This is a genomic window from Salegentibacter holothuriorum (genome assembly GCF_900168045.1).
Taxonomy (GTDB): domain Bacteria; phylum Bacteroidota; class Bacteroidia; order Flavobacteriales; family Flavobacteriaceae; genus Salegentibacter; species Salegentibacter holothuriorum.
On the sequence record NZ_FUYY01000009.1, the window covers coordinates 1 to 57,671 of the forward strand.

Below are 57,671 nucleotides of genomic sequence, written 5' to 3' on the forward strand. Positions count from 1 at the left end.
TACCGGAACTATTTCTGTAACTACTGAAGCCGGAATTTCCTATACCCTTTTAGATGAAAATCAAAATGCTCTTAATAATAGTATTGCTAATGGAGAATTTAGCGGTCTGGATGCCGGAACTTATTTCGTGCAAGCTAGTAACGGGGATTGTGAAGCATCTTCTGAAGCATTAGTAATCATAAAAAACTTAGGAACTCCTGGTCAGCCACAAGCAAGCGTTTCACAACAACCTTCTTGTGAAGATACCACCGGAACTATTTCAGTAACTACCGAGCAGGGAATTTCTTATACCCTTTTAGACGAAAATAATAACCCATTAACTAATAATATTGCTAACGGGGAATTCAGCGGACTAAGTGACGGAACTTATTTCGTGCAAGCCAGCAATGGAGATTGTGAAGCTGTTTCCGAAGCATTAGTGATCATAGAAAACTTAGGAACTCCGAATCAACCGCAAGCAAGTATTTCGCAACAACCAACTTGTGAAGATACCACCGGAACTATTTCGGTAACTACTGAAGCCGGAATTTCTTATACCCTTTTAGATGAAAATCAAAATCCATTAACTAATAGTATTGCTAATGGAGAATTCAGCGGTCTGGATGCCGGAAAGTATTTTGTACAGGCTAGCAATGGAGATTGTGAAGCTGTTTCCGAAGCATTAGTGATCATCGAAAATCTGGGAGCACCAATTGCACCAGTAATCACCTCTATTACTAATACAACTTGTAGCTTAAATAACGGAATCATTGAATTCGAACTTACCGGGGGCTTATCTTATGTTCTTCGAGATAATGGGCAAAATGAATATTCCCATGAAAACGGTTCATTCACAGACCTAGCTTCAGGAGTTTATTACCTGGTTGCTAAAAATAATGATTGTGAATCTGAAGTTGAAGTAATTGTAGAAGCAGATCAGGATGTAGAGGCACCGGAAATTATCTCTTGTCCTATTGATTTAATAAATGTTACTGTAGACGAAGGAACTTGTACCGCTTCTCAATTATCGCTTGGTGATCTTATTGCTAAAGATAATTGTGATTCGGAATTAAGTATTACGAACAATGCTCCAGAGCTTTTCAGTCTGGGAGAAACTATCGTTATCTGGACGGTGACTGATGCTGCAGGAAATGAAAGCACTTGTACACAAACCGTAACGGTAACTGATAACCAAATACCCGTAATTGATGCCGTGGAAGCTATCAATACCACTGCTGACGCTAATACTTGTGGCGCGATGATAGAAATTACAGCTCCATTAGCTAGCGATAACTGTTCCGTAGGCATTGTAAGTGGAACCCGGGATGATAATCAGGCTTTAGATGCTGAGTATCCGGTAGGAACAACAACTATTACCTGGACCGTAACCGATGATAATGGAAATGAGGCTGAACCGGTATTACAAACTGTAACAGTAACCGATAATCAAGCACCGGTAATTGCAGAAGTGGAAAACATCAATACCACTGCTGACGCTAATACTTGTGGCGCGATGATAGAAATTACAGCTCCATTAGCTAGCGACAACTGTTCCGTTGGTATTGTAAGTGGAACCCGGGATGATAATCAGGCTTTAGATGTAGAATATCCGGTAGGAACAACAACTATTACCTGGATCGTATCTGATGATAATGGAAACAAGGCTGAACCGGTAATACAAACCGTAACCGTAACTGATAATCAAGCACCGGTAATTGCAGAAGTGGAAAACATCAGTACCACTGCTGACGCTGATACTTGTGGCGCGATGATAGAAATTACTGGTCCGTTAGCTAGCGACAACTGCTCTGTTGGAATGGTAACTGGAACCCGGGATGATAATCAGGCTTTAGATGTAGAATATCCGGTAGGAACAACAACTATTACCTGGATCGTATCTGATGATAATGGAAATGAGGCTGAACCGGTATTACAAACCGTAACCGTAACTGATGACCAGGCACCGGTAATTGCTGAACAAGAAAATATAACCGTAAATACTGATCCTGATAGCTGTGGTGCAATTGTAAATTATACAATTCCTTCTGCTAGCGATAATTGTGGAATAGAAAATATAGAACTTACTGAAGGCTTAGCTCCTGGATCTGAATTTCCTTTAGGAGAAACAAGCCTAACATATACCGCAACAGATCTAAATGGTAATACAGTTAACTCCAGCTTTATAGTTTCAGTTATAGATAATCAAGCTCCGGTAATTGCCTGTCCAGAAGATATTCAATTGAACGTTGAGTTTGGAACCACAGCTGTTGTTGTTGATTATGATGCTATTTCAGCTACAGATAATTGCTCAGAGACCAGTATCGAACTCATAGAAGGTTTTGCTTCAGGTGAAGAATTTCCTGTAGGAGAGACAAGAGTAACTTATGAAGTTACGGATGCTTCCGGAAATTCGGTAAGCTGTTCGTTTGTAGTAATAGTTGAAGAAGATCCTGAAGAAACTCCGCCGGCACCAACTGTTCCTCAAGTTGACCTTATTCAACCAGATTGTGTTACACCAACTGGAGTAATCCTAATAAATACTGAAAACGGACTTACCTATAGTATTGATGGAGAAGTTTATGAAGCTGTAGAGGAATTCACAGAACTTGAACCAGGTACTTATCAGGTAACTGCTAAAGATGATTTTGATCAAATTTCAGAAGCTACAGAGGTTATATTAGAAGAGCCTGTAGCGAGTGAGATTGAGACAAGGTCTATAAGTCTTTGTCTGGAAGATACCAGCTTTAATCTTTTTGAACTGCTTGAAGGAGAGTATGATGATTCTGGAGTTTGGATAGATACCGAGGAAACCGGTGCCTTAACACAAGACTTTATTGATCCCGCAATGTTACAGGTAGGTACCTATACTTTTCAATATGAGCTTAACAATGGCATCTGTAGCTCTACCACAGAAGTTACGGTTAACATCAATGATGATTGTATAGTATTGCCTTGTAGCCTTGATGATATTCAATCTAGTATATCTAAAGCCGTAACGCCTAATGGAGATAATCGCAACGATTTTTTCAGTATAGATTTTGCTGGCGAGTGCGGATTCACCTACGACCTGATGATATTTAATCGCTGGGGAAATAAAATATATGAAGCCACTAACTATCAGAACGATTGGGATGGATATTCCTCAAATTCGGCAACAAGTTCTAATCAATTGCCTTCAGGAACATACTTCTATATTCTGGAAATTAACAATAGCGGATTTGAACCAATACAAGGTTACATCTATTTAGGAACAAAATAAAAACAGAAATCATGAAATATATATACCTACTCCTATTCTGTCTTATGTTTTCCATATCTGGTATGGCGCAGCAATTGCCGCAGTTCACCCAGTATATGTACAACACTATATCTGTAAATCCCGCTTATGCCGGGAGCAGAGACGGATTTTCTATTACTGCATTAAATCGTAATCAGTGGGCCGGAGTTAGTGGGGCTCCTAATACACAAACCCTATCTATACACTCCCCGCTTACAAACGATAAAGTAGGTCTGGGACTTTCAGTAATTAACGATAAAACGGGATATGAAAATTATACCTATGCTTATGGGGATTTTGCATATCGCTTAGATTTCAGCAATGATATCTCTTTAGCAATGGGTTTAAAAGCCGGTATGAGCTACTACAATTTAGATCAGGAATTATTTACCGATCAGCAGGTTCTAAACGATCCATTTTTTGAAGATAGATTTAATAAATGGACACCAAATTTTGGTATTGGTTTTTATCTTTCTTCTCAAAACTGGTATATAGGGGCATCTGCACCAAAATTAATCAATAATAACAACCATGAGTTTAGTGAATTCCTGGCAATGGAACAGGTTCATTATTATCTCACCGGTGGATATGTTTTTGATTTGAATGAAAACCTAAAATTCAGACCAACTTCTTTGCTGAAAATGACTAGCGGTGCACCGCTTTCTGTAGACTTTTCCGGAACTATGATTTTTAACGAAAAGTTTTACCTGGGAGCTAACTGGCGTATAGATGATGCGCTAGGTGCTTTTCTTGATGTAGAACTATTTGATGGTTTTAGAGCTGGTTACGCTTATGAATATTCAATTTCAGACATTAGGCCATACACTTCTGGATCTCACGAGATCTTACTTATTTATGAGTTCAGATTCCAAAAAACCCGCTACAAATCACCCCGATTCTTCTAAAATAAACGCTGCTAATTATGAAAAAACTATACTATTTAAGCCTATTTTTCTTCGTGTTTAGCATATCGATGCAAGCACAATACGGGAAACAAAAAAGAGCAGATAAACTTTATAAAAACCTAGCTTATGTGGAAGCCGTAGAGGTTTATAAAGATCTTATAGAGAACGATTATAAAACCAGGGAAAACAGATTAAAACTGGCCGAGACTTATATGAAATTAAGGAGTCCCGAAAATGCGGTTTTCTATTACGAAGATATTTTAGAGGATTCTACAAATATTTCTGCGGAATATTATTACGAATATGCCCAGGCTTTAAGAGGGACTAAAAGATATGAGGAATCCCGAAGATGGTTACAGAAATACCTGGAGAGCAACGGAAAAGTTTCAGCTGTAGCTAACGAAATGCTGAACAGAACCAAACCCAAAATTCAAACTACCTATAGGCTCAAAAAAAGTGACTTTAATTCAGAGTTTAGTGATTTTGGAGCTGTAAAGCATCAGGGCGAAACTTACTTTGTTTCTGCCCGAAATTCAAACAATTCAGAAAAAGAATATTCCTGGAACGAAGAGCCATTTCTTGATGTGTATCAATTAAATTCTAATGAGGAGGCCTCCCCTATTTCCGGCGAAATAAATACTAAATTACATGATGGGACTATCAGTTTCAGCAATGGAGAAACACTGTATTTCACCAGAAATAATTACTATAATAATAAAGAAGGTAAACGGGATAAGGAAGCCACCAATCACTTAAAGATTTATTCAGCGCAAAAGCAAGGCAATAACTGGGTGAATATTCAAGAATTACCAATAAACAACAACGAATTTTCTGTAGGACATCCAACAGTTTCCAATGACGGTAAATTTCTTTATTTCACCTCTAATATGCCAGGAGGCCAGGGTGGCACAGATCTTTATAAAGTTTCCATTAATGGGAATAATAGCTTTGGGAATCCGGAAAACCTTGGAGATTTAATTAATACTGCCGAAGACGAAACTTTTCCTTTTATAGATGATAACGGAGTGCTTTATTTTTCTTCTACAGGACACGGTGGATATGGTTTGGCCGATATCTATAAAATTGATTTAGAAGCTGAAAATGCAGAAGTTGTTAACCTGGGAGAAACCATAAATAGTAATTTAGACGATTTTAGTTATTTCAGAGAAACTGGTAGTAATTCTGGGTATATAGCTTCTAACCGCGATGGATCAGATAATATTTATGGATTTAACCAATTACTGCCATTAATTTTAAAAGGAAAGGTAATCGATGCTGTAAATGGAAACCCTATTGCTCAGGCAACAATTAGGCTTTTTAATGAAAATAACGAGCAAATAGCTTTTCTTGAATCTGACGAAGATGGAAATTATAAAACAACAGTGAATAGAAATATGGAAATTCCGCTGGAAGCAAAGCAAATTGAGTATAAAAATTTCAGTGCTACTTTGAATACCAGTAATATGGAAGATTCGGAAGAAATGGAGTACAATATTGAACTTCAACCGGTGGCTGATGTGGAATATCTTGCTGAAATAAATAATATTTACTTCGATTTTGACAAAAGTAATATTAGACCAGACGCTGCAAAAGAACTTGACAAACTTGTAAAACTTATGCGTGATGAATATCCTGATCTAGTAATTGAAGTTGGATCGCATACCGATAAACGCGGAAGCGAAGCTTATAATGAGGCTTTAGCGGAACGCAGAGCTCATGCAACCAGGGACTATTTAATCGCTGAAGGAATAGCTAAAAATCGTATTAAAGAACAAGGTTATGGTGAGCGCCAACCTGCAATAGAATGTGATAGGTGTTCTAAAGAGCAACATCAATTAAATCGCCGTTCTATGTTTAGTGTTGTAAAGATGGATTAAAGATTAAGTTCTTTTATTAAATACAAAAGGTTCAGCATAACGCTGAACCTTTTTACTTAAATCAATATATGAAAACAATTATTACCTTCTTATAAAGATATTGGTAAAATAATTACGGCCATTTACATCGTCTACTACAGAAACTCCAAAATGAGAATGGTTCCCTTCAATATTTTCTTTGTGACCTTTACTGTTTAACCAGGCTTTAACTACAGCATCAGCGGTACGGTATCCATAACCTACATTTTCGCTAACAGCTTTTGCTCCCACAGTTTTTACTAAATTTTCGTAGCGTGCTCCAAAATTATCATGACTAACCTCCCCAACTTCCAGCATATAGTAATTATGAGATTCTGCTTCAACTGAAATCTCAGCAATAGGCTTAAGAGGTGCAAGATCTAAACTTTTTCGATGTTCATTTACTAAAGTAAGAATATCATTTTCGATTTCAGAATAATCAAAATCTACTTTTTCTTCGGCGGTATGATTGTAAGAATTTACTTCTTCTTCGATGCTTTCTTTTGCACAAGAAACCGTTGAAACGGCTAGCAAAACAAGCATAACAAACTTAAGTGTACTTTTTTTCATAATTGATCATGTAAGACTGGGAAGTTAAAAGTACACTTTTTATCGACTAAAAACACAGCTAGTTATGCATTTCATCGATTTTATTTGTTTTTTAACAGAAACAGTAGGATTAATCCTACTGAAAATGAGAAAAATAGAGATTAGTGCGTTAAAAGTGTAGGTGTAAAAAAGAGAAAAGTGCTATTCAAAGACAAAAACCTTCCCGTCATCGGCTAAGTCAACCTCCGGAAATATCGTATTGGCTTCTTCTCTAAATAGATTAATATTGGCATAACGAGTAGAATAATGGCCTAGAATAAGTTTCTTAACTCCTGCTTCTTTAGCGATTTGCGCGGCTTCTTTAGCTGTGCTGTGCTTAGTGGGCAAGGCCAGTTTGGCCTTATCTTCAAGAAAAGTAGATTCGTGGTATAAAACCGTAGTACCGCTAATTTGCGGGATCATTTTTTGGTTAAAAGCCGTATCACTGCAGTAAGCGTAGCTTTTTGATGGCTCAGGATCTGTGGTAACAAGATGATTGGAAATAAGCTCCCCGGATTCTGACGTGACATCCTTTCCCTTTTTTAAACTTTTATATAAAGAAACATGTATATTATATTCTACGGCTTTATCTATAAGTAGTTTTCGATCCCCGGGTTTTTCTTTAAAAAGAAATCCATTGGTATATACTCTATGCACCAACGGAATCGTTTCTACAGTCAGCTTTTCATCTTCATAAATAAGCTCTGGCTCTTTGCTCTCTAACTCGTGAAAATAAAGCGGATAGTTGGTCCAGGAATTAGACAGTTTTAACTGTAGGGTAATCATCTCTTTTATTCCCTTTGGACCATAAACATGTAAATCATTTTCCCGGTTTAACAATCTAAACGTTGAAATGAGACCTACAAGTCCATAACAATGATCCCCATGAAGGTGGGAAATAAAGATATGTTTTATTTTAGAAAATTTTATTTTATTTCGTCTTAGTTGTACCTGGGTTCCTTCGCCACAATCAATTAAAAACAGTTCGTTTTTCATTTCCAGTACCTGGGAACTAGGATTGGTAAAACTACGTGGAGTAGCAGCGTAACAACCAAGAATATTGAGCTTCATAAAAAAGTTTTTATATGCCCAAATCTCTTTGAATCTCGTCCATTTGAATAAGATCTTCGGCTTCTCTTAGTGAAGGAACCATTATAATTTCTTCAGGCAATTGGTCTATTGTAATTGCGTTACTTACCAACACAAAAGATTTGTTATGCATTTGGTGAAGATTAGAAATTTCTAAAAAACCCAGTACTTCTTCCTTTTTAAGATTATGATAAGCCAAAAGACTAACCGCTACATTTTTCTTTTCAAATTCGGCGTGCCTTTGGGTAAGTAGAGAAACAAAATCTACTACCGGAGCTTCTAATGGTTCTATTAATATATAATTCTCTTTCTCTGAAATCTTCATTACGTTATTTTTTAAGTTTAAACTCTAAAAAACCTTCTAGCGATTAATCTTTGAAGCCAGTAAATAAATTACGGCCATTCTAACAGCAACACCATTTTGAACCTGGTCTAAAATAATAGCATTTTCGGCATCGGCAACGTCACTGGTAATTTCAACTCCGCGATTAATAGGTCCGGGGTGCATTACCACTATTTCTTTATTTAAACTTTCCAATAGCTTTTTATTCAATTGAAATTGTTGCGAATATTCCCTGGTGCTGGGAAAATAACTAATATCCATACGCTCGTTCTGCACTCTAAGCATATTAGCTACATCACACCACTCTAAAGCTTTTTTAAGGTTGGTTTCAACACTTACTCCTAAAGACTCAATGTGTTTAGGTAAGAGTGTTTTAGGACCACAAACTTTCACCTCAGCACCTTGTAATTTTAATGCGAAAATATTAGAAAGTGCTACCCTACTATGCAAAATATCTCCTACAATCACTACCTTTTTACCGGCAACTCCACCAAGACGTTCCCTAATGGAATATGAATCAAGAAGTGCCTGGGTTGGATGTTCGTGGGCGCCGTCTCCTGCATTAATAATACTGGCTTTTACGTGACGGGAAAGAAATATTCCCGCTCCTGGATTTGGATGTCTCATCACTACCATATCAACCTTCATAGATAGAATATTGTTTACGGTATCAATAAGCGTTTCTCCTTTTTTCACCGAAGAAGAGGCTGCTGAAAAATTAACAACATCGGCACTTAATCGTTTTTCGGCAAGTTCAAACGAAAGACGGGTTCGGGTAGAATTTTCAAAAAATAAATTAGCTATGGTTATATCTCTAAGTGAAGGAACTTTTTTAATGGGTCGGTTAATCACTTCCTTAAAATGATCTGCAGTTTTAAAAATAAGCTCAATATCTTCCTCGTTAAGATATTTTATTCCCAGTAAGTGATTTACACTTAATTCGCTCATATATTTAATTATTTAGAAACCAGATAAACCACGTCTTCCCCATCGTTTTCTTTCCAGTTCACTTTTACTTTTTCTTCATTTATGGCATCTACCTGCCTACCATTATAATCTGGTTGTATTGGTAAATGGCGGCTAAATCGCCTATCTATAAGACTTAGTAATTCAATTTCGGCAGGCCTACCAAAAGATTGTACAGCGGTAAGTGCCGCTCTTATACTTCGGCCTGTATAAAGCACATCATCTATAAAAACCACTTTTTTATCTTCCACTATAAAGTCTATTTTGGTCTTATTGGCTTCAAGCGGCTTCTCTCCTCTTCTAAAATCATCCCGATAAAAAGTGATGTCCAAATGCCCATAATTTAAGTCTGTGATTTCATATTCTTCCTGGAGAATTTTTATAATTCTTTCAGCAAGAAAAACACCACGTGGCTGGATTCCAATAATAACAGTATCCTTAAAATCGGTATGGTTTTCAACTAATTGGCATGCAAGACGGTGCAGAATAATATTTATTTCATCAGCATTCAGTAATATTCGTTGACCCATAATTAGTTGCAAAAAGTAGAGTTTCTAGCACAAAAGTAAGCTTTTTTATTTTTTCCTGAAGTTGAATAGCCCTCAGATTATAAATCTTTTTTCAAAGTATTTCTTCTTAAAGAGCTTCTTAGTATTTAATTTTCTTCGTAAATTATAAGTGCAAATAATTAGATAAAAACTAAATCATGAGCTACTATTTTAATACCATATTAAAAGAAAAAAACTTTGATAAAGCTATAGAAATAGTGACTGCAGCTTTAAAAAAGGAGGGTTTTGGAGTACTTACTGAAATTGATGTAACAGAAACTCTAAAAAAGAAAATTGATGTCGATTTCAAAAAATATAGAATTCTTGGTGCCTGTAATCCTGAATTTGCCCATAAAGCCCTAAAAAGTGAAGATAAAATTGGCGTTTTTCTACCCTGTAATGTAATTGTAGAGGAGAATGATAATGGCAATATTGAAGTTTCAGCGGTAGATCCAATATCTTCCATGCAGGCGGCAAAAAATGACTCCCTGGAGGAAATAGCGACCGAAGTACAGCAAAAACTTAAAAATATTATCAATTCCCTGAATTAAATAATTTTCAACCTTCATAAATTTTAAATTATGGTAGTAAAGAGACACGATTACGAAACAGTTAGTCAGGCTATTAATGGCCTGGCTAGGCGGGGTTATACTACCGACTTTAAATTAGAGCCGGAAGAAGATAAAATTGTAGACAGCTCACGCAGCCTGCAACTTTCTCCTGAAGAATTTGAAATTGATGAAATTTATCGTTTCGAAGGAATGACAGATCCCGGTGACGAAATGATTGTATATGCCATTTCCTCACACAATCATAAAATAAAAGGTGTTTTGGTAAATGCTTTTGGTACTTATTCTGACTCGAATACCTATAATATTGTAAAACGGCTTCAAAAACATCTTTAGCCCTATCCCTCCTATTATATGTCAAGTCTTACCGCAGATTTTAAAGGGCTTACCTCGAAAGCTGCTCAAGCCTCTGCTGAAAAACATGGATACAACCAGATAGTTTCTAAAAAAAAATCGGGAGTTGTTGTTGCCTTGCAAACATTGGTCACCGAGCCAATGATTATTTTACTTTTTGCAGCCGCAATTATATACTTTCTTACAGGAAATCCAGGCGATGGACTTTTTCTAAGTTTTGCAATATTATTAGTTGCTGGTATTTCTTTATTTCAGGAAACCAGAAGTAGAAATGCGCTAAAAAAACTAAGGCAAATAATTCAACCGGAAACGAAAGTGATTCGTAACCAAAAGCTCGAGAAAATTTCAGCAGCAAAATTAGTTTTAGGCGACATTATCGTTATTGAAGAAGGTAATAGCGTTCCCGCTGATGCTACCATCATGCAATCCAATGATTTTTCTGTCAATGAATCGGTGCTAACCGGAGAATCGTTTAGTGTTTCAAAACAAGCAGACGAAAATTCCGAAATTTTTATGGGAACTCAAGTTGTTGGTGGTCTTGCCGTAGCTAAAGTCACTGCTATTGGCAATAAAACGCGATTGGGAAAAATTGGGAAAAGCATGGAGTCCCAAAAAACCGAAAAAACCTTACTCGAGAAACAAATCAACAGCTTTGTCAAAAAAATGGTGATTGCCGGTAGTTTCTTTTTTTTACTCGTTTGGATACTTAATTATTTAAAAACACAAAGCCTTCTTGGAAGTTTACTGCAGGCGCTAACATTGGCAATGAGTATTCTTCCTGAAGAAATCCCCGTTGCGTTTGCCACTTTTATGGCTATGGGAGCCTGGCGACTTATGAAAATGGGGATTGTGGTAAAACAAATGAAAACGGTAGAAAGCCTGGGAAGCGCGACTGTAATTTGTACCGATAAAACCGGAACCATTACTCAAAACAAAATGAGTCTTGCAAAAATTGTCACTAACAAAAATTGGGAGATTAAGGATGCTGAAGGAAACCTAAACTTAGAAGCACAAAAACTTATTGAAGTAAGCATGTGGGCAAGCGAACCCATTCCTTTTGATCCCATGGAAATTGCAATTCATAAGGTTTATAAAACTAATACAGCCGTAGATCTAAGGCCAGATTATAAAATGGTTCACGAGTATCCTCTTAGTGGTAAACCACCAATGATGACTCATATCTTTGAAAATAAAGACAGACAAAGGATCATTGCGGCAAAAGGTGCACCGGAAGCTTTATTAAAGGTTTCTAATCTGGATAAAAGCGCGATAGAACATATTGAAAAGCAACTAAACCAATTGGCAAGTGAAGGTTTTAGAGTATTAGGGGTAGGAAAAGTAACTTCAGAAATTAAAGAATTTCCTGAAATCCAGCAAGATCTAAAATTTGAATTCCTGGGGCTTATCGCTTTTTATGATCCACCGAAAGAAAATATCAGCAAAGTGTTTGAAGATTTTTATTCTGCAGGACTTCAGGTGAAAATAATTACCGGCGACAATGCCGTAACTACCAGTGAAATTGCCAGACAAATAAATTTTAGAAATGCAGAAAAAAGCATGGACGGAGAAGAGCTGCTTAAACTTTCAAAAGAATCGCTAAAAGAAAAGGTAAAAACCATCAATATTTTTACCCGAATGTTTCCCGAGGCAAAATTAAAGATCATTAATGCCTTGAAAGCTAATAACGAAATTGTTGCCATGACCGGTGATGGTGTAAATGACGGCCCGGCATTAAAAGCAGCTCATATTGGGATAGCTATGGGTAAAAATGGCAGTGAAATTGCAAAAAAAGCGGCTTCCTTAATTTTGATAAAAGATGACCTTTCGGGTATGGTAGATGCCGTAGAAATGGGTAGAAGGATTTATAGTAACTTAAAAAAAGCAATTCAGTATATAATTTCTATACATATTCCTATAATTCTCACGGTTTTTATACCGCTGGCTTTAGGTTGGATTTACCCAAATATCTTCTCCCCCGTACACATTATTTTTCTGGAATTAATTATGGGACCTACCTGCTCTATTATCTATGAAAATGAACCGGCCGAAGCCAATATCTTAAAACAAAACCCAAGACCTGCAACACAAAACTTTTTCAACGCAAAAGAATTAAGCCTAAGTATTATTCAAGGTATTGTTATTTCTCTGGGAACTTTAGGTATTTATCAATTTGCCGTTTCTTCAGGTCTTTCTGAAGATATGACTCGTAGTATGGTTTTTAGCTGCTTAATAGCTGCTAATATATTTTTAACTCTGGTAAACCGCTCTTTCTATTATTCGGTAGTGACAAGCTTATCCTATAAAAATAGACTCATTCCAATAATAATTGGAATTACTACGCTATTAAGTGCTACTATGCTATACTGGAAACCACTTCAGGTGTTCTTTGAATTTGGACAAATTTCAATAACACAGTTATTACTTTGTATCCTTACAGGGTTTTTATCGGTAATTTGGTTTGAAGCTTATAAGCTGTATAAACGCAGTATCAAAATTTAGCTTTTTAGTGATTATTTTTACCATTAATTTAACCTAAAAGCGCTTGTTTTTTACTTTCTTGAAATTAAAAAGATGAAAAATAAAATACTTGGTTTACATCATATTACTGCTATCGCGGGAAATGCACAGCGCAACTACGATTTCTATACCAAAACGCTTGGATTAAGAATGGTTAAGAAAACCGTAAACTTTGATGATCCACAAACTTATCATTTTTATTTTGGAGATAAAACGGGAACCCCTGGAAGTATTCTTACTTTCTTTCCCTGGGAACGTGTAAAACAAGGTAAAAATGGCGTGGGTATGGCCACAGAAATAGGATATTCGGTGCCAGAAGGCAGCCTGGATTTCTGGAAAGAGCGTTTCGAGAAGAATGGTGTTGAATATGGAAAAACCAGGGAACAGTTTGGAGAAAAACACTTACCCTTTCGCGATCCAGACGGACTTAATTTAAAACTGGTAGTTCCGAAACATCATGATGACCGTGAAGCCTGGGAAACCGATGAAATTAAGAGTGATGTCGCTTTAAAAGGATTTCATAGTGTTACACTTACTCTTTATAACGTAGGACCTACTGCCGGTATTCTCACCGATCTTTTTGATTATGAACTTGAAGAAAAAGAAGATAGTTTTTATAGATACAAGACAAGTGCGGTAGAAAATGCTGCCATTGTAGATATTCACGAAGATCCTGCGGCCGAACGTGGTATTAATGCCGGCGGAACTAATCATCATATTGCTTTTCGTGTTAAGGACGAAGAAACCCAAATGTATTTCCATGAGAAAATTATAAAAAAAGGTCTTCAGATAACCGAGAAGATAGATCGCGACTATTTCTTCTCACTTTATTTTAGAGAACCTGGTGGAGTATTATTTGAAATCGCAACAGACAATCCCGGATTTACACGAGACGAAAGTTTGGAAGAGCTTGGAAGTAGCTTAAAATTACCCGCGCAGTACGAAGGTTCTCGAGATAGAATTGAGAAACTTCTACCCGAATTGAAACATTAGACAAACTTAAAAGACTATCTGAAAATCTACACACGTCATCCTGAATTTATTTCAGAGCTTGCCCCGATTTTTAATCGAAAATCTAAGATTCTCAGATAGTCTATAGTTATAAGGGGGAAAAGCTCTACTCTACCACATACATCTCATTAGAAGCTTTAATATATTCCTGAGGATTAAATGTAGATTCAAAGCTGTTTCGCACTGTATTCAATTTATTTTTTAAATCTGCAATTTTACTTTTTAGAAATTCATCTTCTTCATATTTCTTAATAAGAGAGTCATATTTCTTTAAATTCTCCAATATTCTAAAAGTAATGGTGCCAAATCTAATTTTCAAGTTCTGTACGGCAATCATCTGGTCGTGATAATCCTGCTTCCAATTCTCCGGATTTTTAGCTTTTTCTTCTGTAATTTTATTCTCTGCGATCTTAGAAATATCCAGGATATACTGCGTGCGCTTTTTCGCATCGGTTTCATTGGTAAAGTCTCTATTGAATTCTTTAGTATCTATTTCAAGGATTTGTACTAAATTTTCCTGCATCGCTTTTTCCTGAAGTTCTTTTAATTCATCCAAATTCTTATTTATAGATTCCCATTCGGTTTCTATAAGATCCTTATCATGGGTGAATTGCGCCACAGTTGTGGTGAGTTTCAACATTTCGGTACTTTGCTTTTTTAGCTTTTTATCGCCCCAGCCCAATGAGTTTATAAAGCTGCCAATGCCGTCAAAAACTGTTCCGGCAAACATACCGGTAAAAGGAGTACCCTGGGCAAGATCTCCGGTGACAGTTAAAATATGACTCAGGGCCGAAAGACGCGCATCATTTTTCTTTTCTTCCTCTACAAACTTTCTAAATTCACCAAACCACTCCTGGTATCCTTCATAATGCATAGGATTACTTACCTGGTCTAAAGTAGCGTAAAATTCACGGGAAGCATTAAAAAGGTTTAATGGTTTGATCTCCCGCTCCATAGATGCCAGGTTTAATACGGCAGAGCTGTAATTATATTTGTAAACACTAATGGTGTTTTTATCTATTTCTTCCTGACGTTCTTCCAGGAATTTCACTCGCTCCAATAGTTTTTCAACCTTTTCTGCCGAAGAATTAGTGTTTTGAATACTTTCATCAAGATTACTGATTTTAGAATCTATCTCTTTGATTCTAAACTCCAGATTCTGACTTAACAAACTGCGTTCACGGTTAAGCTCCTGAAGCACTTTTTGGGTTACCGATTGGTCTTCGGCAAAACTTTGTGCCGAAATATCCTGAAAAAGCATTCCCGAGAAAAACAGAAAAATAAAACCCAATTTATTCATTGTCAATAATTTTAATCAGTTATTAAGTATTTTAACGATCCGAAGATAATCATATTTTATGCCAGTTCAATTCAATAAATTAGTTAACAGTTTTTCCAAGCCTTAAAAGAACAGGAAATATCACTTTATTTTTAGCACCAAAGGCTGCTTTGAGCTCATTTCGTATAAGGTCTAACGGATTTTTACCATTTTCCTTTTCATAATGTTTTACCCCACTCCAGGTATTTAGATAGCCCATTAAATGCTCAAAAGACCAGGTATATTCCTGCTCAAATACAGCAGAATTTATTTCCTGAAATGGAAAAGGAATCGTTTGGTAATGTTCTTCCAGGTACCGGCGTTCTTCGTCCCAAAAAGTCCCAATAATATCATGATAAAGTTTATAAATAACCTTATTGGTTTCGAAATTACTTTTAAACAAAGAATAACCTAGCACTGAAATAATACCATTAGGTTTTAAAACACGATTTACTTCCTTGTAAAAAGATTTAAAATCAAACCAATGAATAGCCTGTGCCACGGTAATTAAATCGAAACTATTATCAGTAAAAGTTGTTTTCTCTGCAGCCTGAAAGGAATAATGAATGTTTGGTTTCTTAATCGCATTATCTAATTGTTGCCGGCTAATATCGGTTGCCTGTACCTCTTTAAAGAACTCAGCAAGTTCACCTGCCACCTGGCCGTTTCCCGTTCCACAATCCCAGGCCATTTCTGTTTTATCGAGTTTTTCTTTCAGAAAATGATATAAAGCCTGCGGATAAGTTGGTCTATATTTAGCATAAGATGAGGAATGGGAAGAAAAATTATCTTTCATAAATAATGTCTATTTCTACTAAAATTAAGGAAATAAAAAGACAAAAAAAGAGCCGCCCAACTGGCGACTCTTAAATAGTCTATATTTCGTATTTCTTATTGGTCTACCTCAACAGTATCTGGTTCCTGGCTATAATCTGAATTATCTATCGCTCCAGGATTGGTACTCAGTGCAGCATTTTCTGTTGGGGCGTCCATCTCCTCCATAACATCTGCAGCTTTATTAAAGAAAGATCTCAATTTATCTTTGGCATCATCTGCCTTCATATCTATTGCCTTAAGCTCTGCTTTTAATTCATTTACCTCTTCAGAAAGTTCTTCATAAGAGTTTTCCTGAAGTTTTTCCAGCGATGCAATTGCAGTCTGCAACTGCTCGCTCATATCTTTTGTAGAATCATTTAAACTATCTCCAATAATTTCAAGCTCCTTATTGGCATCTATTCCAAACTCACGAGTTCTCTCTGAAACTGCAGCAGCGAATTTCTGTAAGGCTATTTCTGGATCAATTTCTTCCTGCATTTGCTCATATTCATCTTCACCATCTATGTAAGTAAGATAATCTGCTACTGAATTACTTTCGTAGGCATAATTAGACACTGTGTCCTTCTCCACCTCCATAGTCTGCTCAAATTCTATTTCCCTGTCCTTTTTATTGCCGTCATTACAAGCAAACAGAACACCGGAAATCATTATCATTAATCCGGTCTTTTTTATAAAATTAGAAGTATTTAAAGTCATATTATGATTGTTTCTAAAATTCATTTCTTTTTCGTTTTCGGTTGGAAATAAAATTAGAAAATACCTTGTAACTTCAGCAATATCAAGTGATAAACTAATTTTAAAAGAATGGGGAAATTAATAAGACTTAGTTAAATCTAAAGGTTTTAGAGGACTAAAGGTGAAAATCTCTTAAAATAATTAAAGACAGGTCTGCCTGGTATAATCATAATTACCAGCTCTTTTACAAAATGCTAGATACAGACTGGAATTAAAAGAAATCAAAAACCTCGTAGGATTATCCACGAGGTTAGAATCGATAAGCTATTTTATAATTTCGAGGTAAGCCTCGGGGTGTTAAACCCTTAATAAGCTATTAAACGTTGAATCTAAAGTGCATTACATCGCCATTTTTAACGATATACTCTTTACCTTCTACACGCATTTTACCGGCTTCTTTTACTTTAGCTTCACTTCCAAAATGATCAAAATCTTCGTAAGCAATCACTTCAGCACGAATAAATCCTTTTTCAAAATCGGTATGAATTACGCCAGCAGCTTGTGGAGCGGTAGATCCAACGGGGATAGTCCAGGCACGAACTTCCTTAACTCCAGCAGTAAAATAAGTTTGAAGATTTAAAAGATCGTAAGCTCCGCGAATCAATTTTGCAGCTCCAGGTTCTTCCAAACCAATATCCTGAAGAAACATTTGGCGTTCTTCATAATCGTCAAGTTCGGTAATATCAGCTTCAGTTCCTACGGCAAGAACCAGCACCTCAGCACCTTCATCTTTAACCGCTTCCCTAACCTTATCTACATGAGCATTTCCAGAAACTGCCGAATCTTCATCTACATTACAAACATACATTACCGGCTTATCGGTAATAAATTGCATCGGCTTTATAAATTCCTTTCTTTCATCTTCAGTAAGATCAATAGCCCTAACAGATTTTCCGGCTTCTAACCCTTCTTTCACCTTGGTTAGCGCTGTTTGTTCTTTTTGAGCTTCTTTATTCCCGGTACGTGCTGCACGCTTCACTTTCTCCAATTTCTTATCGGTAGTTTCCAGGTCTTTAAGTTGTAGCTCCATATCTATGGTTTCTTTGTCCCTTATTGGGTCTATAGAACCATCTACATGCACAATATTGTCGTTTTCAAAACAGCGTAAAACGTGAAGAATTGCATCGGTTTCCCTGATGTTCCCCAGGAACTGGTTTCCAAGTCCTTCCCCTTTACTGGCACCTTTTACCAATCCTGCAATATCCACTATTTCTACAGTAGCCGGTTGTACTCTTTCAGGATTCACCAAAGTCTCCAATCGTTGAATCCTTGGGTCTGGAACGTTAACCACTCCAACATTAGGTTCAATGGTACAAAATGGGAAATTTGCGCTTTGTGCCTTTGCGTTAGAAAGACAATTAAAAAGCGTTGATTTTCCTACGTTTGGTAATCCTACAATTCCGGCTTTCATAGTAATGATTTTTTGCGGCTGCAAATGTACGTATTTTCTATTGCAGCCGCTAATTTCTTTTTAAGTACTATTAGTATCAGGTAGAAGAGTTTAAATCAAATTCGTTACAATATTTATCATTTTCCTAAAGCTAATAAGTATAAATTACTAAGAAATTTAAATCTTCATTAAATTGGTGTAAATATTGATATCTAATTATCAATACAATACCCAAAAATTATTATGAAAAAACTCCAACTTCTAATTTTTGCGCTTATTTTAAGCCTTACAGGTTGTTATAATGATAGAGATGATTTAGATCCTTCCGGAAATAATAATTCCCCAGAAGTGCCACAAGAAACCGATAATCAATTTGTAGCTGAAGATGGGGAAATTTATTTTACAGGATTGGATTGTACAGGCAACGGAAATTACATTTTAGATTCAGAAAATTTATTGGAAGACCTAAGCATTCCCAATACACTACCTGAAACTTTCGATTTATCTAAATTTCTACCTCCCGTTGGTAACCAGGGTGACCTAGGCTCCTGTACTTCCTGGGCTACAAGTTATTACATGAAATCTTTTCAGGAAAAAATTGAATCTGGATTACCTTATTCCGAAGCAACTATTTTTAGTCCGTCTTACACATACAACCAACTTACTTCTAATGATTGTGGCGGGACTTCTATTCAGGAAACTCTTGCCCTAATTGAAGAACAGGGAGTCGCTGCTCTGGAACTTTTCCCTTATACCGAAAATGAATGTACTACCCAGCCAAACGAAACTATTACTGAGGCTGCAGAAGAGGCTAGAATAGCTGATTATAAAGCTTTAAGCGGAGAAAATATGGTAGCCGAAATGAAAACCTTACTCACCCAGCAACAACCTATTATTATAGGCGCGGTCCTCTCTCCCGAGTTTGGAAAAACCGATAGTTTTGGCCTAACTGCTTACCGTGAACACAACGTAAATTATGAAGACGTAACCTGCCACGCAATGCTAGTGGTTGGCTTTAATGACGAATTTAATGCTTTTAAATTGGTAAACTCCTGGGGAGAATCCTGGGGTGATAATGGTTTTGTTTGGATAGATTATCAGGCTTTTGAAAATGTAGCCGATACCAACGCCTCTTTTAGAGTTATTAACCAGGCTTATGTAGCCTACGATCTTTAGAGGTTAAATTCAGAATTTAAAGTTTTACTGTTCCCTACTCAAGAAAAATGAGGGTTTTCCATATTTCTTCTAAGCATTTGTTTGCTAATTATTAGTTTAAACTAACTTTGCGGCTATGGAAAATACCCGGGTTTTACATACGCTTAAAGAATATTTTGGTTACGATAGTTTTAGACCACTTCAAAAGAAGATCATCGATTCGGTTTTTAAAGGCAAAGACAACCTGGTAATTATGCCCACCGGTGGTGGAAAATCTATTTGTTACCAACTTCCTGCAATCTTACTTCCTGAAATCACCCTGGTAATTTCCCCGCTTATAGCCTTGATGAAAGATCAGGTAGACGGACTTACCGCAAATGGTGTTCCCGCGGCATTTTTAAATAGTAGCCAAACCGAAAGCCAGCAACAAGAAATCTTTAAAAAAATTGATTCCAAAGAATTAAAACTGCTTTATGTTGCGCCAGAAAGTTTGCAGTTTGTAGATCGCTTTATGAGCGATGGAAAAATAAGTTTGATCGCGGTAGATGAAGCACATTGTATCTCCAGCTGGGGGCACGATTTTAGACCGGCTTATACACAATTAGGCTATTTAAAAAACCGCTTCCCCACTACCCCAATGATCGCCCTAACCGCTACGGCCGATAAAGCGACACGAGAAGATATTTGCCGCCAATTGAATATTCCAAAAGCGCAAAAACACATCGCTTCTTTTGATAGGAAAAACCTAAGTCTTGATGTGCGGCCGGGTATTAAACGCTTTGAGCAAATCACTAATTTTGTAAAAAACCGAAAAAAGGAAAGCGGAATTATTTATTGCCTAAGCAGAAAAAACACCGAAGAGATTTCTGAGAAACTCCAACGAAAAGGTTTTGAAGCAGAAGCTTACCACGCTGGTTTACCGGCAGAGAAACGTATTGAAATTCAGGATAATTTTATCAATGATAATTCAAAGATTATTTGTGCTACCATAGCCTTTGGGATGGGTATAGATAAATCTAATATTCGTTGGGTAATTCATTATAATATGCCAAAAAACCTGGAAGGTTATTACCAGGAAATTGGTCGTGCAGGGCGGGACGGTTTGCCTTCAGACACTATGCTTTTTCATAGTTATGCTGATGTGGTGCAGCTGCAAAAATTCGCTTCCAATTCTGGAAATGAAGAAGTACAGCTTGCAAAGCTAGACCGAATGAAACAATATTCTGAGGCTTTAAGTTGCCGCCGAAAAATATTGCTGAGTTATTTTGGAGAATTAAAACAGGAGGATTGTGGCAATTGTGATATTTGTAAAAATCCTCCACAGTTTTTTGATGGAACTGTTATTGCACAAAAAGCACTTTCATGCATTTTCAGGCTAAAAGAAAACGAACCCATCACTGTTTTAATAGACGTTTTACGAGGCTCTCAAAATGAATCAGTTTTCAGCAAGAATTATCAGCAAATAAAGACTTTTGGAATTGGTAATGATATTTCCTGGCACCACTGGCAGCAATATATTATTCAGCTTATCAATCTTGGCTATGTAGAAATAGCTTTTCACCGTGGCAATAATTTACAACTCACAGCCCTGGCAAAAAACGTACTTTTTGAAGGCGAAAAAGTTCAGCTTGCTGAAGTTCCTGATCGCAAAAAGCTAAAACGTCGTGAAGAAAACGAAATTGCAGAAAAGACTTCTGATAATTCCCTTTTTGAAAAATTAAGACAACTACGTTTAAAAATTGCTCGCGAAGAAGAGATTCCCGCATATCTTATCTTTAACGATGCTACTTTAAAAGAAATGGAGAAATCCCGCCCAATGACCGATGATGAATTTCTTCAAATTAATGGGGTGGGAAGACAAAAAATGCAGGATTACGGCTACGAATTTATAAAGGAAATTATCGCTTTTAGTAAAAAAAAACGCAGCACCAAAAAGCGTAAAAAAGCAAATACCTATAAAGCTACACTAAGCTTATTAAATGAAGGTTTAAGTCTGGAAGAAATTGCCAAAAAGCGAGAGTTGGCCATTACTACCATTTATTCGCATCTGGCAAAACTATATACCGAAAATGAAGCGGTAGACCCTATGAAATATATTTCAAATGCTGATTTTAAAGCCATTGAAAAAGCGCGTGGAGAAATTGAAAACCCTGACGGACTAAAAGTCTACTTTGAGCATTTTGAAGAAGCAATAGATTATGGAACCATTAGGTTGGCCTTAGCTGTTTTAGAAAAACAGGAAGCAGAAGTTTAAAAATCTTCCAGCCCAATTTTATTTAAAAGTAAGCCTGAGGCTGGTACTATATAGTCCATTTGCATTTGCACCCCGGGTTTTAAACTATTTTCTAAATCTTCTAAGCTAAACTCACCTCTACCAAGTTGCAGCAAGGCACCCATCATTAACCTAACTTGATGTCTTAGGAAACCGGCGCTGTGAATATGAAAAATATAAGATTTTTCAGGAAAAAAGCTGGCGGTTATTTCGGTATTCTCAACTAATTCAGATTTTATGATCTCGCGTTCAAAAGTACTGTTCTCTGAAACCCGCACACAATAGTTTCTAAACTGGTGTTTGCCTTCAAAAAGCTTTGCTCCTTTTTTCATCAATTCAATATCCAGATCAAATTGAAAATTAGCCATTAAAGGCGCACAAAAAGGATGATTTTTCTCCCCAAAACTAAATAAATAAGCATATTCTTTAAGTTTTGGATGCTGAATAATATTGAATTTCGCATCCACTTCAGTGATGGAAAGCGCTCTAATATCCTGAGGTAAATTAAGATTGAATTCTTTTAAAAACTCATCTTTATCACTAAGTGGTTCGTAATCTAAAAAAAGCTCAAATGCCGATTCCTGTGCTGAAACCATAGCATCTGTTCTACTCGTACCTAAAATTTTAAACTTTTCGGTAGGCATTACATAACGTAAGGTTTTTGTGATTAACTCTTCTACCGTTTTTACATCTGGCTGTTTTTGCCAGCCGTGCAAACGATAACCTAAATATTGAACTTTAATAAGGTAAAAATAGCGCTTGGGTTGCAAATTTTTGTTTTTCAGGATTTGGAATACTACTAATATTCTCGTTTTTTGTTTAACTCTTCCATCTCTCGCACTGCTTCCGCAGGAATAACTTTCTGAAAAGAAGCGTGTTGTTCTATAGCGTATTCCAACTTATTCACAATGTCTTCTACAGATTCGTTTTCATAATCTATTTGTAGCGGCTCTTTAATTTGCATTGTTTGCAAAATACCGCGTTTCTTGATCCTTATCCCCTTTTTATCGAATGAGCGTCTAAATCCATCAATTACAATAGGAATAACAACCGGTTTATATTGTTTAATTATATGGGCGGTTCCCTTTCTAATGGGCTTAAAAGGCTTTGTAGTTCCCTGCGGAAATGTAATTACCCATCCATCTTTTAAAGCGGTTCCAATATTTTTAGTGTCATCAGGGTTTACCTGGCGTTCCACTTCCTGGCCTTTTGCCCGCCAGGTTCTCTCTACACTAACAGCTCCGGCGTAAGCCATAATTCTGTAAATCAATCCCGCATTCATGGTTTCTTTAGCCGCTACATAATAGATATTAAGTTTCGGCTGCCAGATATAACCTACGTTTTTAATGGAATCTACCCTCCCACTCAAACTAGCGTTAAAAACGTGGAACATGGCCGTTACATCGGCAAAGTATGTTTGATGATTGGAAACAAAAAGCACATTGGTATCCGGAAGGTTTTTAATTATTTCTGAACCTTCAATATTCAATTCGTTAAAACCACGATAACGACGATGACTCAACAATCCAAAAATACGGATAAGCCATTTTTTTAGAAATAAAATATGTCCAAATGGATTTCTTTTAAACAACCCCATAGTTTAAATTTCAGTTCTTACTTTCCTGTATAAATTTTATTAGATTAGGAGACCAGCCCACAAAACCTAAGGAAAAAATAATTTAATTTTAAAACAAGTCGGGCACTATTTAAATCTCGATTATCGAGGAAAAATTAAGCCGCACAAATATAGTAATTCCTCGTTTTTAAAAGCTTTTTCTAAATATTTCTCGTATTTCACTCAGCATCATACCCGTAGCACCCCACACAATTTGTTCATTTAATTTAAATGCCGGCACTACCATTTTATTTGAATAACTAGTGCTCAATTCTTGATTTACAAAATTAGAATGATCCAGAAAATGATCTAAATCTACCTCTAGAATACGCTCTACCTCGCTTTCCTGCGGAATTAAAGTTGGGGTTTCATCTAGCAAACCTAAATAAGGTTGCACCCAAAAATTGCTTGGCGGAATATATAGGCGAGTAAGTTCTCGTATCACTTCTATATTGTTTCTTGGAATTCCAACTTCCTCTTCGGTTTCACGCAATGCGGTTTGCTCCAGGTTCACATCATCGGGTTCTACACGTCCTCCGGGAAATCCAATTTGATTAGAATGTACACCTTTATAGGTTTTTCTTAAAATTAATACCAGGTGAGTTTTTCCGGAATTATTAGGATAAAACACAGCCATAACACCGGCTTTGTTAGGCTTAAGGCTATTAATGTCAAGATTTCTCATCTCTTCACGGCGGTTACCGGGCACTAATTTATGATGCGCCTCTTCCCCCGGAAGGACAATTTTTTTTAATTTTGGTATCCTGTCTTTAAAATCCTGAAAATCCATGAAAACCTCGCTTTCTATCTTTTATCTTTTTCTAATTCTTTTTTTCGCAAGTTGTGAAGATAAGGAAACTTCAAATAAAAACACGTCGGAAAAGGCTATAGATAAAGAAGAAGTTTCTAAAAAAACTTCTAAACTAGACTCCTTAAAAGCTAAATATGCCAAAAAGGAAGAAGTGGTTCTTCAGAATAAAGAAGAAGTCGATGGTAGATTCCCGATTCCACAGGAGCAACTAATTCCTTTTTTAAGCCAATATGGAAAAGAAAATCCGGAAAACCGAGTTCGCATCATCACTAGTTTTGGCAATATTGAAGTAATGCTTTATCGTGATACTCCCCTTCATAGAGCTAATTTTATAATGCTGGTAAAAAAAGGCTATTTCGATAATACCTTTTTTCACAGGATTGCACCTGGTTTTGTAATCCAGGGTGGGAATTCAGATAACTTAGCAACGCCAAGAAAACGTTCTGAAATTGGCGATTATCTAATTCCCAGTGAATTTGATGCAGGGCATAAACACACCTACGGCGCATTTTCAGCAGCAAAATACAGCGAACAGAACGTTAGTAAAGCTTCGTCTCCATTTGAGTTTTTTATAGTTATGGATAAAAATGGAACTCCGCACTTAAATAATGATCATACGGTTTTTGGACGCGTCACCAAAGGAATGGAAGTTGCAGAAAAAATTGCCCAGGTAAAAACCGGCCAGTCAGAATGGCCCATAGATAATGTGGAAATGGATATTGAGATTATAGACTAATTACGCCCGTTGGGTATAATAATTATAATCGGTAATCACTTGCCGAATAAACTCCATCGGGGATTCCTCCGGCTTCGTTTCCAATAATTCTGATAATTTTTCTGAAAGCGATAAGATAAGTCGGTGATTATTGTTTCTTTTCGCGGTTTGATACAAGTTTTTAATATTCTCTACATCGGCATCTTTTAAAACACTCACCTGCGGATATTTGGGTTGATAACCATCTGGAACATCTACCGCAAGACTTCGGTTTAAATTGGTTCTTGGTTTTTCAGAAATCACGGTAGTTTTAGCGGCTAGATCTCCCAATCGTTGTCCTTTCCCATTTAACAAAATAGTTACTACAGCAATAGCCCCGCTGCTAATAGAAATATCTATAAAGCGAAGCAACCATCTTATCAAATACTCAGCTAAAGCAGGTCTGCTACCATCCAACTTCACTACCCTAATTTGTAAAGCGGCTTTCCCGGGAGTTTGGCCGTTATATAAAGTTTCCCACAACAAATAATAAAGTAACGAAGGAAGCCCCATTACCAGATAATATACCCACTGCCCTGCCGCATCTAATCCTGTACCGGCTAATGCCAGCGAACTAATCACTATATAGAGACCAATAATGAATACATCTACAATGAAAGCAAGGATGCGATCGCCAACACTTGCAACATTCTGATTAATACTAATATTTTGAGCGGTTTCAATTTGAAAATTATCCATTTAATCTGTTTCTTTGAGAAATAATATAAAAACCATGCGAGAGGCTGCTTTTGTGAAGCAAAATAAGGATAAATGGCTGAAGTTTGAAAGCAGGCTTCAAAATAAAAATAATCTGCGGCCAGAGCAGCTTTCTAATATTTATATTGAAGTTAGTGACCATTTGAGTTACTCCAAAACTTTTTACCCAAAAAGTAATACTACTTCGTACTTAAATCAATTAACCGTTGCGGCTCATCAAAGAATTTATAAAAATAAAAAAGAGTCTCGAAACCGCTTTATCACGTTTTTTACCAGGGAATTTCCTTTGTTTTTTTACAGTTTTCAGAAACAATTATTGCTTAGCTTTTTAATATTCGTACTTTTTTCTGCTGTAGGAGCATTCTCTGCCGCATCAGATCATACTTTTGTAAGAAGTATTCTAGGTGATGCCTATGTGAATATGACTTTACAAAATATTGCTGAAGGAGATCCCATGGCGGTGTACAAAAAGATGGCCGAAACAGATATGTTCCTGGGAATTACCATAAATAACATTCGGGTTTCTTTAATGGCTTTTAGTATGGGTATCCTGGCTGGAATAGGAACCGTTTTTATTTTAATGCAAAATGCAGTTATGCTGGGTTCTTTTCAATATTTCTTTTATGATCAGGGATTATTATGGGAATCTGCCAGAACAATTTGGATTCATGGAACTATAGAAATTTCAGTAATCATAATTGCAGGTTGCGCAGGTTTAGTAGTAGGAAAAAGTATACTTTTTCCCGGCACTTATACCAGATTAATCTCTTTTGTAAAAGGAGTCAAAAACGGACTTAAGATTGTGATTAGCACTATCCCATTTTTTATAATTGCCGGGTTTTTAGAAGGTTTTGTCACCAGGCAAACGCAAATGCCAGATTGGTTAGCTATTTTAATTATTGGCAGCTCCCTTGCACTTATTTTATTCTATTATATCTTCTACCCACATATTTTACACAAAAAAAAAATTCATGAAGCAGGATTACATTGATTTTAAGCAACAACGAGAAATTGGAGACATTATTAGTTATACCTTCAAATTTATACGCGAAAATTACAAGGCTTATTTTAAGAGTATTGCTACAATTGCCTGGCCTGCTTTTTTACTATTAATTGCAGCCGTAAGCTATTATTCTTACACTACCGTAGACAGCTCGCTTATGATAACGCAAGATGGTAGTTTTTTTGTTGGCTTTGGATTATTAATGATTGCCCTGCTTTTATATTTTGCGGTAATGAATGTCACCGCCTTTCATTTTATTAAATCTTATGTCACTAACCACGGAGAAACCAATCAGCAAGAAATTAAACAGGGTGTAAAAAAAGATCTCGGAAAAATGTTTGGTCTTGGCGCTATTACATGGGTTTTAATTTTCGTCGGACTTATAATCTTTGTTATTCCCGGGCTTTATTTAAGTGTACCATTAAGTATTGCAGCAGCCGTTCTTGTATTTAAAAATGAAAGTATTGGTGATAGTATTTCAGAAGGTTTCCACCTGGTAAAAGATAACTGGTGGATGAGTTTTATAAGCATTTTTCTCATTTGGCTTATTGTATATGTAATTAGCCTTATTTTTCAAATTCCTGTGATTATCTATACCTTTTTGAGAATGTTTACAATGATGGATGAAAATTCAGCATCAGATGTTAACGTAGCCGATATGTTTGATTGGGTTTATCTCAGTTTAACTGTTATATCTTCTGCCATCCAATATGTTATTTACGCTATAACACCAATTGGGATTGCTTTTGTTTATTACAATTTAAACGAACAAAAATATTTTAGCGGCGCCTACGAAAGCATTGAAAACCTTGGTAAAAACGATTAATGATTAATTTCCTGCTTTTTTTTAGTTTGTTATTCTTCGGAAATTTAATTCCGCAGGAACAAATAATTGCTGATTCTATTGAAATAGTTCAGCAATCGGCAGAAGCTAATCTGAAAAAAGCTGATTTTAATCCCGATGAAATTGAAAATTATAAAGCTGAAAAAGCTTTTGATTATTTAGATAGAATTGAAGAAGATTCCTGGTGGACCCGCTTAAAACGTTGGGTGAACTTAAAATGGAATGCTTTTCTTCAATGGCTTTTTGGCGATTATCAAACCAACGCCTTCTGGAGTGTTATTCTCCAGGCCTTACCCTATATTTTACTTGTTTTAGTAATAGGGGTAATTACCTGGTTATTTATTCGTTTAAACCCAGCCAATGCCATGATGGCAGAACCTGTTACCGGCAAAGTAAACCTTCAAAAAGAAGAAGAGCTTGTAAGAAAGGCTGATATTTCTTCTTTAATTAATCAAGCTATAAGCGAAGAAAATTACCGTTTAGCGGTTCGTTATTTGTACTTAAAAAGCCTTCGTTTGCTGGATCAAAAGGAATATATTTCCTATAAATTTCAAAAAACAAATGAAGATTACATCAATGAAATAACTAAACCTGAAATAAAAGAGCAGTTCACTAAAATTACCAGGCTCTACGATTTTATCTGGTACGGGGATTTTCAGCTTTCTAAAGAACGTTTTGAGAAGGTTGACAGAGAATTCACCGAAATGGAAAACAGTTTAAAACCTGGAAATAATGGGTAAAACAGCAAAGCTATTTTTCGGTTTTTTCTTGCTCCTGGTTGTTTTCCTAACTTACCTGGAAGCTACAGAACCTGAACCCGTGAACTGGAATCCCAGTTATATGAGTGATGATAAAATACCACTTGGAAGCCTGGTTTTTTATGAAAGCTGGAAAAATACCAACCAATGGGAAATGGAAGAAATTAGCATTCCTCCATTTCAAAAACTTGCTGATAGCCTGGGAAGTGGCACTTATTTTTTTCTGAATAATGCTGTAGCATTTGATCAAGATGAGTTAGATAAAGTATTAGATTGGGTAAATAAGGGTAATGAACTTTTTATTTCTGCCAGGGGCATTAGCCCGGCCTTACTGGATACGCTTCACCTGGAAACTAAAGTATTTATTCCAAAAAACGATCTAAGCTCAAAACCAGAACTGAATTTTAAAAATTCCGCTTTAAAAAGTGAAGTTGGTTTTAAGTTTAACAATGAATTTTCACCGCTTTTCTTTGAGCAAAAAGATAGTGCTGCTATTCAAGTTCTGGGCGAGATAAATATTCAGGGAGATGAGAGCTATAAACAGCCTAATTTTATAACTGCTCCATTTGGTAAAGGAAAAATCTACCTTCATACCACCCCGGAAGCTTTTGGCAATTATTTTCTCTTATCTCAACAGAATTACGAATATGCTGAAAGTATTCTGGCTTACATAAATCAGGATCAACCGGTTTTTTCAGACACTTATTATAAGGCAGAAAAAAGCTTTTACGCTTCTCCACTCTATATTCTTCTTAGCGATAGCCGACTTAAATGGGCTTATTACTTTTTACTGGTAGGCAGTGTCTTGTTCATTATTTTTGAAGGAAAAAGAAAACAAAGAGCAATCCCTGTTGTAAATCCTTTAAAAAACCAGAGTTACGAATACGCTAAAACTGTTGGCGATCTTTATTTAGAAGAAAAAGAATATGCAGAATTGATTTCAAAAAAGATCAATTTATTTTTAGAGTACATACGGATGAACTATAAAATTTCCACCAAAAATATAGACGAAAATTTCCATACTTTACTGGCGGCAAAATCTGGAAACAGTATAGCCTCAGGAAAGAAACTTTTTGATAAAATGGAAAGATTCTCTAACCATAAAAATGCCGGTAAAAGTGAATTTTTTGAACTTGCCGAGGCAATAAATAATTATAAATCACATTCTAATGGAAAATCAGGAAAATAAAGAAACCGAATCGCTGAATTTTGATAGTCGTATTCCTTTAGACGATCTTAAAGAAGCTGTTTCAAGTTTAAAAAATCAGCTTGCCAAAGTTATTGTGGGACAAAATGATTTTGTAGAATTATTAATCGCCGGGCTGCTTTCTAATGGCCACGTTTTAATAGAAGGTGTTCCCGGGGTTGCAAAAACTTTAACCGCCAAACTATTCGCCAAAAGCCTGGATACTAATTTTAGCAGAATTCAATTTACGCCAGATTTAATGCCCAGTGATGTTTTAGGAACTTCGGTCTTAAATGCTCAAAAAGGCGAATTTGAATTTAAACCCGGTCCCATCTTTTCTAATATTATTTTAATAGATGAGATAAACCGTGCCCCGGCAAAAACCCAGGCTGCTCTCTTTGAGGTAATGGAAGAACGCCAAATCACTATAGATGGAATTCAACACGATTTGGAGTCGCCATTTATGGTCCTGGCTACACAAAACCCTATAGAACAAGAAGGCACTTACGCCTTACCCGAAGCCCAATTAGACCGATTTTTATTTAAAATTGAAGTGGATTATCCAAGTCTGGAAGATGAAATTGATATCCTAAAAACCCATCACGATCGCAAAGGTTTATTACCTATTTCACAGATTGAAGCTGTTTTAAATCCCAGTAATCTAAAGGAACTAAAAAGCCAGATACAGGAAATAATTATTGAAGAAAAACTGATGCATTACATTGCCAGTATTGTGGGGAAAACCCGAAATCACTCGCATATTTATCTTGGTGCTTCTCCCCGGGCATCTATCGCAGTGATGAATGCTTCAAAAGCTTTTGCCGCAATTAACGGAAGGGATTTCGTAATTCCGGAAGACATTAAAAAAGTGCTGAATCCTGTTTTAACTCATAGACTTATTATTAGTCCCGATAGAGAAATGGAAGGTATTACCGCCAAAGAAGTGATAGAAATGATTTCCCAATCTGTAGAAATTCCACGTTAGTGCTAAAATTCTTCAAATCTTTATACCTAAATCAACGTTTCTTTTATGTGATCTTCGGCATCGCACTACTCTTCTTGTTTTCTTATTTCTTTGATTTCTTCTATGGATTCACCTGGGTTTTAAGTCTGCTCTTACTATTTTTCTTTCTTGCCGATCTGGTAAGTCTATATAAAAATAACCAAATTCATGCCGAAAGAATTCTTCCGCAGAAATTCTCGAATTCAGATGAAAATGAGGTAGAAGTTATCCTGGAAAACAATTACGGTTTTCCGATTTATGTAGAAATTATAGATGAAATCCCGGTACAATTTCAAAAACGGGATTTTTTTAAAAAGCTAAAAATCGCGGCCGGCGCAACAGAGAAATTTAGCTATTCTTTGAGACCGGTAGAACGTGGTGAATATTTCTTCGGAAAACTTAATATCTACAGCTATACAAAAATAGGGTTTGCTAAACGCAGAAGTATTTTTGGGGAACAACAAATGCTTAAAGTCTATCCTTCATTTATCCAGATGAAAAAACTGGATTTCCTGGCTATAGATAATCGCTTATCTCAAGCTGGCTTAAAGAAAATTAGAAGGATTGGGCACACTATGGAATTTGAGCAAATTAAAGAATATGTGCCGGGAGACGATATAAGAACTATAAACTGGAAAGCCACCGCCAAGCATGGCGATCTTATGGTGAACCAGTTTCAGGATGAAAAAGCCCAACCTATTTATTCAATAATAGACACCGGGCGGGTGATGAAAATGCCTTTTAATGGCTTGAGCTTGCTGGATTATGCAATTAATAGCAGTCTCGCTTTTTCTAATATCGCACTCAAGAAAAAAGATAAAGTAGGATTAATTTCGTTTTCTGCTAAAATTGAAAGTATACTTAAGGCGAACGCAAAGTTAAGCCAGTTGCAGCAAATTATGGAACGCTTGTATAATATCAATACACAGTTCCCCGATTCAGATTTTAATATGCTCTACAGCAATTTGCGAAAAAGGATTACCCAGCGTAGTTTGCTGATGTTATATACCAATTTTGAACATATTTCGGCATTAAAAAGACAACTTCCCTATTTGCAAGCTATCAATAAAAAGCACGTATTGGTAGTGATATTTTTTGAAAATACAGAGCTGGATAAAATTATAGCCAGCAAGCCTGATAATACTACCGATATGGCTCACCAGGTAATCGCTGAAAGTTTTACGCACGATAAAAAACTAATGGCGGCGGAGTTACGGAAACACGGGATTAATACCTTGCTCACCAAACCCGAAGATCTAAGTATTAATGCGATTAATAAATACCTGGAAATTAAAGCGCGGGGTATTCTTTAGTCCCGTCATTACGAGCGACGCAGGAGCGCGGTAATCTTTTTATTAGGGAATTCACCTTATTTGAAGAGATTGCTTCAGTGATGCCTCCCAATGACGACCTACTCTTTTCAATAATTAATTAGAAGTATTCTACAATTCATCATTCAAAAATTACAACTCGGTTATAAATATTAATAAGCCAGTATAAATCCATTTAGTTTTGAAGATATAAATCAATAAAAACTAAGTAATTATGAAAACCATTGCCATTTTATTCAGTCTATTCCTTTGTCAAATTGCCTTCGCGCAAACAGAAACCGGAAACATTACAGTGAGTGTAGAAAATCTTTCTTCGGAAGAAGGAAAGGTTTATTTCGCCCTTTTCAATGAAGATAATTTTCTTAAAAAAGCCCCGATCCAGGGAGAAGTAAGTGAGATTAAAGAAGGAGTCGCCCAGATCACTTTTTCTGAAGTTCCTTCCGGGATCTATGCAATAACCGCTTATCACGATAAAAATGGGAATCAGCAGATGGATTTCGAAAGTAATGGAATTCCTAAGGAAGATTATGGAGTTTCCAATAATCAAATAAATTTATACGGGCCACCACTTTGGGAAGATGCAAAATTTAAATTTGACGGGGCTGAGAAACAGTTGAAACTTCAGTTCTAAAGAAAACTCCGGTAAATATCAATTAACATAGACAAAATCATATTTATTTTAATTTAGAATAGAAAAAACCAATACATTTGCGGTAACAATAAGATTCTAAATTTATGACGATTACACAATTGCATTATGTATTGGCTGTAGCCGAACATAAAAATTTCACTAAAGCAGCGCAAAAAGTTTTTGTAACCCAGCCTACCCTAAGTATGCAAATTCAAAAACTGGAAGAAGAACTGGATGTACAAATATTTGATAGGACCAAAAAACCTATTCAGCTAACCGAAACCGGACAAAAGATTGTACAACAAGCCAGAAATATTGTTAATGAAAGTGATCGGATTAAAGATATTGTAGATCAACAAAAAGGCTTTGTAGGTGGCGTTTTTAAACTGGGTGTAATCCCCACGATAATGCCTACTTTATTACCTATGTTTATTAATAATTTCATCAAAAAATACCCAAAAGTAAAACTCAAAATAGAAGAATTAAATACAGAGGCTATAATTGAGCGGTTAAGAGAAGGACATTTAGATGCTGCAATTGCCGCTACTCCATTGGAATTACAGGGAATTAAAGAAAATGTTCTCTATTACGAACCTTTTGTAGGTTATATTCCAAATGCTCATAGGCTGCATAGTAAAGACAAAATTGAAGTAAATGATCTTGACATAGACGATATGCTTCTTCTAGAAGATGGACATTGTTTTAAAGATGGAATTATTAATTTATGTAAGTCGTCACGAAATTATGAAGAAGACCATTTTCAACTAGAAAGCGGAAGCTTTGAAACTTTAATTAAATTGGCCAATGAAGGCTTGGGCATGACGCTTCTACCCTATTTGCACACAATGGATCTTAAAGATGAGGAAAAGAAAAACTTAAGGATGTTTAAAGATCCTGTTCCTGCCAGAGAAGTTAGTCTCATCTATAACCGAAGTGAATTGAAAATGCAGATTATTGAAGCTATAAGAAGTACAATCGCAGGCGTTGTAAAGGGTGCTATCGCTTTTCATAACGTGAATATTATTAGCCCTTTAAGTAAGAATAAAGAGTTTCAGGAATAATTAGCTAGCCTAAAAAAGTAAACAAGGCATTACTAGAGATACTAATTTTAATTTTGAGAGAAGGTTAAGATTATTTAATCAAGAGATAAAAAAGCGGCTACAAAAAGCCGCTTTTATTTATGTATTTAAAAGAATTAGACATTGATTAAGCTCTGGATTTTTACTGGTTAAAGTCATAATCCAGATACGTAGTTCCTCAATTTCGTGAGGTAAAAGTCGCTGAAGTGCTTTTTTCACTTCTCGGCAAAAAAGATTGGGGTCAAAACTAACTTTGTCAAGCACAGTTTTGGTGTATTCAAACATCGCTCGCGCCATAATTTGAAAGATTTAGATTAGTGTTAGGTTAATTAAAAAAGAGTAGAAATTTAATAATAGGCTGTAGGTTTTAGAATCATTGAAAGATACTAAAAATTTCTCATTCTTCTTTGTTTTCACAAGTGTTTAACGATTCTAAAATCTACGATCACCACCAATTACATCGCCTAAGCCACCAAGAATACTACCTTCCCCTTTATCTTTTCCTCCACCTTGCGGTGCAGCCTGCCATATCCTATTAGCTAATCGGCTAAAAGGTAATGATTGTACGTAAACTGTTCCAGGGCCTGTAAGGGTTGCAAAGAAAAGTCCTTCACCACCAAAAAACGTGTTTTTTATACCTCCTACAAATTCAATATCATAATTTATATCCTGGGTAAAGCCAATAATACACCCGGTATCTATTTTCAATTTTTCTCCTGGTGATAATTCCTTTCTAGCCATAGTTCCACCGGCGTGAACAAAGGCCATACCATCACCTTCCAATTTTTGCATAATAAAACCTTCACCCCCAAAGAATCCACGTCCCAGCTTTTTGCTAAACTCAATTCCAACTCCAACACCTTTGGCGGCACATAAAAAAGCATCTTTTTGGCAAATAAACTTATTTCCGTAGCGAGTAAGATCTATAGGAATAATTTTACCGGGATAAGGCGAAGCAAAACTAATACGTTTTTTCCCCTGAATTTCATTACTAAAAATTGTCATAAAAAGGCTTTCCCCGGTAAGCAATCGCTTTCCAGCACCTAAGATTTTCCCTAAAAAGCCTTCATCCTCTTTAGCACCATCGCCAAAAATAGTGTCCATTTTTATTCCGTCATCCATCATCATAAAATTGCCTGCTTCGGCTATTACGGCTTCCTGCGGATCAAGTTCCAATTCTACATATTGCATCTCTTCTCCAAAAATCTGATAATCTATTTCGTGTGCGTTCATATTATTTTGCTTTAATGGTCCATTCAAATTCAAATATAGCAACCTGTTGACCGGTACTGTTCAAACCGGTAGATTTCATCCAGAAGGTTTGCCCTTCTCCTGTTGTTAATGTTCTTTCAATAGCCTCATCAATTAAATGACCATCATAACAATAAAAACTAATTTTTCCGGTAGCTTTCTTGGTAAATTGGGCACGGTTTTGAGCAACCAACATAGAAATCTTCTTATTAGATTTTTGAATTTTTCCCATAACCAAAGCCCCTGAACTTAATTCTGCAGCCATTGCTTGTACGGCAAAGTACATACTCTTAAAAGGGTTTTGATTTATCCACTTATGTTTTACCGTCACCTTGCAGGTATTTTCTTCAATTTCACCAACCCGTACCCCGCAAAGCCAGGCGCTAGGAAGCTTTAGTATTAAAAATTTATTGAGTTTACCCTTAGTTAATGTCATTGTGAAGTATTTATTTTTACTAAATGTATTCAATTTAATCATTATTTATTGATAACCTAAATCATAATTTTATGTTAATATTTAGTACTATGCTTTGCAAAATACCTTCTTTTAACCATATATTTGTTATATAAATTATTAGGTTATGAACTCACAGATAGCAAAAGAAGAAAAAACACTGGGCACGATCTTACACTTATCGGTCTTTTCAAAGTTTATTATTCCATTTGGGAATTTTATTTTCCCCTTAATATTATGGTTGACTAAAAAAGAAAAACCCTTTATAGACGATCACGGCAGGAAAGCGATCAATTTCCAAATTAGCCTTTTTCTCTATACCATCTTTATACTAGCGGTAGGATTAGCCATTGTACTTTTCCAGGCTATTAGGTTAGGTGGCGAAGTTCCCTTTGCAATTGGTCCAGACCAGTTTTATATAGACGAAATGGGTCAGGCCATTTCTATAGTTATTACCATTAGTGTATTTGCCATCCTGCTTTCAGCATTATTTATTTTAGAAATATTTGCCGTGATAAGCGCAAGTATAAAAGCCAGCAATGGAGAAAATTACTCTTTCCCTTTAAGCATCAATTTTATAGGAAGAGATTCAGATAATCATCAATTTACTAACCATCAACAATCAAAAAATGAACAGTTTAACAACCCTAAAAATGAAACGCTATGAAAATAGAAAACACCAAGGCTCAAATGCGTAAAGGTGTGCTGGAATACTGTATTCTTTCGGTATTAAAAGACGAAGATGCGTATGTAGCTGAAATTCTGGACACGCTTAAAGACGCCAAATTACTGGTGGTTGAGGGCACAATTTATCCGCTATTAACCAGGCTGAAAAATGCAGGATTACTCAGTTACCGCTGGGAAGAATCCAGCAGCGGACCACCAAGAAAATATTATGGTTTAACCGATACCGGAAAACTCTTTCTAAAGGAGCTTACCGGCACCTGGACAGAACTGCAAACCGCTGTTAACATTGTAACCACTCAAAAAAACAAGAATCATGAATAAGACAGTAAATATAAATCTTGCCGGTATATTCTTTCACATTGACGAAGATGCATATGCCAAACTGCAGCATTATTTAGATGCCATAAAACGTTCTTTTACCAATACACAGGGAAAAGATGAAATTATAGCTGATATTGAAGCACGTATTGCTGAACTGTTCAATGAGAAGAAGAAAGAAGACCGACAGGTTATCGGCATAAAAGAAGTTGAAGAAGTAATCGCCATTATGGGGCAACCCGAAGATTATATGGTAGATGAAGAGATCTTTGAAGACGAACCGGTTGCTGCCAAAACCACAAAATCTTCAGGTAAACAGTTATTTAGAGATACCGAACATTCTTATGTAGGCGGTGTTTCTTCGGGACTGGGACATTATTTAGGCATCGACTTTATTTGGGTGCGTTTACTCTGGATATTACTAACTATCTTTTCTAGTGGTGCTTTTATTCTTATTTACATTGCCCTTTGGATCTTTGTTCCGGAAGCTAAAAGCACGGCCGACAAATTGGCTATGCGTGGCGAGGAAGTAACAATTAGTAATATTGAAAAAAAAATTCGTGAGGGTTTTGATAATGTTACCGGGAAAGTAAAAGATGTAGATTACCAAAAATACGGCAATCAGGCCAAAAGCGGTGCGACCTCTGCCGCAACGGCAATTGGTGATGTAATTGCCTTTATTTTAAAGGTTTTTGTCAAACTAATAGGTATTGTTCTAATAATACTGGCAGGTTCTGTATTAATTAGCCTGTTTGTAGGTTTGTTTACCGTAGGGACCTTTGGTATTATAGATGCTCCCTGGAGTAGTTATGTAGAAATGGCGGTAAGTGGTGCCCCACTCTGGCTATTATGGCTATTGAGCTTTTTAATTGTAGGAATTCCGTTTTTCTTTCTTTTTGTTTTAGGATTAAAAATCCTGGTAGGCAAATTAAGATCTATAGGAACCCCTGCAAAATTGGTACTGCTGGGTCTTTGGATACTTGCTTTGGTTGGGGCTGCAATTATAGGAATTCAGCAAGCCACTCACAGGGCTTTTGATGGGGAACAAGTTGTTACTGAAACTCTTCCTATCTCAGCAAACGATACTCTATACCTGGCTATGCAGGGAAATTCTAATTACTCTTCCAGCATTTACAGAAGTTCAGAATTCAAAATAAAGTATGATGAAAACGATAAAAAAGTATTGTATAGTTCAGATGTTCGTCTCATTGTAAAAGCTACTAAAGATTCACTTGCAAAAGTGGAGGTAATAAAATCGGCAGAAGGCAAGGATTACAAAGAGGCAAAAGACCGTGCTGGGAATATTACCTATAACACTAACTTTAGCGGAGGTGAGTTATTATTAGACGGTTTTTTCACTTCCCCGGCTCAATATAAGTTTCGGGATCAGGAAGTAAAGGTTACGCTCTATCTTCCGGAAGGCACTACGTTTTTTGCAGATAATAATACCAGTAGTTTTCATAGAAACACTGATTATTGGGGAGATATCTTGATTTCTGGTGATGAAGAAAAATACTTAAAAATTACCGAAGATGAAGCTATATGTGAAGATTGTCCAATTGAAGAATGGGGTAATGAAAATGAAGACGAATGGGATGAGGACGGTGATTTTAACGCCAGAATCAATTCTGGTGAGGAAGAAGTAAACATTCAAATTAACAGTAGAGGGGTAACGGTAGATAAAAAGCCGGTTGATAGTAAAAGACAGAATGATGAAAACAATGAATTATGATCCAGTTAATCTTGCAAGTACTACTAGTGGTTTTCAATTTAGGAGAACCGGTAGTTAAAAATGATAAGATGGTTAAAGATTATATAGAGTGTCATCAAATTTTAACCAGGAAATGTACTGTAGCTTTCTATGAATGCTAAGCAAATCTTAAAAGCCTCCTTCGGGAGGCTTTTTTATTATATTTGTCTTAAACATAATTATTATGAAAAATTTACTATTAATATTTAGTACTATACTGCTAGTTGGCTGTGGAGCCAAAAAAATAACGGGAAGCGGAAACGTTACTACTGAGAAAAACCGCCTAACAGACTTTAATAGCATAGAAATAGCAGGTGATTTTGATGTAAAGCTCAAGAATGGAAACACGGCAATGATAGAAATTGAAGCTGACGATAATCTACATAGCATTATTCGGGCCGAGGTTGTAGACCGCACTTTATTTATAAAACCATCAAAAGAAATAGGCCGCAGCAAATCTAAAGATATTACAATTACCTATCCTGAAAAGCTTCAGAAAATAACTATTTCGGGAAAAGTAGAATTAGAAGCTGAAGGAGAACTTTATAGTGAAGAACTTAAAATTACCAGTAAGGAAAATGCTGAACTTTATCTCACTATCACGGCTACAAAATTTGATCTTTTTAATGAAGATGATGCTAAAATAGAATTAAATCTTACCGCAGAAAACGTGTATTTTCAACTAAATGGCTCTAGTGACATCAAGGCCCTGGTAAATGCCCCCATATTTAAAGTTGACACTTATGAAAAAGCTGATGCTAAAATTGAAGGAGAAGTAGATGATCTACAATTACGTGCAGAACATTCCAGTAAATTTGATGGTAAACGATTAACTGCTAAAACAGCTGTTGTTATAGCCGAAGGTAAATCTAAAAATGAAATAGAAGTTTTAGAGACTTTAACGCTCACTGCAAAAAACAGAAGTGAGATAGAATTATATGGTAATCCAAAGGTAGAATTGTTAGAATTTTCAGAAAAAGCTGTACTCTCTAAAAAAGATTAAGCTTTTTAGATTACATTTAACTAAACTACTAAAACAACTAACTATGAAAATTGCTTTAAAACCTATTTTATTACTATTGGCCCTAAGCTTAACTTTTGTATCCTGTAGAGAACAGGAAGAAGAAAAGTCTGAAATAGAACAACTGGCAGAGGAAGAAGACGCGAAGGTTAAAGTAAAGGATGACAAGATAAAAGTAAAGACCGACGACAAAAAGATCAAGATCAAGGAAGATGATGGTGAGATAAAGAAAAAAGTGAAAATTGATAATGACGATAACCAGTAAATTAACTCGTCTCAAGCAAACGAGACATTAAAAGGATTTTTTTGGTTTCGAGGCAAGGCTCGGAGCATTAAATCTCGATTAGCGAGTCAAATCTAAAAAATATTTTAAAAGTCCCATTTTCTGGGGCTTTTTTATTGGTATTTAGTATCTTAATTTAAAATTATTAAAATGCATAAAAAAGAAATATATACCGCTGGCAAAGAACTTCGAGAAGCAGAAAAAGTTTTGATCCTGATTCACGGTCGTGGCGGCATCGCAAAAGAGTTCCTTTTACTTGCTAATAGCCTAAACACACCAGAATTTGCCATTTTAGCGCCACAGGCTACAGACTTCACCTGGTATCCCAATTCATTTTTAGCCCCTGCTGCACAAAATGAGCCCGCCTACTCTTCAGCTTTAAAAGTACTGGAAGAACTTATAGATGATATAAAGGAAACAGGTATTGCATCAGAAAATATTTATTTTGCCGGGTTTTCCCAGGGCGCGTGTTTAAGCCTTGAATTTGTAACCCGAAATGCACAAAGATTTGGTGGTGTAGCCGCATTTACCGGCGGACTTATAGGAGATAAAATTAATACAGAAAATTATACAGGCGATTTTAACGGAACGCCAATTTTTATAGGCAGCGGAGATCCAGACGCTCATGTTCCAGTAGAACGTGTTAAAGAATCTGCCGAAATTCTGCGAGATATGAACGCTAAGGTTGAAATTGAGATCTATAAAAATAGACCGCATACCATTTCAGAAGACGAACTAAGACTCGCTAATCAATTTGTATTTAATTAAACCTGCAATTAGATTATGAGAAGTATAAAAAAAGTGCATGAGGCGGTAAGCTCTCCTATTGCAGACCTTATAACCTATCGCGCCCTACCCACAAATTCTATAGATCACATAGACCCGTTCTTATTTTTAAACCACCACGGTTACCAGGAATATCCTAAAAATAATAACGGACTACCTTTTGGGCCACACCCCCATCGAGGATTTGAAACAGTTACATTTATTCTTAAAGGTGATCTTACTCATAAAGACAGCACTGGTTGGGAAAGTGTTATTAAAGCCGGGGGCGTTCAGTGGATGACTGCCGGAAAAGGACTAATTCACGCTGAAATTTCTTCGGATGAATTTAAAAGAGATGGTGGCGAATTGGAACTTCTTCAGCTTTGGGTAAATCTCCCCGCTAAGCAGAAAATGACCGAACCTAATTATAAAGGTCTCCAGGAAAAAGATATTCCGCAGCTAAGTTTAGATAATGATAAAGTACAATTAGCGGCAATTTCGGGAGAATGGGAAAATACAAAGGGTGCTTTTACACCTTTAAATGACATTCAAATGGCTACCTTGTATTTTTCTGAAGGCGGTAAATATTCAGTAGATATTACTTCAGAAAGAAATATTTTCTTTTATGTAGTTAAAGGAAATTTGCAGGTAAATGGTAAGGAAGCCAAAATGCACAACCTGGTAGAGTTTGAAAATGACAGAGAAAAACTAGAAATTGAAGCTTTAGAAGAAAGTATTTTACTGCTGGGGCATGCATTACCATTTAATGAATCTATTGTAGCCCAGGGACCTTTTATAATGAATTCTCAACAAGAAATCCAACAGGCTTTTCAGGATTATCAAAATGGAGAATTTGGAGATTGGAATGGATAATTTGTATCTAGGAATTTTTATTACCTGGATAATCTTCAAGTATTCTTAAACCAAAAGCCTTCACTTTTTTCCAATTTGTAAATTCTATTGGATTTTCAGATTTTGTTGGGCCATCGGTTAATTTCATAATGAGTTTAATCATTAAGCTATCAAAAAGCGAGTAAGATTTATAGTCTAATTTACCGGCAAAAACACCCACAAAATCAGGTTTCCAATTAGTTTTTTGCAAAAATTTTATTAGATATGGGTTTGTATCAGGGGAGTTTTTATCTTCTTTCCTGGCCACAAGATTAACAGAGAAAAATGCAGTTCTCATTTCATTTAAGTGTTCCTTATTATTCTGTACAAATTCAGAAATCTTCTTATTATGTTTTCCATACCGAATACTAGCCCCAATAATCAATGTGTGAAATTCAGATAAATCGCCCTGAAAAGAATCAATGGAGCAAAGTTCTGTTTGTATTTGTTCCTCATTAAAGAAAGTACTTAATTCTTTGCAAATCTTAAGGGTTTGGCCATCTACAGAAGAATAAATTATTCCAATTTTTCGCTTCATAAGGTATACTGAGCTTTTGATAGATTCATATTAAAACCAACAAAATTCCACAATACATAATTAAACAAAAAAACCTCCTTAGCATGAACTAAGGAGGTTTTATTTATGATAAATTATGGATTCACGTCTTCACGGGAATAAAATTACTTTCCTTCCATTTTATCTTTTAAGGCCTGAAGATCGGCATTAACATCACCAATAGTGGTTTTGTCGTTGTTTTGCGAAGCAGCTTTTTTAGCGGCTTGCTTAACGATTTGCTGTTCTTCTTCCTTGTGAATAGCCATATGTGAAGCTACCACTCTCTTAAATTCTTTATTGAATTCAATGATCTGGAATTCTGCAGATTCACCTTTAGTTAATTTGTTACCGTCTTCTTTTTCAAGGTGTCTGGTTGGAACAAATGCAGTGATATCTTCATTAAAGTCTATAGTAGCACCTTTATCTACGATCTCTGCAATCTCTGCGGTGTGTTTAGTACCAACAGCGAATTCAGTTTCGTATTTATCCCAAGGGTTATCTTCAACCTGCTTGTGACCAAGGCTTAACTTACGACCATCTACGTCTAATTCAAGAACTACAACCTCAAGCTCATCACCTACATTAGTAAATTCTGATGGGTGCTTGATTTTCTTAGTCCAGGAAAGATCAGAGATATAGATTAATCCGTCAATTCCTTCTTCTAATTCTACGAATACACCAAAGTTGGTGAAGTTACGTACAATCCCTTTGTGTTTAGAACCAACAGGATATTTAGTGGTAATATCTGTCCATGGGTCTGGAGTTAATTGCTTAATTCCAAGAGACATTTTACGGTCTTCACGATCTAAAGTTAAGATTTGAGCTTCAACCTCATCTCCAACATTTACGAAATCCTGAGCTGAACGCAAGTGCGTGCTCCAAGACATTTCAGAAACGTGGATAAGACCTTCAACACCATCGGCAACTTCAATAAATGCACCGTAATCTGCGATTACAACTACTTTACCTTTTACCTTGTCTCCAACCTTAAGATTTTCGTCAAGAGCTTCCCATGGGTGTTTGCTTAATTGCTTAAGACCTAATTGGATTCTTGTTTTAGCTTCATCAAAGTCAAGAATTACCACGTTTAGTTTTTGATCAAGTTCAACGATCTCATTTGGATGGTTGATACGAGACCAGCTAAGGTCGGTAATATGAACAAGTCCGTCAACTCCTCCAAGGTCAACAAATACTCCGTAAGAAGTGATGTTTTTAACAGTACCTTCAAGTACCTGACCTTTTTCAAGCTGACCGATAATTTCTTTCTTCTGTTCTTCGATATCGGCTTCAATAAGCGCTTTGTGAGAAACCACAACGTTTTTAAATTCGTGGTTGATTTTCACAACTTTGAATTCCATTGTTTTTCCTACGTAAGCATCGTAATCACGGATAGGCTTCACGTCTATTTGAGAACCTGGCAAGAATGCCTCAATTCCAAATACATCTACGATCATACCACCTTTAGTTCTGCACTTAACAAAACCGTTTACGATAAGACTTTCGTCATGAGCTTTGTTCACACGATCCCAAGCCTGAATTACACGAGCTTTACGGTGAGAAAGAATTAATTGTCCTGTTGAATCTTCACGAATATCTATCAAAACCTCAACGTCGTCACCAACTTTAAGATCTGGATTGTAACGAAATTCGTTAAGGGAAATAACGCCTTCACTTTTTGCATTAATGTCTATAATTGCATCACGATCTGTAATATTAATTACTTTTCCTGTTACAACTTCGTCATTTAAAGTGTCTACGAAATTTTCTGCAACTAATTTCTCAAATTCTTCTAACTTTTCATCATCAATAGGGTCTATTCCCTCTTCATAATTGTGCCAGTTGAATTCTTCAAGAAATTTCTCAGGGTTTTCCTGTTGCTCAGAAGGAGCAGGTTGCGATGTAGTAGCCATTCCAGCTACCGGTTGAACTTCAAGATTTTCGTCCTGAACGTCCTGTTGTTTGTTGTCTTCAGCCATTGCTGATAAAAAATTTGTATCCTGTATTCTTCGGAAAAATTAAGCAAATAAAACACAGAAGTCGTTATGTTTTTGATTTTCAACCCCTTTTAATTTTCCGATTCTTCGCTAAAAAGGGCTGCAAAAATACAACTTATTTTTCTTTTCTCAAACCCTAATGAGTTTAAAAACAGAATGCTTATTCTTGAGTTTTCTCCCTGGCCAGTTTTAATACTTTTTCAAATTGTTCTTCCAAATTCATATCTGAATTATCAATCTCTACAGCATCTTCGGCTTTTACCAATGGAGAGTCGTCGCGAGTGGTATCCAGGTAATCGCGTTCTTTAACGTTTGCCAGCACATCTTCATATTTAATATCATCAACACGATCCTTTAATTCGTTGTATCTACGCTCTGCACGCTTTTCAGTAGAAGCTGTCATGAATAATTTAAGATCGGCATCAGGAAAAACCACGGTTCCAATATCACGACCATCCATCACTACTGCTTTATTTTTACCAATTTCCTGCTGGATTTTAACTAGCATCTTTCTAACATCTGGCACAGCAGCAACTTTGCTCACCTGCTGTGAAACCTCCATCAACCTGATTTCCTTTTCAACATTTTCTTTATTTAAATGCACTTCACCATAACCTACCTCTTTATTAAATACAAAACTGATATTAATAAACGGTAAATGTCTTAAGATGGCTTCTTTATCAAAATGGGTGTCACTAACCAGCATTTTACGCATTAAGTACAAAGTCACTGCACGGTACATCGCACCCGTATCTACATAAACATATCCCAGCTCTGCTGCAAGCTGCTTAGCCACGGTGCTTTTTCCGGTTGAAGAATATCCATCTATGGCAATGGTTATTTTTTTACTCATAATTTATTTTCTGTGTGGATGGCAAAATTAGGCAAAGCTTTACTTTCCCTGAAACTTTCGCTGTAAATTAAAAAAAGCTGTCTAAAAAGTCCTTTTGATTGACCGTCATTCTGAATTTATTTCAGAATCTAACAAGTTGATATTCTATATCATATTAGAACCTGAAACCAGTTCAGGTTGACGATAACTGGACTTTCCAGACAGCTTCTTTATTGATTAAAGCGTCTTGGCGTTTTTCACCTTTTGTTTGGTGATCGCAAGATCTATAACTTCACTCATTTCATTTACATAATGAAAAGTAAGTCCTTTTAAATAATCTTCTTTAATCTCTTTTATATCACGTTCATTCTCTTTACAAAGAATAATCTCTTTAATGCGAGCACGTTTGGCTGCAAGAATTTTTTCTTTGATTCCTCCTACCGGCAGCACTTTTCCTCTAAGGGTAATTTCCCCTGTCATCGCAATACTTTTCTTCACTTTGCGTTGCGTAAATAAAGAAACCAAAGAGGTTAGCATTGTTATACCGGCACTAGGTCCATCTTTTGGCGTTGCTCCTTCCGGCACATGAATATGAACATTGTATTTTTCAAATATTGAAGGATCTAAACCAAGCTCTTCAGCATTAGATTTCATATACTCCATTGCAATGGTAGCCGATTCTTTCATTACTTTACCAAGGTTTCCGGTAATATTCAAGTTACCTTTTCCTTTAGAAAGTATAGATTCAATAAAAAGAATATCTCCACCAACTTGTGTCCAGGCTAAACCTGTAACCACACCTGCAACTTCATTATTCTCGTATTTGTCGCGCTCCAGTCTTGGACTACCCAGTACTTCTATAACATCTTCGTTGGTTACTTTAACATTATATTCGTCCTCCATCGCAATATTTTTGGCTGCATGACGTACCATTTTTGCGATTTGTTTTTCCAAGCCACGAACTCCAGATTCCCTGGTATAACCTTCAACTATTTTCTCTAATTGAGGCTTGGCAATTTTAATATGCTCTTTGGTAAGTCCGTGCTCTTTTAATTGCTTCGGAAGCAGGTGTTGTTTGGCAATCTCTACCTTCTCCTCTATGGTATAACCAGTAACATTAATAATTTCCATACGATCCCTAAGCGCAGGTTGTATGGTATTTAAAGTATTTGCTGTAGCCACGAACATTACCTTAGAAAGGTCAAAGCCCATTTCTAAAAAATTATCGTGGAATTCACTGTTTTGTTCGGGATCCAATACTTCTAATAAAGCTGAAGAAGGGTCTCCGGCGTGTCCAATACTTAATTTATCAATTTCATCTAAGACAAAAACAGGATTACTTGTTCCTGCTTTTTTAAGGGATTGAATAATTCTACCCGGCATCGCCCCTATATAGGTTTTTCTATGCCCACGTATTTCGGCTTCATCTCTTAAGCCACCGAGTGAAATTCTCACATACTCTCTACCGAGTGCCTCGGCCATAGATTTACCAAGCGAAGTTTTCCCAACTCCGGGAGGACCGTAAAGACAAAGGATTGGAGATTTCATATCGTTTCTCAATTTGAGAACCGCTAAATATTCTATAATTCTTTGCTTTACATCATCTAAACCATAATGGTCTCGATCAAGTATTTTTTTAGCTCGTTTTAAATCGAATTTATCTTTGCTGAATTCATTCCACGGAAGATCTAAGAACAAATCTAAATAATTTCGTTGAATCGAATATTCAGCAACTTGCGGATTCATTCGTTGCATTTTTGAAATCTCTTTATCAAAATGCTTTTTTATTTTTTCATCCCATTTTTTCTTCTTCGCACGCTGGCGCATCTCTTCAAGCTCATCTTCTTGAGAAACACCTCCAAGTTCTTCCTGAATAGTTTTCATTTGCTGATGAAGAAAATATTCACGCTGCTGCTGACTCATATCGCTTTGCACCTTGCTTTGAATGTCATTTTTAAGTTCCAGTTTTTGAAACTCAACATTCATATGTCGTAAAGTTGTTAGCGCGCGCTCTTTAAGATCGTTTGTTTCCAACAGTTTTTGCTTGTCTTCTACCGCAAGATTCATATTAGAAGAAACAAAATTGATAAGGAAAGAAGAACTTTCAATATTCTTAATAGCGAAAGAAGCTTCACTTGGAATATTAGGACTTCCCTTAATTATTTGAAGCGCAAGTTCCTTTATAGAATCTATAATTGCAGGAAATTCTTTATTATCAATTTCCGGTCTTGCTTCAGGAACTTCCTTAATATTTGCTGTTAGGTAAGGTTCCTCCTGAACAATTTCGTTTATTTCAAAACGCTTTTTACCCTGAATGATCACCGTGGTATTCCCATCGGGCATTTTTAACACTCTTAAAATACGTGCAACAACCCCCGTGCGGTAAATATCTTTGGCCGTAGGATTTTCTACTTCTTCATCTTTCTGAGCAACAACCCCAATGATCTTGGAATCGTTATTGGCTTCATTGATTAATTTAATAGAAGTATCCCTTCCTGCGGTGATAGGAATTACTACTCCCGGAAACAACACAGTATTTCTTAAAGGAAGAATTGGTAAGGTTTCGGGTAGTTCTTCACGATTAATTTCCTCTTCATCTTCCGGCGTCATTAAAGGAATTAAATCTGCGTCCTGATCTATATCTTGCAATGACAAACTGTCAAAACTTGTTAATTTCGTTTTAGCCATAATTTATTTTAGGTCAAACTGTCACAACAGTTTATGGTTCTTAATCTTTTCTTATTTCTTTAGAGCCTTGAACTTAGCTTTCTAAGCGGCTTTTTATGCAATTTCTATTAGAAGTAGTCAATTCCTATGCCACCATCTTTTTTATATTTTTTTTCTCAAAAGTGTAACAAATAAAAATCAAAGCTATCTTTATTATAGAAACTAGATAGTTTTTTTACTTGATATCAACCATCACACATATTAATGATCTTATTGTACGTTGCCAAAAAGGTGATCAGCAGGCGCAAATGGAAGTGTATGAGCGCTACTATAAAGCCATGTACAATACATCTGTGCGTATTGTAAAAGATACCGCCGAAGCTGAAGACATTATGCAGGAAGCTTTTTTAAAGGCTTTTTCTAAAATAAACGCTTTAAAGGAAGTTTCAACTTTTGGAGCCTGGTTAAAAAGAATAGTAGTCAATCTAAGCATTAATTCCTTCAACCATAAGGTAAAATTAAATGAGGTTACCTATAACGATGAGTTGAAAAACGAAGCAGATGAAAGTGAGGGAATTATTCTTGAAGAAGATTCAAAAAATGATAAAGTAAAAAAGATTTTAAAAACGCTTAATAATCTTAAAGAAAATTACCGTGTTGCTTTAACGTTACACTTAATTGAAGGTTACGACTACGAAGAGATTGGTGAGATTTTAAACCTTAGCTATGCAAATTGCCGAACAACAATCTCAAGAGCTAAGGAAAGTCTGAGAAAAAAATTACTGAAGGATGAAACCGGCATGATGCCAGATACAAAAACCGGTAAAAAACCAGGAGAAAATAATTAGTCTGTGATAAGCTTACTGGATTATTTCAATTTTTAAAATTATGAAAAACGATAATATAAACAAGCTATTTAACGAGCTGGATTTCGATAATAAGGAACCAGCAACCGGGCATAAAGAAAGATTCCTGGAAAAGCTGGAAGAACAAAATAGCCATTCCAAAAATTTAACTAAGGGCTCAAACAGCAGAAGCCTATGGGCGCCTATGCTTTCGGTGGCTGCGATACTTGCTATAGCTTTTATGGTTTTTGCAGGATTTTTCAACGAAAACTCCTATAAAAATCAAGGAGATTTAGCTAGTGTTTCTCCTCAAATGAAAGAAACGAAACAGTTTTACACCCAGCTTATTGAAACCGAGCTGCAAAACTTAAAAGCGGAAAATGCCCCGGGAACTGAAGCTATCGTTGAAGATGCTTTAACCCAGCTAGCAAAACTGGAAACAGAATATGAAGAACTTCAAAAGGACTTGCGAAATAGCGGGCAGGATAAACGTGTGATTTATGCCATGATCTCTAATTTTCAGCAAAGAATAGATCTCTTAAAACAAGTACTCGACCAAATAGAAAATATTAAATCTCTAAAAAATAAAAGCGATGAAAACTATATTTAACATCATAATGCTAGTGCTATTAGTTCCGGCAGTAAGTTACTGTAACGGCGATTTAGACGGCAGGCATACCAAGACCAAAAAAGTCTCAAAATCTTACAATGTAAGCGCCACAGATATGCTAACTATAGATAACAGCTATGGAAATATAGATATTTCTACCTGGAACCAGAATAAAGTAGTGATAGAAGTGAATATAAAAACAAATGGTGACGATGAGGAAAAAGTACAAAAGAAATTAGACGAAATTAATATAGAATTTAATCAATCATCTTCTGGGGTGAGCGCGAAAACCCATTTTAAAAGAGAGGAACAATCCTGGTGGAGCTCGCTTTTTAATAGTTCTAATAATGTAAATATGGAGATTAATTATATAATAAAAGCTCCGGAAAAACACAGTGTGGATATTAAAAATGATTACGGCGGAATTTATATAGACCGGCTATTGGGTAACGCTAAAATAAACTGCGATTATGGAAAGGTTGATATTGGAGAATTAAGAGGAAACTCGAATCAGCTAAATTTTGACTATACCAGAAACAGCCACATTGGCTATGTAAAGAATGCTGAAATAAATGCCGATTACAGCGGATATGAAATTGAAGAAGCCGGAAAACTATATGTAAACGCCGATTATACCGACTCCAGGATTAAAAAAGTAGCCCAACTTGATTTTAATTGCGATTATGGTAGTATCACTATTGAAAAAGCGAAAAGAATTGTGGGCAATGGTGATTACTTAAGCACCAAAATAGGGCGTGTGTTCGAATCTTTAGATCTAAATTTAGATTATGGTTCAGCAAGTATTGAAAAACTTATAAAAGGAGTTTCTAAAGTAGAAATAAATACTGATTATGCCGGAATAAAACTGGGCTATGATAGTGAGCATCCTTTTAATTTCACCGTAAAATCTTCTTATGGAAATGCGAAAGGCCTGGAAGAGATGGAAATTAGAAAACGTCACGACAAAAACACCAGTAAACTCTATGAAGGTTACCACCTGCAAGAAAATAGCGGAAATACCATTTACATCAACACTAATTATGGAAATGTAACTTTTAATAAAAACTAAAATATTTATCAATCAAAAAACACAAAATCATGAAAAATCTATTCTTAATATTAGCAGTATCATTCATCGCAATTACTCCCGCACAATGCCAATGGTGGGGCAGCAACGAAACTATAAGAGGTAATGGCGATATGACTTCAGAAAAAAGAAACACTGTAAATTATGATGAGATCTCGCTGGTAGGCTCAATGGATGTTGAATTGGTTTCTGGTACCGAAGGCAATTTAACCGTAGAGGCCGAAAGCAACCTGCAAGAATATATCACTACCGAAGTAAATGGAGGCATCTTAAAAATTTCAGTAGAAAAAGGTTATAATTTGAAACCATCCAGGAATAACGGAATTAAAATTACTGTTCCTTATAAAGATTTAGCAGCCGTAGAAGTAACCGGCTCTGGCGATGTTTGGAATACGTCAAAAATAAACGCAAAAAAGTTTAGTACGAAAGTAACCGGATCTGGGGATATTAAATTAGAGCTGGAGGTGGAAAATCTTACAGGACAAGTTACCGGATCTGGGGACATTCTTTTATCGGGAAAAGCTAAAGATTTTGAATGTAAGGTTACCGGATCTGGAGATTTTAAGGCCTACAACCTTAAGGCAGAAAATGTAGAAGCTACCGTAATGGGGTCTGGGGATATTCAACTTTCAGTCAATTCAAGCTTAAAAGCTAAAGTGATGGGCTCTGGAGATATAAAGTACAAAGGAAACCCTAAGCGTCAGGATTTTAAAACTTCGGGTTCGGGTTCGGTTTCCAGTTATTAAAAGCCTATTAAAAAATAATTGAAAAAGAAAAATTGCTTAAATCCTGTCTTTTTTGGCAGGATTTTTTATTGGCACCCTTAGCAGCAATATCACTCCAGCGATAAAGAAAACCACAAAAAATAAGATTGAATTCCGTACACTTCCGGTTATTTGCGCTACCATCCCATAAAGGAACATTCCAATAACAATTCCTATTTTTTCGGCTACGTCATAAAAACTGAAATAACTAGTGGTATCTATGGCGTTCTTCGGAAGCATTTTAGAATAAGTAGACCTGGACAGGGATTGTATACCTCCCATAACCAAACCTACTGAAGCCGCTGCCACATAAAATTGCTGCGGACTAACAATAAAAAAGGCATATCCACAGATGGCTATCCAAATGAGATTAATAAAGATCAGGATTTTAATATTTCCAAATTTAAGCGCCAACCGGGAGGTTAAGGTAGCGCCGGCCACAGCAACCAATTGAATCAATAAAATACTAATAATCAACCCTGTAGTTGCATCTTGCTCTCCCCATTCTAATTCTTCGATTCCAAAATAAGTAGCAATTAACATTATGGTTTGTACAGCCATACTGTAAACAAAAAAAGCAATTAGATATCGTTTAAGTTGGGTGTTGTGTTTAAGCGTGATCCATATTCCGCGAAGTTCTCTAAATCCATTAAAGAGCACATTTTTGGTAAATGCGGCTTTTTTATTTCCTTTAGGTAAATAAGCATAAGTGTATTGGCTAAAACCAATCCACCAAACTCCCGTTAAAACAAAAGATAAGCGCGTAGGGAAAGCTTCACTTTCAAAACCAAAAGACTCGTAATTTAAAATCATTACCAGACAAATTACTAATAGAATAACACTACCTATATATCCCAGGGAAAAACCCTTAGCACTAACTTTATCTTGTTGATCGGGAAAAGCAATATCGGGCAAATAAGAATTATAAAAAACCATACTGGCCCAAAAGCCTATAAGGGCAAGAAAATAACATAGTAATCCAAACCAAAGCTGTTCCAGGTTAAACCAAAAAAGACCAATACAAGATAAAGCTCCCAAATAGCAGAAAAACTTCAGGAAGTTCTTTTTATTACCCACATAATCGGCAATTCCCGACAAAATTGGACTTAAAATAGAAACCACTAAAAAGGCGGCTGCAGTAACATAGCTTATTAAAGAGTCGTTATTAAAGCTTATCCCTAAAAAATTTACAGTATCATCTAGAATAGAACCGTCTTCATCTTTTACAATAGTAAGCGCTCCATAAAAAATAGGAAAGATCGCTGATGAAATCACCAGATTATAAACTGAATTTGCCCAATCATAGAAAGCCCAGGCATGTATTAACTTTTTATGCCCTTTGGGAAGTATCTTCATTTATAGCGTTTTTTTGCTGAGCCCTAAAATAGAAAAAGCTGTCTTAAAAGACAGCTTTTTAATATAATTTCTAGATTATACGCTATTTATAACTTGTTACTCCATATTTTGTGGCTTCTGCTTTCGCTTCTGGTGCCCATTGTTGTAAGTTATTAATTCTTGTTTGATTAGAAGGGTGAGTACTTAAAAACTCCGGCGGAGCCTGACCACCACTTTGCGCAGCCATTCTTCTCCATAAATCTGCTGCCTCATCTGGATTATAACCGGCAATTGCCATTAAAGTTAAGCCAATTCTATCGGCCTCGGTTTCGTGGCTACGGCTAAAAGGTAACATCACTCCCAATTGCGTTCCCAAACCATAAGCTTGTGCAAAAATTTGTTGAGTTTCCTGGCTTCTTCCGCTTACGGCTACAGAACCGGCAACAGCGCCAAGTTGCTGCAATTGTGCAGCACTCATTCTTTGCGCACCATGATCAGCAAGGGCGTGGGCAATTTCGTGGGCCATTACTACGGCTACACCTGTTTCTGTTTCAGCTATGGGTAAAATTCCTGTATAGAAAACTATTTTTCCACCTGGCATTGCAAAGGCGTTTACTGCATCATCTTTTACTAAATTATACTCCCATCTAAAATCCTCTAAAAAACCCTGATAACCATTCGCATTCAGATATCTTTCAGCAGCGGTTTCTATTTTATTTCCAACTCGCTTAATCATTTGTGCTTCAGCAGTTCCTCTTACCACTTCATTTTCAGACAAAAACTGATCATATTGATCAAAAGAGGTTGGAAATAATTGATCGTTAGAAACAAAATTCAAATTCTTCTCTCCAGTAAAAGGATTGGTTTTACATGCCACTACCAGCAGTAAAACAGCCACCATACTTATTGATTTTTTAAGTTTCATGTTTTTTGGTTTAGTTTTGTTAAAATTACAAAAGCCATTAAAGCCTTCTTATTGTTTTAAGCATCATTTAACAGTTTACAAGTTTTCAAAAATGATACCACAAACCCAAATAACGTTTAGAAGGCAAGGAACTAAAGTAGTAAGCATTCAGGAAATATGTAAATTGCAGCATCTTACTTCAAAAAAATGAATCAGCAAAAAAAGGATCAAATTCCGGTACAACGATTATTAGTACCTAACTATATAAGATATACCGGGAAAGTACTTTCCAAAATTTCCCCATTTGTGGCCAGTAGATTTGCTGCCCAGCTTTTTTTAACTCCGTTTAAATACAAGCTTCCGGAACGAGAAAAAAATATGGATAAACTTTCTAACCAGTACAGGCTTGAAATTCCTAAAAGCAACCGTGAAATTGTAGTTTATGAATTTGGAAAAAGCAGTAAGAAAATTCTATTGGTTCATGGCTGGAGCGGGCGCGGCACACAATTAGCTAAAATAGCAGAAGCACTAAAAGTTAAGGGTTACAGTACTATTAGTTTTGATGCACCGGCACACGGCAAAGCTCCCGGGCGAAGAAGTATGATGTTAGATTTTATTGATGCAATACACATTCTGGACGATAAATACGGACCCTTTGAAGCCGTAATTGGTCATTCTCTTGGTGGAATGGCGACCCTACGAGTAGCAAAAGAAGGGTTAAAAACAAAGAAACTGGCAATAATAGGTACTGCCAACAGTATAACCCATATAACCCGTGAGTTCGCTAAAAACTTAAAAATGAATAGAAAAGTAGCCGATAAAATGAAAGCTCACTTTGACAAGAAATTTGATATTGATCTGGATAGTTATTCAGGAGCGATTTCAGCTAAAGACGTCTCAGCCACTACTCTGGTTATTCACGATGAAAATGATGTAGATGTTGAAATTTCTTCGGCTCACGATATTCACCATGCACTGGAAAACAGCGAGCTATATATTACCCAAGGTTTAGGGCATAGGCGTATTTTGGGCGACCCTGAGGTAATTAACAAAATCACAACGTTCATCGCGGTATAATCTTTGTACTTTTAAAATAAAAAACGCATTACTTATTTAATATGGCTATTACAGCCTTTAATAAATCAAGTATGTATTAATTAAATTTTATTAGCTATGAAAAAGATACTACCAATTTTACTGGCCGTTTTTATATTTAGCTGCCAGGGCAATGCACAAAAAGATCAAAAAAAAACACAGGAAGAATTTGAAGTCTCTAAATCTGATAAGGAGTGGAAAGCCGAATTAACCGATGCAGAATATCGTGTTTTGAGAAAAGCTGCTACCGAACCTTCGTTCTCCAGTCCTTTAAATGACATTAAAGAACCCGGAACCTTTGTTTGCGCTGCCTGCGGAAATGAATTATACGAAACCGAACATAAATTTATGAGTGGAACGGGTTGGCCAAGTTTTGACCGGGCTATTGAAGGCGGAGTTGCTTATGGTAAAGATTCAAAATTAGGTTATCAAAGAAACGAAGTTCACTGTGCTCGCTGTGGTGGGCATCTAGGCCACGTTTTTGACGATGGCCCGAGAGAAACCACCGGAAAAAGACATTGCATTAATGGAGTATCAATGGATTTTGAACCAAAAAAACAATAAGATTTCCGCCTTTACTGATATAAATTCAGCATAAGCTGCGGAAATGAGAAAGTTAAAAAGATTTCCGTCTATACGGAAATGACAAAAAATTAAGTATGAAAAAATACAGTATAGAAAAACCTGAAACCGAATGGAAAGATCAGCTTTCTGAAGAACAATTTCGGGTATTGAGAAAAAAAGGTACTGAAGCACCACACACCGGGAAATACAATATGCATTTTGAAGATGGAGAATATTTTTGTTCGGGTTGTGGCGAAAAACTTTTTGATAGCGAAGCAAAATTTGACAGCGGCTGTGGCTGGCCCAGCTTTGATAAAGCCATAGAAGGAAAAGTAGAATATGTTCAGGATAAAACCTTTGGAATGATAAGAACCGAAATTCTTTGTGCAAATTGTGGTGGCCATCTTGGCCACGTTTTTGATGATGGACCTACAGATACCGGCCAACGCTATTGCGTAAACTCAGCCAGTATTAATTTTAATAAATAATAACCTAACACCTATAATTATGAAAAAACTATTTTCAATTTTATTTATGACAACTTTTTTATTCGCTGCCTGCGAAGGCGATCAAGGACCTCAGGGGCCTGCTGGACCTCCCGGTGAAAACGGCGTTAATATAGTTGGCATCAGTTATGAATATGATGTAGAGTTTCAATACATTGAAGACGATAACATTTACATTTCCTTATTGGAATTTCCGCCAACGGAAGAACCTTCAGATGCTATATTAGTTTATAGGCTGGAAACAATTGAAGATGTAGAAACCTGGAATTTAATTCCAAAAAGCTATTTTTTCGATGAGGGAATTCTACAGATTTCTTCAAATCATACCGATCAGGATGTTGAATTATTAATTGAAGCTGATTTTGATTTAGAGAATCTAGACTCTTCCTTCACTTCAAATCAATATTATAGAGTTGTAGTTGTTCCGTCAGATTTCGAGCAAAGTACAGGAATTGATACTTCAAATATGAATGCAGTTATGAACGCACTTAATATAAAAGAAAGTGATGTAAAAAAAGTTGAAGCGATTAAATAATCCTTCATTTATATTAAGTTTTAATTAGACCTCACAGGTTTCAAAAACCTGTGAGGTCTTTTTTTGCATTCATAAAATACAGCACAATGTAAATTGATTTCAAAATTTTTACTTTTAATATAGCTGTTATACTCCTAACGAAAACTTTTCAGTTTAAGCGATTATTCCTTAAATTCGCAACTTCACTCGCTAAGCGAGATTTGATTTATTAAGCCTAATAAAAATTTCCGAATATGAGTAAATACGATATCATTGTTTTAGGTAGTGGCCCTGGAGGTTACGTAACCGCAATTAGAGCTTCACAATTAGGATTTAAAACCGCTATTGTGGAAAAAGAAAGCCTTGGGGGTGTTTGTTTAAACTGGGGATGTATCCCAACCAAAGCACTTTTAAAAAGTGCAGAGGTTTTTGATTACCTAAAACATGCCGAAGATTACGGATTGAGCCTTGAAAAAGCCGATAAAGATTTTTCAAAAGTTATTAAGCGTAGTCGCGATGTGGCTGGCGGAATGAGCAAAGGTGTTCAATTCTTAATGAAGAAAAATAAGATTGATGTCATTGAAGGCTTCGGAAAATTAAAGTCTGGCAAGAAAATCGCTGTGACCGATAAAAATGATAAAACCAAAGAATACCAGGCCGACAATATTATTGTGGCTACCGGTGCTCGTTCTCGTGAATTACCAAACCTTAAGCAAGATGGTAAAAAAGTAATTGGTTACCGTGAGGCAATGACGCTAGAAAAACAACCAAAATCTATGATCGTGGTTGGTTCTGGTGCTATTGGGGTTGAGTTTGCCCATTTCTATAATGCCATGGGAACAGACGTTACTGTAGTAGAATTTTTACCAAATGTAGTGCCTTTGGAAGATGAAGAAATCTCCAAGCAATTTGAGCGCAGCATTAAAAAAGCCGGAATTAAGGTAATGACCAATTCATCGGTAGAAAGTGTAGATACTTCAGGAAAAACTGTAAAAGCTAAAGTGAAGACCAAAAAAGGCGAAGAAACCCTTGAAGCAGATGTAGTACTTTCTGCAGTTGGAATTAAAACCAATATTGAAAATATAGGCCTTGAAGACCTAAAAATCAAGACCGATAAAGATAAAATTGTTGTAGACGATTTCTATAAAACCAATGTAGACGGAATTTACGCGATTGGTGATGTTGTTCACGGACCTGCCCTTGCTCACGTTGCTTCTGCTGAAGGAATTCTTTGTGTTGAAAAAATAAAAGGAATGGATGTAGAGCCACTTGATTACGGAAACATCCCTGGTTGTACTTATGCTACGCCTGAAATTGCATCTGTTGGAATGACTGAAAAGCAAGCCAAAGAAGCAGGATACGAGCTTAAAGTGGGTAAATTCCCATTCTCTGCTTCAGGAAAAGCAAAAGCGGCAGGAAAGTCTGACGGATTTGTAAAAGTGATTTTCGACGCGAAATACGGTGAATGGCTAGGTTGCCACATGATTGGTGCCGGCGTTACCGATATGATTGCTGAGGCTGTTCTTGGACGTAAATTAGAAACTACAGGTCACGAAGTTCTTAAAACGGTTCACCCTCACCCAACAATGAGTGAAGCGGTAATGGAAGCTGTTGCTGCTGCTTATGATGAAGTAATTCATATTTAAGAGCCATATATTTTAAAAATTAAAATCCCCGAAGCATCATTGTTTCGGGGATTTTTTATTTGTTAATAAACAACCTTCAGTTAAATTTATTATTTCGTCAAGCTGAACTTGTTTCAGCTTCTATCATCTACAAATATCAACACATTAGATCCTGAAATAAATTCAGGATGACACATAGAGTCTTTTCTAGAAATAGCAATCTAATTATTACTCTAACTTCTATTCTCGTAATAATCTTCTTTCTAAATAAAATTTATTCCAACAACAAATCACAATACACAAAATTGGTATCCCAGGATTTTTGATCATCAGAAAAGCAATTGTCTTCTGATTCTTTAGCAGGTTTATAAGACCTCTCTACCATCTCCCCTATTTTAAAATTGATAGGCTCCTTAAAAATTGGTCCATCAGAAACGAAGGTGTGAAATTCTCCATTTTCACCACATGGATCTACATCTTTCGGTAAATCATTTAAAAAATTTTGATCTAGTATTCTTCCACAGAAGGAGCTATCAAGTTTATTAGCATTTACGCAAACCACAATCGCTTTAAATCCCAGATTTATAAATTCTTCTAAGAGATTTTTTGTGTTTTCCTTCCAAAGCGGAAAAACTGCTTGTAAGCCAATTTCTTCCAGGTGTTTTTCGCGGTAACGCTTCAAATCTTCCAGGAAAATATCTCCAAAAACACTATGGGTAAAACCTTCCTTTAAAAGTTTATTAGTTTCCATTTCCATCACCTCGGTGTACTGTGCCATAGAAATTTCACCGTCTAATTTAATTTGATGTAGGGGCAAAACAATATTTTCAGCTTGCTTAGTAAGTAAATCGGCTCTAATTCCGTGCATGGAAA

The 57,671-nt window shown here is 36.1% G+C and carries 57 protein-coding genes (1 of these 57 running past the window's edge); 34 read left to right on the plus strand and 23 right to left on the minus strand.

Going from position 1 to position 57,671, the window contains the following annotated elements; all coding sequences use genetic code 11:
• The 3 genes from B5X51_RS14620 to B5X51_RS14630 all read left to right on the plus strand — a co-directional run.
• Positions 1–3,238: HYR domain-containing protein (locus B5X51_RS14620; RefSeq protein WP_139374905.1), on the plus strand; the 3,238-nt coding region annotated here is incomplete at its 5' end.
• Positions 3,239–3,249: 11 nt separating this feature from the next.
• Complete coding sequence (locus tag B5X51_RS14625) at positions 3,250–4,161, plus strand: PorP/SprF family type IX secretion system membrane protein (protein WP_079721939.1); 912 nt, start codon at positions 3,250–3,252, stop codon at positions 4,159–4,161.
• A gap of 17 nt (positions 4,162–4,178) precedes the next feature.
• A complete protein-coding gene (locus B5X51_RS14630) occupies positions 4,179–6,038 on the plus strand; it encodes an OmpA family protein (protein ID WP_079721940.1) in 1,860 nt (619 codons plus the stop codon).
• A gap of 81 nt (positions 6,039–6,119) precedes the next feature.
• Here the strand turns inward: B5X51_RS14630 and B5X51_RS14635 are convergent, their stop codons facing one another.
• From B5X51_RS14635 to pyrR, 5 genes are all read right to left on the minus strand, one after another.
• On the minus strand, positions 6,120–6,626 hold the full coding sequence (locus B5X51_RS14635; RefSeq protein WP_079721941.1) for a CAP domain-containing protein: 507 nt from the start codon (positions 6,624–6,626) through the stop codon (positions 6,120–6,122).
• Positions 6,627–6,806: 180 nt separating this feature from the next.
• Positions 6,807–7,715 carry a ribonuclease Z gene (locus tag B5X51_RS14640; RefSeq protein ID WP_079721942.1) on the minus strand — a complete coding sequence of 303 codons (909 nt, stop codon included), beginning with the start codon at positions 7,713–7,715 and terminating at the stop codon, positions 6,807–6,809.
• A gap of 10 nt (positions 7,716–7,725) precedes the next feature.
• Positions 7,726–8,058 (minus strand): ribonuclease Z, encoded by a 333-nt coding sequence (locus B5X51_RS14645; protein ID WP_079721943.1) that lies wholly within the window; start codon positions 8,056–8,058, stop codon positions 7,726–7,728.
• A gap of 36 nt (positions 8,059–8,094) precedes the next feature.
• On the minus strand, positions 8,095–9,024 hold the full coding sequence (locus tag B5X51_RS14650) for an aspartate carbamoyltransferase catalytic subunit (RefSeq protein ID WP_079721944.1): 930 nt from the start codon (positions 9,022–9,024) through the stop codon (positions 8,095–8,097).
• A gap of 8 nt (positions 9,025–9,032) precedes the next feature.
• Positions 9,033–9,572: a bifunctional pyr operon transcriptional regulator/uracil phosphoribosyltransferase PyrR gene (gene pyrR, locus B5X51_RS14655; protein ID WP_079721945.1), complete on the minus strand. Its 540-nt coding sequence runs from the start codon at positions 9,570–9,572 to the stop codon at positions 9,033–9,035.
• A 176-nt stretch (positions 9,573–9,748) separates the two neighbouring features.
• Between pyrR and B5X51_RS14660 the strand changes: the two genes are divergently transcribed.
• From B5X51_RS14660 to B5X51_RS14675, 4 genes are all read left to right on the plus strand, one after another.
• On the plus strand, positions 9,749–10,141 hold the full coding sequence (locus B5X51_RS14660) for a DUF302 domain-containing protein (protein ID WP_079721946.1): 393 nt from the start codon (positions 9,749–9,751) through the stop codon (positions 10,139–10,141).
• Between the two features lie 30 nt (positions 10,142–10,171).
• Positions 10,172–10,495 carry a phosphoribosylpyrophosphate synthetase gene (locus B5X51_RS14665; protein ID WP_079721947.1) on the plus strand — a complete coding sequence of 108 codons (324 nt, stop codon included), beginning with the start codon at positions 10,172–10,174 and terminating at the stop codon, positions 10,493–10,495.
• Between the two features lie 18 nt (positions 10,496–10,513).
• The gene (locus B5X51_RS14670; protein ID WP_079721948.1) at positions 10,514–13,012 is read left to right on the plus strand and encodes a cation-translocating P-type ATPase; all 2,499 of its coding nucleotides are present in this window, start codon (positions 10,514–10,516) and stop codon (positions 13,010–13,012) included.
• Between the two features lie 72 nt (positions 13,013–13,084).
• Positions 13,085–14,023, plus strand: coding sequence for a ring-cleaving dioxygenase (locus B5X51_RS14675; RefSeq protein ID WP_079721949.1), 939 nt, complete (start codon positions 13,085–13,087; stop codon positions 14,021–14,023).
• Between the two features lie 124 nt (positions 14,024–14,147).
• Here the strand turns inward: B5X51_RS14675 and B5X51_RS14680 are convergent, their stop codons facing one another.
• The 4 genes from B5X51_RS14680 to ychF all read right to left on the minus strand — a co-directional run bounded on the left by B5X51_RS14680 (position 14,148) and on the right by ychF (position 18,342).
• Complete coding sequence (locus tag B5X51_RS14680) at positions 14,148–15,341, minus strand: hypothetical protein (protein WP_079721950.1); 1,194 nt, start codon at positions 15,339–15,341, stop codon at positions 14,148–14,150.
• Between the two features lie 79 nt (positions 15,342–15,420).
• Complete coding sequence (locus B5X51_RS14685; protein ID WP_079721951.1) at positions 15,421–16,155, minus strand: class I SAM-dependent methyltransferase; 735 nt, start codon at positions 16,153–16,155, stop codon at positions 15,421–15,423.
• A gap of 95 nt (positions 16,156–16,250) precedes the next feature.
• Positions 16,251–16,916, minus strand: coding sequence for a hypothetical protein (locus B5X51_RS14690; protein WP_079721952.1), 666 nt, complete (start codon positions 16,914–16,916; stop codon positions 16,251–16,253).
• Positions 16,917–17,247: 331 nt separating this feature from the next.
• Positions 17,248–18,342, minus strand: coding sequence for a redox-regulated ATPase YchF (gene ychF / locus B5X51_RS14695; protein ID WP_079721953.1), 1,095 nt, complete (start codon positions 18,340–18,342; stop codon positions 17,248–17,250).
• Between the two features lie 222 nt (positions 18,343–18,564).
• Here ychF and B5X51_RS14700 point away from each other — a divergent pair, with 222 nt between their 5' ends.
• Entirely contained in the window at positions 18,565–19,497 is a 933-nt protein-coding gene (locus B5X51_RS14700; RefSeq protein WP_079721954.1) for a C1 family peptidase, read from the plus strand.
• Between the two features lie 115 nt (positions 19,498–19,612).
• The gene (gene recQ / locus B5X51_RS14705; RefSeq protein ID WP_079721955.1) at positions 19,613–21,730 is read left to right on the plus strand and encodes a DNA helicase RecQ; all 2,118 of its coding nucleotides are present in this window, start codon (positions 19,613–19,615) and stop codon (positions 21,728–21,730) included.
• Here the strand turns inward: recQ and B5X51_RS14710 are convergent.
• The 3 genes from B5X51_RS14710 to B5X51_RS14720 all read right to left on the minus strand — a co-directional run bounded on the left by B5X51_RS14710 (position 21,727) and on the right by B5X51_RS14720 (position 24,153).
• Positions 21,727–22,518 carry a tRNA pseudouridine synthase A gene (locus B5X51_RS14710; RefSeq protein ID WP_079721956.1) on the minus strand — a complete coding sequence of 264 codons (792 nt, stop codon included), beginning with the start codon at positions 22,516–22,518 and terminating at the stop codon, positions 21,727–21,729. The two genes, recQ and B5X51_RS14710, sit on opposite strands and share 4 nt — an antisense overlap.
• Positions 22,519–22,547: 29 nt before the next feature.
• Complete coding sequence (locus B5X51_RS14715) at positions 22,548–23,345, minus strand: lysophospholipid acyltransferase family protein (RefSeq protein ID WP_079721957.1); 798 nt, start codon at positions 23,343–23,345, stop codon at positions 22,548–22,550.
• Between the two features lie 166 nt (positions 23,346–23,511).
• Positions 23,512–24,153: an NUDIX hydrolase gene (locus B5X51_RS14720; RefSeq protein ID WP_079721958.1), complete on the minus strand. Its 642-nt coding sequence runs from the start codon at positions 24,151–24,153 to the stop codon at positions 23,512–23,514.
• Here B5X51_RS14720 and B5X51_RS14725 point away from each other — a divergent pair.
• On the plus strand, positions 24,152–24,910 hold the full coding sequence (locus B5X51_RS14725; protein WP_079721959.1) for a peptidylprolyl isomerase: 759 nt from the start codon (positions 24,152–24,154) through the stop codon (positions 24,908–24,910). The genes B5X51_RS14720 and B5X51_RS14725 overlap by 2 nt on opposite strands.
• On the opposite strand, the gene B5X51_RS14730 is transcribed toward B5X51_RS14725, so the two are convergent.
• Positions 24,911–25,627: an RDD family protein gene (locus B5X51_RS14730; protein WP_079721960.1), complete on the minus strand. Its 717-nt coding sequence runs from the start codon at positions 25,625–25,627 to the stop codon at positions 24,911–24,913.
• A 34-nt stretch (positions 25,628–25,661) separates the two neighbouring features.
• Here B5X51_RS14730 and B5X51_RS14735 point away from each other — a divergent pair, with 34 nt between their 5' ends.
• The 8 genes from B5X51_RS14735 to B5X51_RS14770 all read left to right on the plus strand — a co-directional run bounded on the left by B5X51_RS14735 (position 25,662) and on the right by B5X51_RS14770 (position 33,462).
• Positions 25,662–26,636 carry a stage II sporulation protein M gene (locus tag B5X51_RS14735; protein ID WP_079721961.1) on the plus strand — a complete coding sequence of 325 codons (975 nt, stop codon included), beginning with the start codon at positions 25,662–25,664 and terminating at the stop codon, positions 26,634–26,636.
• Entirely contained in the window at positions 26,617–27,474 is an 858-nt protein-coding gene (locus B5X51_RS14740) for a hypothetical protein (RefSeq protein WP_079721962.1), read from the plus strand. Before B5X51_RS14735 ends, B5X51_RS14740 begins: the two co-directional genes overlap by 20 nt.
• Positions 27,474–28,232: a DUF4129 domain-containing protein gene (locus B5X51_RS14745; RefSeq protein WP_079721963.1), complete on the plus strand. Its 759-nt coding sequence runs from the start codon at positions 27,474–27,476 to the stop codon at positions 28,230–28,232. Before B5X51_RS14740 ends, B5X51_RS14745 begins: the two co-directional genes overlap by 1 nt.
• On the plus strand, positions 28,225–29,439 hold the full coding sequence (locus B5X51_RS14750) for a DUF4350 domain-containing protein (protein ID WP_079721964.1): 1,215 nt from the start codon (positions 28,225–28,227) through the stop codon (positions 29,437–29,439). Before B5X51_RS14745 ends, B5X51_RS14750 begins: the two co-directional genes overlap by 8 nt.
• A complete protein-coding gene (locus tag B5X51_RS14755; protein ID WP_079721965.1) occupies positions 29,420–30,421 on the plus strand; it encodes an AAA family ATPase in 1,002 nt (333 codons plus the stop codon). Before B5X51_RS14750 ends, B5X51_RS14755 begins: the two co-directional genes overlap by 20 nt.
• A complete protein-coding gene (locus B5X51_RS14760; RefSeq protein WP_079721966.1) occupies positions 30,421–31,752 on the plus strand; it encodes a DUF58 domain-containing protein in 1,332 nt (443 codons plus the stop codon). Before B5X51_RS14755 ends, B5X51_RS14760 begins: the two co-directional genes overlap by 1 nt.
• Positions 31,753–31,984: 232 nt before the next feature.
• Positions 31,985–32,401 carry a DUF2141 domain-containing protein gene (locus B5X51_RS14765; protein WP_079721967.1) on the plus strand — a complete coding sequence of 139 codons (417 nt, stop codon included), beginning with the start codon at positions 31,985–31,987 and terminating at the stop codon, positions 32,399–32,401.
• 104 nt (positions 32,402–32,505) lie between these two features.
• Positions 32,506–33,462 (plus strand): LysR family transcriptional regulator, encoded by a 957-nt coding sequence (locus tag B5X51_RS14770; RefSeq protein WP_079721968.1) that lies wholly within the window; start codon positions 32,506–32,508, stop codon positions 33,460–33,462.
• Positions 33,463–33,579: 117 nt separating this feature from the next.
• On the opposite strand, the gene B5X51_RS14775 is transcribed toward B5X51_RS14770, so the two are convergent.
• From B5X51_RS14775 to B5X51_RS14785, 3 genes are all read right to left on the minus strand, one after another.
• Entirely contained in the window at positions 33,580–33,777 is a 198-nt protein-coding gene (locus B5X51_RS14775; protein WP_079721969.1) for a hypothetical protein, read from the minus strand.
• Between the two features lie 135 nt (positions 33,778–33,912).
• Complete coding sequence (locus B5X51_RS14780; protein ID WP_079721970.1) at positions 33,913–34,713, minus strand: TIGR00266 family protein; 801 nt, start codon at positions 34,711–34,713, stop codon at positions 33,913–33,915.
• 1 nt (position 34,714) lies between these two features.
• Complete coding sequence (locus tag B5X51_RS14785) at positions 34,715–35,167, minus strand: DUF4442 domain-containing protein (protein ID WP_079721971.1); 453 nt, start codon at positions 35,165–35,167, stop codon at positions 34,715–34,717.
• Between the two features lie 145 nt (positions 35,168–35,312).
• On the opposite strand from B5X51_RS14785, the gene B5X51_RS14790 reads away from it, so the two are divergent.
• From B5X51_RS14790 to B5X51_RS14820, 7 genes are all read left to right on the plus strand, one after another.
• Positions 35,313–35,852, plus strand: coding sequence for a DUF4870 domain-containing protein (locus tag B5X51_RS14790; protein ID WP_079721972.1), 540 nt, complete (start codon positions 35,313–35,315; stop codon positions 35,850–35,852).
• Entirely contained in the window at positions 35,849–36,193 is a 345-nt protein-coding gene (locus B5X51_RS14795) for a PadR family transcriptional regulator (protein WP_079721973.1), read from the plus strand. Before B5X51_RS14790 ends, B5X51_RS14795 begins: the two co-directional genes overlap by 4 nt.
• The gene (locus tag B5X51_RS14800; protein WP_079721974.1) at positions 36,186–37,922 is read left to right on the plus strand and encodes a PspC domain-containing protein; all 1,737 of its coding nucleotides are present in this window, start codon (positions 36,186–36,188) and stop codon (positions 37,920–37,922) included. The genes B5X51_RS14795 and B5X51_RS14800 overlap by 8 nt, the downstream gene beginning before the upstream one ends.
• 202 nt (positions 37,923–38,124) lie before the next feature.
• Positions 38,125–38,943 (plus strand): head GIN domain-containing protein, encoded by an 819-nt coding sequence (locus B5X51_RS14805; RefSeq protein WP_079721975.1) that lies wholly within the window; start codon positions 38,125–38,127, stop codon positions 38,941–38,943.
• 43 nt (positions 38,944–38,986) lie between these two features.
• Positions 38,987–39,226, plus strand: a complete 240-nt coding sequence (locus B5X51_RS14810) for a hypothetical protein (RefSeq protein WP_079721976.1) — start codon at positions 38,987–38,989, stop codon at positions 39,224–39,226.
• 168 nt (positions 39,227–39,394) lie between these two features.
• Positions 39,395–40,012 carry an alpha/beta hydrolase gene (locus B5X51_RS14815; protein WP_079721977.1) on the plus strand — a complete coding sequence of 206 codons (618 nt, stop codon included), beginning with the start codon at positions 39,395–39,397 and terminating at the stop codon, positions 40,010–40,012.
• Between the two features lie 15 nt (positions 40,013–40,027).
• Complete coding sequence (locus B5X51_RS14820; RefSeq protein WP_079721978.1) at positions 40,028–40,882, plus strand: pirin family protein; 855 nt, start codon at positions 40,028–40,030, stop codon at positions 40,880–40,882.
• A gap of 7 nt (positions 40,883–40,889) precedes the next feature.
• Here B5X51_RS14820 and hemG read toward each other — a convergent pair whose 3' ends face one another.
• The 4 genes from hemG to lon all read right to left on the minus strand — a co-directional run bounded on the left by hemG (position 40,890) and on the right by lon (position 46,970).
• Positions 40,890–41,438 carry a menaquinone-dependent protoporphyrinogen IX dehydrogenase gene (gene hemG, locus B5X51_RS14825; protein ID WP_079721979.1) on the minus strand — a complete coding sequence of 183 codons (549 nt, stop codon included), beginning with the start codon at positions 41,436–41,438 and terminating at the stop codon, positions 40,890–40,892.
• Positions 41,439–41,581: 143 nt separating this feature from the next.
• Positions 41,582–43,432 carry a 30S ribosomal protein S1 gene (gene rpsA, locus B5X51_RS14830; RefSeq protein WP_079721980.1) on the minus strand — a complete coding sequence of 617 codons (1,851 nt, stop codon included), beginning with the start codon at positions 43,430–43,432 and terminating at the stop codon, positions 41,582–41,584.
• A 178-nt stretch (positions 43,433–43,610) separates the two neighbouring features.
• On the minus strand, positions 43,611–44,303 hold the full coding sequence (gene cmk / locus B5X51_RS14835) for a (d)CMP kinase (RefSeq protein WP_079721981.1): 693 nt from the start codon (positions 44,301–44,303) through the stop codon (positions 43,611–43,613).
• A gap of 216 nt (positions 44,304–44,519) precedes the next feature.
• Positions 44,520–46,970, minus strand: a complete 2,451-nt coding sequence (gene lon, locus B5X51_RS14840; RefSeq protein WP_079721982.1) for an endopeptidase La — start codon at positions 46,968–46,970, stop codon at positions 44,520–44,522.
• Between the two features lie 218 nt (positions 46,971–47,188).
• Between lon and B5X51_RS14845 the strand changes: the two genes are divergently transcribed.
• The 4 genes from B5X51_RS14845 to B5X51_RS14860 are packed head-to-tail and all read left to right on the plus strand — an operon-like array spanning position 47,189 to position 50,237.
• Entirely contained in the window at positions 47,189–47,797 is a 609-nt protein-coding gene (locus B5X51_RS14845; RefSeq protein ID WP_139374906.1) for an RNA polymerase sigma factor, read from the plus strand.
• A 40-nt stretch (positions 47,798–47,837) separates the two neighbouring features.
• On the plus strand, positions 47,838–48,404 hold the full coding sequence (locus B5X51_RS14850; RefSeq protein ID WP_079721984.1) for a hypothetical protein: 567 nt from the start codon (positions 47,838–47,840) through the stop codon (positions 48,402–48,404).
• Entirely contained in the window at positions 48,388–49,473 is a 1,086-nt protein-coding gene (locus B5X51_RS14855) for a hypothetical protein (protein ID WP_079721985.1), read from the plus strand. Before B5X51_RS14850 ends, B5X51_RS14855 begins: the two co-directional genes overlap by 17 nt.
• A gap of 29 nt (positions 49,474–49,502) precedes the next feature.
• Complete coding sequence (locus B5X51_RS14860) at positions 49,503–50,237, plus strand: head GIN domain-containing protein (RefSeq protein ID WP_079721986.1); 735 nt, start codon at positions 49,503–49,505, stop codon at positions 50,235–50,237.
• A gap of 36 nt (positions 50,238–50,273) precedes the next feature.
• On the opposite strand, the gene B5X51_RS14865 is transcribed toward B5X51_RS14860, so the two are convergent.
• Positions 50,274–51,611, minus strand: a complete 1,338-nt coding sequence (locus tag B5X51_RS14865) for an MFS transporter (RefSeq protein ID WP_079721987.1) — start codon at positions 51,609–51,611, stop codon at positions 50,274–50,276.
• Between the two features lie 82 nt (positions 51,612–51,693).
• Positions 51,694–52,515, minus strand: a complete 822-nt coding sequence (locus B5X51_RS14870; RefSeq protein ID WP_079721988.1) for a M48 family metallopeptidase — start codon at positions 52,513–52,515, stop codon at positions 51,694–51,696.
• A 186-nt stretch (positions 52,516–52,701) separates the two neighbouring features.
• On the opposite strand from B5X51_RS14870, the gene B5X51_RS14880 reads away from it, so the two are divergent.
• The 5 genes from B5X51_RS14880 to lpdA all read left to right on the plus strand — a co-directional run bounded on the left by B5X51_RS14880 (position 52,702) and on the right by lpdA (position 56,819).
• Complete coding sequence (locus B5X51_RS14880; RefSeq protein WP_079721990.1) at positions 52,702–53,571, plus strand: alpha/beta fold hydrolase; 870 nt, start codon at positions 52,702–52,704, stop codon at positions 53,569–53,571.
• 96 nt (positions 53,572–53,667) lie between these two features.
• Entirely contained in the window at positions 53,668–54,153 is a 486-nt protein-coding gene (gene msrB, locus B5X51_RS14885) for a peptide-methionine (R)-S-oxide reductase MsrB (RefSeq protein WP_079721991.1), read from the plus strand.
• A 95-nt stretch (positions 54,154–54,248) separates the two neighbouring features.
• Positions 54,249–54,641 carry a peptide-methionine (R)-S-oxide reductase MsrB gene (gene msrB, locus B5X51_RS14890; RefSeq protein ID WP_079721992.1) on the plus strand — a complete coding sequence of 131 codons (393 nt, stop codon included), beginning with the start codon at positions 54,249–54,251 and terminating at the stop codon, positions 54,639–54,641.
• A 19-nt stretch (positions 54,642–54,660) separates the two neighbouring features.
• Positions 54,661–55,194: a hypothetical protein gene (locus B5X51_RS14895; RefSeq protein WP_139374907.1), complete on the plus strand. Its 534-nt coding sequence runs from the start codon at positions 54,661–54,663 to the stop codon at positions 55,192–55,194.
• 233 nt (positions 55,195–55,427) lie between these two features.
• Positions 55,428–56,819, plus strand: coding sequence for a dihydrolipoyl dehydrogenase (lpdA, locus tag B5X51_RS14900; RefSeq protein WP_079721994.1), 1,392 nt, complete (start codon positions 55,428–55,430; stop codon positions 56,817–56,819).
• Positions 56,820–57,072: 253 nt separating this feature from the next.
• Here lpdA and B5X51_RS14905 read toward each other — a convergent pair whose 3' ends face one another.
• Positions 57,073–57,671 carry the 3' portion of a Dph6-related ATP pyrophosphatase gene (locus B5X51_RS14905; RefSeq protein ID WP_079721995.1) on the minus strand. Its footprint extends 127 nt past the window's final position, so 599 of the gene's 726 nt are visible here — the last part of the coding sequence; its start codon lies beyond the right edge, outside the window; the stop codon is at positions 57,073–57,075.

Bases quoted from the DNA above. Each gene is read 5' to 3' on its own strand.
- lpdA (WP_079721994.1), top strand. From the start codon at position 55,428: ATGAGTAAATACGATATCATTGTTTTAGGTAGTGGCCCTGGAGGTTAC.
- B5X51_RS14660 (WP_079721946.1), top strand. From the start codon at position 9,749: ATGAGCTACTATTTTAATACCATATTAAAAGAAAAAAACTTTGATAAA.
- B5X51_RS14815 (WP_079721977.1), top strand. From the start codon at position 39,395: ATGCATAAAAAAGAAATATATACCGCTGGCAAAGAACTTCGAGAAGCA.
- B5X51_RS14635 (WP_079721941.1), bottom strand. From the start codon at position 6,626: ATGAAAAAAAGTACACTTAAGTTTGTTATGCTTGTTTTGCTAGCCGTT.
- B5X51_RS14745 (WP_079721963.1), top strand. From the start codon at position 27,474: ATGATTAATTTCCTGCTTTTTTTTAGTTTGTTATTCTTCGGAAATTTA.
- B5X51_RS14755 (WP_079721965.1), top strand. From the start codon at position 29,420: ATGGAAAATCAGGAAAATAAAGAAACCGAATCGCTGAATTTTGATAGT.
- B5X51_RS14740 (WP_079721962.1), top strand. From the start codon at position 26,617: ATGAAGCAGGATTACATTGATTTTAAGCAACAACGAGAAATTGGAGAC.
- B5X51_RS14880 (WP_079721990.1), top strand. From the start codon at position 52,702: ATGAATCAGCAAAAAAAGGATCAAATTCCGGTACAACGATTATTAGTA.
- recQ (WP_079721955.1), top strand. From the start codon at position 19,613: ATGGAAAATACCCGGGTTTTACATACGCTTAAAGAATATTTTGGTTAC.
- B5X51_RS14865 (WP_079721987.1), bottom strand. From the start codon at position 51,611: ATGAAGATACTTCCCAAAGGGCATAAAAAGTTAATACATGCCTGGGCT.
- B5X51_RS14895 (WP_139374907.1), top strand. From the start codon at position 54,661: ATGAAAAAACTATTTTCAATTTTATTTATGACAACTTTTTTATTCGCT.
- B5X51_RS14680 (WP_079721950.1), bottom strand. From the start codon at position 15,341: ATGAATAAATTGGGTTTTATTTTTCTGTTTTTCTCGGGAATGCTTTTT.
- B5X51_RS14700 (WP_079721954.1), top strand. From the start codon at position 18,565: ATGAAAAAACTCCAACTTCTAATTTTTGCGCTTATTTTAAGCCTTACA.
- B5X51_RS14690 (WP_079721952.1), bottom strand. From the start codon at position 16,916: ATGAATTTTAGAAACAATCATAATATGACTTTAAATACTTCTAATTTT.
- cmk (WP_079721981.1), bottom strand. From the start codon at position 44,303: ATGAGTAAAAAAATAACCATTGCCATAGATGGATATTCTTCAACCGGA.
- B5X51_RS14665 (WP_079721947.1), top strand. From the start codon at position 10,172: ATGGTAGTAAAGAGACACGATTACGAAACAGTTAGTCAGGCTATTAAT.
- msrB (WP_079721991.1), top strand. From the start codon at position 53,668: ATGAAAAAGATACTACCAATTTTACTGGCCGTTTTTATATTTAGCTGC.
- B5X51_RS14785 (WP_079721971.1), bottom strand. From the start codon at position 35,167: ATGACATTAACTAAGGGTAAACTCAATAAATTTTTAATACTAAAGCTT.
- B5X51_RS14870 (WP_079721988.1), bottom strand. From the start codon at position 52,515: ATGAAACTTAAAAAATCAATAAGTATGGTGGCTGTTTTACTGCTGGTA.
- B5X51_RS14645 (WP_079721943.1), bottom strand. From the start codon at position 8,058: ATGAAGATTTCAGAGAAAGAGAATTATATATTAATAGAACCATTAGAA.
- B5X51_RS14640 (WP_079721942.1), bottom strand. From the start codon at position 7,715: ATGAAGCTCAATATTCTTGGTTGTTACGCTGCTACTCCACGTAGTTTT.
- B5X51_RS14715 (WP_079721957.1), bottom strand. From the start codon at position 23,345: ATGGGGTTGTTTAAAAGAAATCCATTTGGACATATTTTATTTCTAAAA.
- B5X51_RS14850 (WP_079721984.1), top strand. From the start codon at position 47,838: ATGAAAAACGATAATATAAACAAGCTATTTAACGAGCTGGATTTCGAT.
- B5X51_RS14670 (WP_079721948.1), top strand. From the start codon at position 10,514: ATGTCAAGTCTTACCGCAGATTTTAAAGGGCTTACCTCGAAAGCTGCT.
- B5X51_RS14735 (WP_079721961.1), top strand. From the start codon at position 25,662: ATGCGAGAGGCTGCTTTTGTGAAGCAAAATAAGGATAAATGGCTGAAG.
- B5X51_RS14805 (WP_079721975.1), top strand. From the start codon at position 38,125: ATGAAAAATTTACTATTAATATTTAGTACTATACTGCTAGTTGGCTGT.
- pyrR (WP_079721945.1), bottom strand. From the start codon at position 9,572: ATGGGTCAACGAATATTACTGAATGCTGATGAAATAAATATTATTCTG.
- B5X51_RS14820 (WP_079721978.1), top strand. From the start codon at position 40,028: ATGAGAAGTATAAAAAAAGTGCATGAGGCGGTAAGCTCTCCTATTGCA.
- B5X51_RS14775 (WP_079721969.1), bottom strand. From the start codon at position 33,777: ATGGCGCGAGCGATGTTTGAATACACCAAAACTGTGCTTGACAAAGTT.
- B5X51_RS14860 (WP_079721986.1), top strand. From the start codon at position 49,503: ATGAAAAATCTATTCTTAATATTAGCAGTATCATTCATCGCAATTACT.
- B5X51_RS14855 (WP_079721985.1), top strand. From the start codon at position 48,388: ATGAAAACTATATTTAACATCATAATGCTAGTGCTATTAGTTCCGGCA.
- B5X51_RS14795 (WP_079721973.1), top strand. From the start codon at position 35,849: ATGAAAATAGAAAACACCAAGGCTCAAATGCGTAAAGGTGTGCTGGAA.
- B5X51_RS14720 (WP_079721958.1), bottom strand. From the start codon at position 24,153: ATGGATTTTCAGGATTTTAAAGACAGGATACCAAAATTAAAAAAAATT.
- B5X51_RS14725 (WP_079721959.1), top strand. From the start codon at position 24,152: ATGAAAACCTCGCTTTCTATCTTTTATCTTTTTCTAATTCTTTTTTTC.
- B5X51_RS14790 (WP_079721972.1), top strand. From the start codon at position 35,313: ATGAACTCACAGATAGCAAAAGAAGAAAAAACACTGGGCACGATCTTA.
- B5X51_RS14675 (WP_079721949.1), top strand. From the start codon at position 13,085: ATGAAAAATAAAATACTTGGTTTACATCATATTACTGCTATCGCGGGA.
- rpsA (WP_079721980.1), bottom strand. From the start codon at position 43,432: ATGGCTGAAGACAACAAACAACAGGACGTTCAGGACGAAAATCTTGAA.
- B5X51_RS14800 (WP_079721974.1), top strand. From the start codon at position 36,186: ATGAATAAGACAGTAAATATAAATCTTGCCGGTATATTCTTTCACATT.
- B5X51_RS14765 (WP_079721967.1), top strand. From the start codon at position 31,985: ATGAAAACCATTGCCATTTTATTCAGTCTATTCCTTTGTCAAATTGCC.
- B5X51_RS14750 (WP_079721964.1), top strand. From the start codon at position 28,225: ATGGGTAAAACAGCAAAGCTATTTTTCGGTTTTTTCTTGCTCCTGGTT.
- B5X51_RS14650 (WP_079721944.1), bottom strand. From the start codon at position 9,024: ATGAGCGAATTAAGTGTAAATCACTTACTGGGAATAAAATATCTTAAC.
- hemG (WP_079721979.1), bottom strand. From the start codon at position 41,438: ATGAAGCGAAAAATTGGAATAATTTATTCTTCTGTAGATGGCCAAACC.
- msrB (WP_079721992.1), top strand. From the start codon at position 54,249: ATGAAAAAATACAGTATAGAAAAACCTGAAACCGAATGGAAAGATCAG.
- B5X51_RS14630 (WP_079721940.1), top strand. From the start codon at position 4,179: ATGAAAAAACTATACTATTTAAGCCTATTTTTCTTCGTGTTTAGCATA.
- B5X51_RS14780 (WP_079721970.1), bottom strand. From the start codon at position 34,713: ATGAACGCACACGAAATAGATTATCAGATTTTTGGAGAAGAGATGCAA.
- lon (WP_079721982.1), bottom strand. From the start codon at position 46,970: ATGGCTAAAACGAAATTAACAAGTTTTGACAGTTTGTCATTGCAAGAT.
- ychF (WP_079721953.1), bottom strand. From the start codon at position 18,342: ATGAAAGCCGGAATTGTAGGATTACCAAACGTAGGAAAATCAACGCTT.
- B5X51_RS14730 (WP_079721960.1), bottom strand. From the start codon at position 25,627: ATGGATAATTTTCAAATTGAAACCGCTCAAAATATTAGTATTAATCAG.
- B5X51_RS14810 (WP_079721976.1), top strand. From the start codon at position 38,987: ATGAAAATTGCTTTAAAACCTATTTTATTACTATTGGCCCTAAGCTTA.
- B5X51_RS14770 (WP_079721968.1), top strand. From the start codon at position 32,506: ATGACGATTACACAATTGCATTATGTATTGGCTGTAGCCGAACATAAA.
- B5X51_RS14685 (WP_079721951.1), bottom strand. From the start codon at position 16,155: ATGAAAGATAATTTTTCTTCCCATTCCTCATCTTATGCTAAATATAGA.
- B5X51_RS14625 (WP_079721939.1), top strand. From the start codon at position 3,250: ATGAAATATATATACCTACTCCTATTCTGTCTTATGTTTTCCATATCT.